Below are 57,671 nucleotides of genomic sequence, written 5' to 3'. Positions count from 1 at the left end.
CAATTTAGATATCTTATGTAATGCACTGAGCATTGTAGACAGAAAAAAAGAAAAAAGCATGTCGGAGAAAGCTGTCAGCGATTTAAAAATCAAACTTCCGACGACTGAAGTTGATGCCGGCAGTCTTTCAGGCGGAAATCAGCAAAAAGTAGTAGTTGCAAAGTGGCTCGCAAGAAATTCCCGGGTTGTAATATTTGATGAGCCTACCAGAGGTATTGATGTTGCTGCAAAAGTAGAAATATATAACTTGATGAATGAACTGAAAGAGCAGGGAATCGGCGTATTGTTTGTCTCATCTGAAATGCCGGAAGTTATGGGGATTTCAGATAGAATCATTGTAATGTGCGACGGAAAGGTAACAGGCGAAATGCCGACAAATGAAGCTACACAAGATTCAATTCTAATGTATGCAACTAAATTTGATAAAAAAATTGATGCTGTTAAGGCTTAAATAATAGTGCTCAGAGGAGATGGGAAAATGGGAAGGGAATTAAAACAAAGTTATTTCAAGAAAATTATGTCCATAAGAGGTATGGGTCAGGTACTGACAGTGACAGTGGGATTAGCGGTGCTTTTTATCGTTTTTGGCTTTTTAAATCCTACTTTTGCATCCTCAAAAAACATAGGCAACTTATTAAGGCAAATTGCTCCCATTGTTTTGATAGGAATTGGTCAATCCTTTGTACTTATTACAGGAAATATCGACTTGTCAATCGGATCTGTTGTGGGTATGAGCTGTATGATTTCAGCTACCCTGATGACAAAGGGGGTAAATCCCTGGGTGGCCGTGGTTATTACAATACTTTGCTGTTTGTCTGTGGGCTTTATTAATGGTGAGCTGGTTGCAAAATGTAAATTGCCACCGTTTATTGCAACCTTGGGTACTATGACAATTTCTAGGGGTATAGCTCAGATTGTAAATAACAACTACAATACCGACTCCATTGGAGAGGGAGCAAAAACTTTCCGTGATATATTTTATTATGGTAAAACCCTTGGTCTTTACAACACAATCTGGATTGCTATCATTCTATGGGCGGTATTTAACTTTTTGCTTAGCAGAACGCGTACCGGCCGTCACATATATGCCGTCGGCAGCAACATTGAAGCATCAAAATTATCCGGTGTCAGCATAGTAGGAACTACGGTAAAGGCTTATCTGGTAAGTTCATTTTGTGCAGCGGTAGTCGGTTTGATTATTTGTGCTACATCCGGTATGGGGACTATGGATGCAGGTAATATGTACGAAATGTACGCAGTTGCCGCATCAGTAATAGGCGGAGTCAGTACGCTTGGCGGACAGGGTATTCTGCTTGGAACAATAATTGGTGCCGCCATATGGGGCGTTTTGCAGAATGGTTTGCAATTTGCCGGAGCACCGGTGGCTATCAGGAATATTGTAATCGGTATTATCGTAGTTGTCTCTGTATTGCTTGATGTTGTGGTCCGTTCCGGAAAGCCTAAAAGGAAAAATGAAAGCAGCGGTAAGGTTGGATTTAAGCTAAAAGCTTAATTCATAGAATAATGTTTTTATAATTTAAAGGAGGGCTAGAAATGAAAAAAAGGTTACTTGGCGCACTGTTATGTGCAGCAATGGTAGGAACAATGCTGGCAGGATGCGGAGGTTCGTCGGATAAAGCTGCCGACACATCGGCATCAGGAGTTTCAGCATCAGGTGCATCAACGTCAGCACCGGCCGCAGATAAGAATTTCAAAGTGTACTTAATCACAATGGACCAAATGGATCAATATTGGGTTAACGTCGATGCCGGAGCTAAAAAAGCAGCAGCCGAGCTCGGAAATGTGGATTACAAGTGGTCGGCACCCGATGTTAAAGATGATGCAAAGCAAATCGAATGTATTAATAACGCGGTAGCAGACAAGGCTGATGCCATTCTTCTGGCAGCAAATGGTCCGGATGCAGTTACAGCAGCTTTAAAAGAAGCACAGGCCGCAGGTGTTAAAATTGTCTATGTTGACTCTGCAGCAAAATTCGATGGCGAAGCAACATTTGCCACAGATAACACAGCAGCCGGAAAAACTGCTGGCGAACAGATGAAAAAAGCCTTGGAAGCTGCGGGTAAGACTTCCGGAAAAATCGGTATTATAAATGTTAACGCAGCAACAGCATCTTGTGTGGCCCGCGAAACAGGCTTCCGTTCAGCTTTTGAAGGGTCAAATTTTGAAATTCTTGCAACCCAGTATGGTGAAGGAGATGCAGCCAAGTCAAAAGATATTGCGGCTAATTACATAACATCAGGAGTTGTAGGTATCTTCGGAGCGAATGAAGGTTCTACGGTAGGTGCCGGCAATGCTATACAGGAAGCAGGCGGAGAAGTAATCGGTGTAGGCTTTGACAAATCTGATACCATTCTTTCATTAATAAAAGATGGATTCTTACTGGCAACTATGGCTCAAAATCCCGACGTAATGGGCGAAAAGGGAGTTAAAGCGGCAGTAGATGCTCTCCAGGGCAAGAGCCTGGGCGGAGCTGTAACTGATACCGGTGTTTCTGTAATCACTAAAGCCGATGTTAAATAATTAAAAATAAATGTAATAAAAGGATTAGGTAATTTTTTTAATCAAAAAATTACCTATAATCCTTTTAATCCTTTCAAAATTTTTTTAATTATCCTTAAATTTGTACATCTAAAGGCAGTAGTCTGTGACATCCCATCAAACATTGCAAATATGTAAACTAATTTTTCACTTGAAAATATTTTATGAAAGGAGAGTAGCTATGAAACAAAAACGTATATTGAGTATTGTTTTGGTTCTTGTAATGCTGCTAACCATAGCTTTGGACAGTATGACTGTTTCTGCGGAAGGGGAAACAGCCGATGATTTTGATAAACTGCGGGAAAAATGGCAGTATATAGCCATGGGTGGAGATTATGATCCTAAGGACCCGAATATGCAGGAGCTGCTTCACGCTATAAATAATGTAGCCCAGGACCTCCTTGACAGGATCAATCCCAGTCCTACACCGGGTTGGGGGGCTAATGATTACCTTTGGAAAGAATATATACTTGGTAATCGCGGTTCTGCATATAGCGATTCGAATAATACCCAGTTTTCTATCCGAAGTCTTAAGTTTATGGCTTTAGCTTTTCAGACCAAAGGCTGTGAACTTTATCAGAATGAAAAGTTGAAAGTTGAGATACTCCGTGGACTTGATTATATTTATAAAAATCATTATAAAGTAGGAGTAGATACTAATGCTTATGGGAATTGGTTTACCTGGGAGATAGGCGGACCCATTTATCTTCTTGAGACAATTCTGCTTATGTATGATTATCTGCCGGCAGACCAGATTCAGGCTTATGCAGCAACGGCTCTTAAGGCTACGACTAAAACCGGAGGAGACTCTTACATGTATGTGGGTGCAAATGCTCTGTGGAGAGACCGTGTCCGTATGTATTCGGCTATTCTTCTTAAGGACAGTGCAACCCTTACATATGTACAAAAAGATGTTCCTTCCTACATGGGGTATGTTAAAAGCGGTGACGGCTACTATGAGGACGGCACATTCATGCAGCATGGAAATGTTGTTTATAATGGCGGCTATGGCAAGGAAGCATTTTCGGATATCAGCCATTTCATTTATATGCTTGATAATTCTCCATGGGAAATTACCGGCCCCGAAAGAGATAATATGAGTACCATTGTGGAAAAAAGCTATATACCTTTTATGTATAATGGTGTCTTCATGGATATGGTAAGGGGACGTGAAATCACCCGTACCGATACTACTGATGCCTATGCAGGCATTACCATCAGCCTTGATGTTCTGCTGTTCTCCGAATCGGTATCTGAGAATGAGGGGAAGAGACTTAAGGGAATGATAAAGGAATGGATGAATAATGAAAATGCAATACACACTTTAAATGAAGGTGCCGGTGTTGCATGGTATATGTTCCCCGTATATAATCTCTCCAAAACACTGGAAATCCTTAAGGATGATTCAATCAAACCGGTTTCAAATGCAGGAAAAAGCTATACCTTTGGAAAAGGTGTAAGAACGGTTCATACTACAGATAAGTTCACTTTTGGGCTTTCCATGTACAGCAGGGATATCACAACCTATGAGGTGGGCGACAGCAATACGAAGGGCTGGTACACAGGTCTTGGTGAGACTTATATTTACACGCCTGATGTCGGACAGTTTACCTATCAAAAACCAACGCTTAACTGGTATCGCCTTCCCGGAGTAACTGCCGTTAACGGTACTACTGTGGGCAGCCATACAAATTCAAACGCCTTTGCGGGAAGCACAACTCTTAACGGTACTTACAGCACTGCCGGTCTGGAAATTTCATCCGGCAGCACAAAAGTGAGTGCAAAAAAATCGTGGTTCATGTTTGATGACGAGGTTGTGGCTTTGGGCACAGACATTACTTCCGCACAGGATAAAAATGTGGAAACGACCATTGACAACCATTATATCACTGGTGATAACGCTCTGATCGTCAATGGGGAAAGACAGCCCGACGTACTTGGGTGGAATGGCAAAATCGATAATGCCAGGTGGGCGTTGATAGAAGGAAACGCCAAAGGCTCCAATATTGGTGTTTATTTTCCGAAGGAGACCAGAATCGGCGCAGTCCGTGAAACCCGTACGGGAAAGTGGACCGACCTGGGTTCTTATAATGTGGATGACAGTGTTCAATCAGCCAATTACCTTACGATGTGGATCGATCATGGTTCAAAGCCGGTAAATGACAGCTATGCATATGTTCTGTTGCCCGGAAAGACCGAAGCGCAGGTCGAAAACTATGCAAGTTCCAGTGATACCGAAATAATTCGTCAGGATAATGATGTACATGCCGTATATGAAAAAACCCTCCACACCCTTGGCGTAAATTTTTGGAAAGACGGTGATCAAGCCATTGATGCAATGGGGGTAGAAGATTATCTTTCAGTTGATAAAGCTTCTTCTATCATGATAAAAGAAGATGATAACAAACTCAGTTTTGCTCTTTCAGATACGGCAAGGAGCAGTTCCGGTACAATTACCGTGGATATTAACAGGGCAGCTGTGGGGGTTATTTCCAAAGACAGCCGGATTAAGGTTATTCAAACTTCTCCGTCAATCAGGCTTGAGCTGGATATCAGCAATTCTTTCGGGAATCCGATAGAAGCTGAGTTTTCTTTCAGGAAGCTTGAGGTGCCGGGAGAAACAGCAATTACAAACATGGCATTGAGTGATAACACACTAAGTGTTAAATATACCGACGCATTAAGGGCAACCGGATATAAACTGGTTTATGGCACCGAAAGCGGAAATTATCCGGAATCACTGGTTACTTCCGGGACAACAGCAGAAATCAAAGGGCTGGATGCAAATACGACTTATTATTTTGCAGTTAAAGCCATTAATGATTCAGGCGAGGGCAGCCTGTCACAGGAAAGATCCTATACCATAGGAGATATTCGTACCCTGATCGAAGAATTCGAGGATTTTTCCAAAACGGTCAGCTATTCAGGGGGATGGGCGACCGACTCCTCAAATGCGGATACTTATTATAATGGAGATACCACCAGAATTAAAAGAAATGATGCTGATAAAACCGATGTACGGCGTGAGGAGTTTGTAACCTATTATACTCCGTCGCCAAAAGACTTTGAACTGACCACATATGATTATGGTTTAGCCAATGCGGGTGACAACACCATACTGCAAATCTATGGTTCGGCGGATAACAAGAACTGGGTTTCAATCCCTGCAACAAAAGACGGCACCGTAACCAAAGATAAATGGAGTAAAGTTGTGTATACCAATTCAGAGGAATTGGACAGTTCCATAAGATATATCAAGATTGCTGTTTCCAACAATACCAAGGTTTACGCACCACAGCTTTCCAAGCTGAAAATAAATTATGCCTGGACTTCCGACCGTGTGGTAATGGATACCATGCTGGATGATTCCAGGGCATATGAGGTAAAAGGTGATGCGGCCTATATGACGGGAGATGGTGTTAAATTCGGCGGCGATAAGGATATTCTGATAAAAAGCGGCTCCGGAAATGCAACGATGCTTTATAGTTATACCAATATGCAAAATGCCAGGCTTACTGCTTTTATTGCCAAAGTAAACGGCGGTACTGTCTCGATTAAGTCATCCAAAGACGGGATTAGCTTTGTGCCGGTTGATTCCAGCCAGGAGATTGACCCGGGCGATTATGGGGACTACAATAAAGTGGTTTACAACATTCCTGAACTGGAGGGCGGTACTAAATATCTGTTGCTTACAATAAGCGGTGAAGCCGATTCAATTGCTATTGCCGACCTGAACTTATCCTATATTCATGAAATCGCACCCATTGAAAAGATTATGTTTAAGGATAAGCAGCTTGAAGCGGTTATGAAGTATAATCTGGCCCCGGCAGTCAAATTGGCACCAATGAATGCCACAGGCGAAATAATATATACCATTTCAGACAAGGATGTTGCCAGAGTAAATTCCTCGACAGGGGTACTGCAGGCAGAAGGGCTGGGAGCAGCGGTTCTGACAGCTACGGTACTGGGAACCGGGACAAATGTAAGTGCAGATATCAATGTCCGTACTTCACAAAACCTTGCACTTAACGCAATTACCACTGCAAGCTCTGCCGGCAGCGCTTACCCTGCGAATAAGGCAACAGATGGTGATTACCTTTCCAGGTGGGAATCCAGCGTAGGGAATGCTCAATGGCTGCAGGTTGATTTGGGATTGCCCAGGGAGTTTGGAGCAATTGAGCTCAACTGGCAGCAATATGCAACTCAGTATGTGGTCCAGGGTTCTTTGAACGGCACGGACTGGGTGGATCTTTATACCGAGTCGAACGGTAAGGGTGGTAATGTATGGATTGAATTTGATCAAGTACAAAAATACCGGTATGTGAGATTGAGCGGTACCATGGCACCTGCCGCATATTCGCTTTACGAGTTCCGCGTTCTCTCGTTTAAAGCACAAAGCGGGCCGGACGGAGTTGTACTTCAAAATCTTGCGCTTGGGAAAACAGCCACAACAAATGGAAATGACTCCTCCAACAGTGATCCGAAAGCTGCCATAGACGGAAATACATCAACGCGCTGGGCGTCTGCCAGAACAGATAGTCAGTGGTATACTGTTGATCTGGGTGCTCCGTGTAATATCTATCAGATAAATTTGCTGTGGGAATCAGCTTACGGTAAAGAGTATGACATTCAGGTGTACAATGACATTAGTAATATTAATAATGTAGTATCTGAGAAAAACGGTTCGGCCGGATGGAAGCGGTATGCACTTGATGAGCCGGCACAGGGAAGATATGTCCGTATGCAGGGTATTAAGCGAGGTTCCACCTATGGATACTCCCTGTATGAGTTTGAAGTATATGGAAGTCTGGAACAAACAACAGTTAGTGCGATTTCATTTGCTTCTGATAAACTCACTGTTTTGCGAAACCATAAGAAAACGGCTGATGTTATTACAGATCCGCCTTATTTAAATGAGGGAAGTATTGCATTTGTCAGCTCAGACCCTCAAATAGCCACAGTATCAAATAAAGGCGTTGTTACCGGTATAACAACGGGCTCGGCAATAATTATGGCGTATTCTGCAGCCGATGACAGTGTTAATGCCAGTTGTGATGTGACGGTAACAGATTACAACGGTGCTCCCATACCGGTTTCCAGTCTTGAGGTGCAAGGCGGCGCAGCCATTATCGAAAAAGGAACCTCTGCGCAGTTTGATGCTGTAATTGCACCGGATAACGCATCAATAAAGAACATTCACTGGACCTCCAGTGATGAACGTGTAATTCTTGTAAACAACGAAGGTCTGATAAGGGCAATCGGCGTAGGAACCGCAGTTGTAAGAGGTGTCAGTGTTGCTAATCCGGAGCTTGTGTATGAGCAGGAAATAAGAGTTATCGATGCCGAAGTGGAAACAGTAAAGGCATTGATTAATGCAATAGGCGTGGTTACCTTGCAAAGCAAGGGAGATATCGATGCTGCAAGGGCTGCTTATAATAAGCTGAATGATGATCAGAAGGCATTGGTGGATAACTATGAAGTGCTGACAGCCGCAGAAACGCAGTATGAACAACTTTTGGAGACCGAAAGAGTAACTGGTGTTAAACTCAACACGTTATCCATGTATATGGCTGTAGGAGACAGCGGCCAGCTGACAGCTACAGTATCACCTTCCAGTGCGGTAAACAAGAACGTAACCTGGTCAAGCAGCAATTCCAATGTTGCAGCTGTTGACGCCAACGGTATGGTAACTGCCGTGGGTGCGGGAACAGCGGTAATAACCGTAACAACAGAGGACGGCGGTAAGACGGCTGCATGTTCTGTAACTGTCAGAAGCGGACAAAGTGATGGCGGCAGCAATCCCGACGGAGGTAATTCTGGCGGAGGTAATACCGGCGGAAGCAATTCCGGCGGGGGCAGTTCATCCGGAACACCGGTGACACCACCGCCCGCACTGCCTGTAGAAAATGCACCGGGTACAGTTCAGGTATCCGCACCTGCAGTGAACAGCGCAGGCGTAGCCACAACTACCATTGATGCCGAGGCATTGGCAAAAGCTCTCAAAACCTATGATACGGCAATAATTAATGTACCGAAGGCAGAAGGGGCCAGCGCATATGAAACGGTCCTTCCGGCAGCAGCTCTGACATCGGAAAATGCATCAAAGAAAATTGAAATAACAACAGAGCTGGGTAAGGTCACAGTACCCGGAAACATGCTCACCCGGTCAGATGCAGCAGGGGCACAGAGTGTAAGTCTCATCATAGCAAAAACAGATACAGGTGTGCTTGACACGGCAGTAAAGTCACAAATAGGCAAGAGACCTGCAGTAGAGCTCAAGATCAATATAAACGGCAGCAGTATAGCCTGGAACGATCCGGAAGCGCCTGTAATCATGGAGATACCATATACACCCACGGCAGCCGAACTTGCCGATCCGGAGCACATAGTCGTGTGGTACATAGATGGGGCAGGAAAGATATCAGCGGTACCAACGGGCAGGTATGATTCCGAAACCGGCAATGTAACATTTAAAACAACACACTCCGGCAGCTATGCAGTGGCATATGTCAGGAAGAGCTTTACAGACATTGGTGAATACTCATGGGCAAGCAGGGCAATAGAGGTTATGGCATCCAAGGGTGTTATTAACGGTACCTCTGAAACAACCTTCAGCCCTTCTGCCGATATCAGGCGGGCAGACTTCATAGTATTGCTTGTCAAGGCTCTGGGGTTATCTGCAAAAACACAGGACAATTTTGCAGATGTAAGCCCGGGTGCATATTATGCAGAAGCTCTGGCGACAGCTAAGGCTCTTGGAATTACAGCAGGGGTTGGCAACAATAACTTCAATCCAAATGCAAAGATATCCAGGGAGGACATGATGGTCCTTGCGGCAAGAGCAATGGATAAAGCCGGTAAACCGTTGGCAGATGCCGCCGGTTCGGAGCTGAAAGGCTATTCTGATTCGGCGCAGATAAGCGGTTACGCATTAAAGGATGTTGCAGCTTTAATTAAAGCAGAAATTATAAAAGGCAGCGGCAATACAATAAATCCGAAGAGAACGGCAACAAGGGCCGAAGCCGCAGTTATTATTTATAATCTGTACAACAGGTAGGTTTAAGCAAATAGAAAAAACCAGGACAAAATTGTCATTTTTGTCCTGGTTTTTTTATTTTCAGATGTATGCGTTGACATTGCTGATTTTTATATGTACAATATAGTATATATTCGATATCGAAGTTATTCCGGGCAGGTACCATTTGGAGGAATATTATGAATGAAATTAAACAGGAGTACATTGATCAGCTTGTTTCTCTTGTCCATGAAATACTGAAGCATTATAAAGAATACCAGACAGGTATGAGTGCCATATATCCGCAGGGTATCACTAGTAATGAACTCACCATTATCCAGTTTGTTCATTTAAACCCCGATATTGTAATCAAGGAAGTCAGTGAATCCCTGTCAATACCTGGCAGCACGCTAACAAGTGTCATCGACAGGCTGGAACAAAAAAATCTCATAACCCGCACAGTGAGCAAAAAAAACAGACGTTCATTTGGATTAAAACTCACCGAAGAAGGTATCAAGCTCAATGCCGAACATGAAAAAGCGGAAAGACAGGTCTGGTATGGAATTTTATCAAAACTGGATAACGATAAGGACAGGGAAATGCTGATAAAACTAATAGCTACAATCGTAAATAAGCATGATTGATTGATATGGTAGAAATCTCAAGTATGGAAAGGTTAGGAGGAAAAACATGAGTATAGGTATTTACTATTTCACAGGAACAGGTAATTCTCTGAAAATTTCAAAAGATCTGGCGGCCAAATTTGAAGACGCTCAATTAATACCAATGACTGCCGCAATCAGAACCGGTTCCATACCCGACTCGGACACAATTGCGTTAGTCTTTCCCGTTTATATGTTTGGTTTACCGCGCATAGTTTCCGATTTTATTAAAAAGTTCTCGAAGCAAATGAAAAATAAATACATCATCGCCCTCGCGGTCAATGGCGGAACGGTTGCGGGAACTCTATTATCACTTGACAGAAAGCTCAAAGCAAAAGGGTTGTACCTCTCTGCCGGATTTTCCGTTAAAACACCATCAAATTTTATTGTAGAGTTCACTGTTGAAGATGAAGAAATTCAACACCTTTTTGAAGCTTCAAAAAAGAGAGTAGACGAAATTGCCTCTGTAATCAAATCCGGAGCAACACCGGTAATAGATCAAGGCACCAGGAAAGACTGTATTGTCAGGACAGGTATCCTGAACAAATTCCTCAGGCCCCTTACTCCTATTATGGATATTACATTCAAGTCAACCGGTGCATGTTCGGGCTGCGGGATTTGCAAAAGAGTTTGTCCGGTAGATAACATAACGCTTAAGGACGGGGCTCCGAACTGGCATCACCGCTGCCAGCAGTGTTTTGCCTGTATCAATAACTGTCCGGGGAATGCAATCGAATACATGAAATTAACCAGGGGTAAAAAAAGATACCATAATCCTTACATCAAAATGGAGGAATTAATGAAAAAGTGAACCTGCAGCAAGCTTAAAAAGCTGGATTGTTTCATGGAATGTCATGATTACAGATTGCCTGATATTGTACGTAAGGTTGTGGACGAATATGAAAAAAATTTTTGAGAACCAAAACAATAAAATAACGTTTTTAGAGGAAATTGACTTTATAGAAAAGATGGATAATATTGTCCGTCTGATACTGGAAAAAAACTGCAGCTGCGGTTACTTTCACAGCTTTGACGGTGCGGAGATTTTCTACAAATATTATCACAATCCCAGGGAAAAAGCAGCGGTTGTTATTTCTCATGGATTTTGTGAATTTACCGAAAAGTTTGAAGAAGTAATCTTCTATTTCTTCCAGGCCGGATATTCAGTGTATATTCATGATCACCGGGGACACGGATATTCAAAAAGAATGCTGAACGACAAAAATAAAGTTTATATACATTCCTTTGATGAATATGTGTTGGATCTATACAGCTTTATCCGGCAAATCGTATTAAAGGACGGCACACATAATAAAACGGTTTTATATGCACATTCAATGGGCGGGGCCATTGCTGCCTTATTTCTTGAACAATATCCTGATATTTTTTCACATGCCATATTAACGTCTCCCATGCTCGAAATAGAATTGGGAAAAACACCTGAAGCCATTGCATATCTTGTGATGTTATTCAAAAAGTTAACCGGTTCGGAGGAAGAATACGTAAAGGGACATGGCGCATTTGACGGTGTTCCCTGTTTTAAATCAAGCAGCTGCCTATCAGAAGCCAGATATGATTACATTTTCGCAAAACGTGTAAGGGATGAAAATTTCCGTACCTATGGCGCTTCCTGTGCTTGGCTGCTGGCCGGCTTAAGGGCTGTAAGAAAGCTGCAGAAGCATGCAGGGCGGGTTTTGATTCCTGTTCTGATTTTTCAGGCAGGCAGGGACACCACTGTCAGGCCGGGAGGACAAAAAAGGTTTGCTGATAGGTCAAAAAATACCAAGCTTGTTATGATGCCTGATTCAAAGCACGAAATATATAATGCAAATTTTGAAATAAGAAAGGAATATTATCAAAACATTTTCTCATTCATAGAAGAAAATCCAAATCTTTAATATACTGTTTACTTATTTAACAAGAATTTTACCAATGGCTGCAAAAGGTTATGATAAAATTACAGTGAAAATATTTACAGGAGAAACTTTTATGAGATTAAGCCGGGAAGAAAAATCATGGATATTATATGATTGCGGGAATTCAGCTTATTCCATGGCCGTCACTACGGCATTGCTTCCGATTGTATTCGGCATGTTTGATAATGTGAAAAGCAGCATGGATCTTGGATATTTCAGTTCAATCGCAAGTATTCTGGTGGCAGTGCTAAGTCCTATTCTGGGTACCATTGCAGATTATAAGGACAAGAAAAAACGCTTTTTCATATTTTTTGCTTTTCTCGGCATAATTTCTACGGCTGCTCTTTCTTTTGTTTCTCCGTCAAGCGGACAATGGCAGCTTTTAATACTTTTCTTTGTTCTGTCAGCAATAGGTTTTTCCGGCTCCAATATTTTTTACGATTCATTTTTAGTGGATGTTTCAAGTGATGACAGGATGGACAAGGTTTCTACAAGGGGCTTTGCCTTTGGATATATTTCCAGCGTTATTCCCTTTGGTATCAGCCTTGCATTGATATACTTCATGGGAATGGACAATGCAACCGGGTATCAGATTGGATTTATTATCACGGCTCTTTGGTGGGGACTTCTTACTTTACCTATAATAAATGATGTTAAGCAAAGGCATTACATTGAACCGGAACCCAGGCCTGTTATCAACAGCTTTAAAAGGCTTGCGGACACATTTATACATATTAGAAATCACAAAACCGTATTCGTATTCCTTATCGCATACTTTTTTTATATAGATGGTGTAGACACCATAATAAAAATGGTTGTACCCTATGCAACTTCGGTTTTAGGCGAGAATTCCCTTGATACTTTTACTCTGCTCGGAATTTTGCTCATTGTTCAGATTATTGCTTTTCCATTTTCCATTCTCTATGGTAACCTGGCAAAAAGGTTTTCGGCCAGAACTATGATCATTGCAGGTATTTTTACATATATAATTTCCTGTATAGCTGCTTTCTTCATATCGACGGTATGGCATATATTCATTCTGGGTGCCATGATCGGCTCTGCCCAGGGCGGAATCCAGGCTTTAAGCAGATCTTATTTTGCCAGGATCGTTCCAAAGGAAAATTCAAATGAGTTTTTCGGCTTTTATAATATCTTTGGTAAATTTGCGGCTATTGTAGGTCCGACCTTAATGTCCCTGACTACAACAATTACAGGTAATGCAAGGTATAGTGTGCTGGCAATCATACCGCTTTTCCTGATAGGCTTTGTCATTTACATATCTCTTCCCAAGGATCAAAACATAGATTCAAAAGATCTTACCCTCTATTGACAAAATTAACAATGTACAATACGTTTTTGAGTGGTGAATTTGCCCTGCGGCTTCGTTGAAGCCGCTTGCAAGGCACAAAGCCTTTCTGCGTGTCTTCGTCTTGTCGCAAGTCAAATTCTCTCGCTCAAAAATCACCGGTCTCACGCCGAGGCCAGGGTGTCCTGAAGGACACCCTGGCCATCCATGACCTCATTATATGCAGCGCACAAAAAAAATGCATTTTATTATGTATCATATACATTGCTAGTTATTACAATAATGTATATTCTATAACTATTATGGAAGCTTTATGCAAATATACATATTATATCATAATGAAGCGGCTGTTTTCAGCCGATAATAATTTAGTGTGATATATGATAAAAGCATTTTTTAAGGAGAGGATTATGGATACAAAAGAAACGGTGATAAATGAGAGAAAGTATAATGAAAAATCTGCCAGAAACAAGGTGATCAACTGGTTTATGGCGTTGGGAACAACAATGCTTTATACATTGTACATGGGTGTTGTTGCTTTTGATCTGATAAAAGGCAATATAAATTTTGTTGTGGGAACTGTCGTTATAGCTGCAAGTTGTCTGGCGGTTATCATAAATTGGTCGGTATATATCAAAAAACCAACAAGTGATATACTTGGCTGGGGAGGCATTACAAGCTATATGGTAGTATATGGGATATTCCTGCTATCCTATGGAACAACCTTCGTAAAGGTAAGTGCAATACCAGTCCTGTGTGCTGCCATATTGTTTTTTGATAATCGGCTCTCCAGGATTTTTTGCATAGTGTGCGGAATTATAAATATTGTTTATGTGGCCCAATTAGTTGTTATATATAAAAATTATTCATCCCAGAATTATCTTGAATTAGTCATTATACTATTAACTTTACATACCATATATAAATGCTCCGACATCGGAGGAAGATTTTCACATGATTCCATACATGCCATTAAGGACCAGCAGGCTTTGCAGGAAGAAATGCTGGAGGATATTCTTGAAATTGCAAAAATTGTTCAAAACAAGACAGCTGAAAGCAGCGAATTGGTACATGAACTGGGTAAGTCCGCAGAAACCATCAATACGGCCATTAATGAAATTTCATCAACAGCACAGGATAATGCATATAATATTCAGGAACAGAATATAATGACACAATCCATTCAACAGTCCATCAATAAGACGGTGGAACGCTCCGAACAGGTGGTGGATATTGCCAAAAGCTCCTCTGAGTCTGTAAAAGGCGGATTGGATATTATGAATCAGCTGGAAGAGCAATCAGTCACAATCATAAGTGCAAATTCCCTGGTTGCAGACTCCATGGAACGATTGCAGGAAAAAACAAATGAAGTCCGCGATATTGCGGATATAATTTTTAACATCTCAAGCCAGACAAATTTATTGGCACTGAACGCTTCCATAGAAAGTGCAAGAGCGGGGGAAGCCGGTAAAGGATTTGCGGTAGTAGCGGATGAAATAAGAAAATTGTCAGAGCAGACAAGACAGTCTACCGAAAATATAGCAAAGATAATTGGTGAATTGAACCAAAATGCAAGAACAGTCTCGGATAATGTAAAAGAATCCATTCAGTCAACAGAGGTACAGGGAAGTCTGATCACAAGTGTTTCTGCCAATTTTGAGAAAATTAATGACAATGTCAGTATCCTAACAGATCATATTTCGGAAATTGATCATATGTTAACGGATTTAGCAGGGTCAAACAATCGTATAGTAGACAACATAGGCCATTTGTCGGCTTCCACTGAACAAATAATGGCCAGTTCGGAAGAAACCTCGGCAATGAGTGAGAAAAATTATGAAAAGGCTCAGACAACGAAAGACTTTCTCAATGAGGTAATTAATACAACAAAACGGTTTGATAAATATTTGAGCAATTAGAATAGCCAGGTTATTCCCATTCAGTGAAAGTATTTAACCCGTTGTAACGGTCAATAAGAAAAGACAGCCTCAGCAGAAAAAGCGTATTTGTATCGGCAAAGTCGAGATGACATAATTCAACGATCCTATTTAAGCGGTATGCAAAAGAATTGCGATGTATAAAAAGTGACTCGGCAGTTAGCTTGATGCTGCAGGAATTTTCAATAAAGACGCAAAGGGTTTTATACAATTCCGAGTTGTTTTCCTGGTCATTTTGCCTGAGAACAGTTAGCGCAGGATGACAAAACCGGCCAAGAGCTTCAGGGTGCTTTGTTTCGGAAAACAGGTCAAAAATCTGATAATTGCAATAATGGCAGACCAGCTGCCCGGAGTTCAATTTCTGTCCCAGTTCCAGTGCTGAATGTGCCTGCATGTAATAGCTTGAAAAATATTCAATATTTCTGAAGGGATTGCTGATTCCTATCCTGAGATGCCGGGATTTGCTTAAGTCCCGGATTATGCCATCCAGGCCATCAGCCTTTTGGGGATCATCGTTGCAGGGAATCACCGCCGCTATTCCTTTGTCAATATACGTCATGTGGGTTCCGGGTATACTTTCTGTCAGAAGTTTGCTTATGGTATCCTTTAGATAGGCCGACCCCAAATACCTTGTTGAACGAATGAATAATACAAGCATTTCGGCCGGAAAAGACAGTTCTTTCAGCCGGGGGGATATTTCCTTTGAAGGAGCTCCGATCAGCATATCAAACAATACCTCATGATAAGGACTTTTATCCTCGAATAGATTTGGCAGATAAAATGCGATGACATAGCTGATAACATGGCTGATAACGCTAAGCATATCGGAATGCAAAGGTGAAATCTGTTTTTCACCTTCCAGCATTAGTATAAAACCAACCTGGGTCTGATTATGAAATACTTTACTGCTAAGTTTACGGTATGGTGAAAGTGAACATGTAACGTCGATACTTGCAGTAGTTAAGGAAGCATTTTTAACCGGTTTGAGTTCTCTGACCCCATTAATGAATTCATAGGAGCAGTATCCATGCTTTGTATTATCCAGCCATACCGAATCGGTAACGGGGTAGGTTGTTGAACTTGCAATGATTTTAAAATTGCGGTCACAAAAAATCAGAGCATTTTCCAGACGTATTGAAGCAGCGTCAATGACTGCTTCAATACTGCGGGTTTTCTCGGCGACAGCGGTGAGTTCTTCAAAAATTCCCCTTCCGGAATTTGCCTTTATAAGCATTTTTGCATCGTTGAAGACGCCGATGAGATCTTCTTCCGGAACTAATGCCATATTTTTACCCTTTTCCAGCAGCGACTCATTCATTTTTGAAAGAATACAGTTATGGGGGAGGGAGTATAGATTTTCCAATTGTTTATCATAACCAAAATATAGAGTTTCAATTTGTCCGGGCTGATGCCTGCAATCGATAAAGGACACATCCTGCAGATCGGTTGTATCCTTGCAGGATAGAAGTTCAATGTTATGCTCTATTGAAAGTTTCTCAATCAGTGTATCAAATGTCATTTTTGTCTCCCCTGTAATAAAGTCAATGAATAATTAACATATATATTTAATATAGTGCATCCTAAACAAAAAGTCAAAAATTTATCATTTATGGTAGACATTGAAAAAATAACGGCAATTCTGTATTTTTAAGATGTGATAGTGTCTAAATTCAGTATTGTGTCAGGAGGTATAAAATGTATAGCCAGATATTTAAGCCTGGAGAAATTGGGAAACTGAGAATTAAAAACCGTTTGGTTATGTCACCAATGGGTTGTGGACTTGCCAATCTGGATGGAACCCCTTCGGAAGATATGATCGCATATTATGAAGCCAGGGCTGTTGGCGGGGCAGGACTTATTATTCCGGAAATCACCCGCATTAATGATGTAAATGGAGCAGGGCTTTTAAGGCAGTTATCGGTGACCAAGGATAAACATATAAAGCCGTTATCTGAGCTTGCAGCGGCAATTCACAAGCATGGAACGGGAATATTTATTCAGCTGCACCATCCTGGCCGTGAAACAGTCTCTGCGCTATTGGGAGGCCAGCCTGTAGTTGGACCGTCGGCCATTCCATGTAAATTGTTAAAACAGGAAACCAGAGAATTACAGACTGAGGAAGTAAAACAGCTAATAGAACAATTTGTTGCAGGGGCAGTCAGGGTTCAGAAAGCAGGCTGTGACGGAGTAGAATTACATGCCGCTCACGGATACCTCCTGCAAGAGTTTTTATCTCCGTATACTAACAAGCGTAATGATGAATACGGCGGAAATTTCCAAAACAGGCTTCGGATGATTACTGAAATAATTGATGGCATAAAAAAAGCCTGTGGACCGGATTTTCCTGTGGGCGTACGGTTAAGCGTCGAAGAATTTCTGGATAAGACAGGCGTTACGGAAGACTATATTCATATTACTGATGGTGTTTTAATAGCAAAAGCCTTGGAGAAAAAAGGCATTGATTTTATTGATGTAAGCTGTGGCTTATATGAGACAGGTATGACATGCGTAGAACCCATCTCCTTCCCTCAGGGCTGGAGAAAAGACATGATACGGGCAATCAAAAATAATGTTAATATTCCTGTAATTGGCGTGTCTGTGATCCGGGAACCGAAGATTGCAGATGAAATGATAAATGACGGTATTTTGGATTTCGTATCCATGGGAAGAAGTTTCATTGCAGATCCGGAATGGGTAAACAAGGCCAGAGACGGGCGAGAAAAAGAAATCCGGAAATGCATCTCCTGTCTGCGCTGTTTTGAAAGCCTAAATGCAAACAGTGCCGCCGGGGTTCCGCCAATCTGTTCTCTAAATCCGGTTTTTGCCAGGGAGAAACAATATGGAAATCCGGCTTACGATACAAAATCTCATAATGTAGTGGTAATTGGCGGCGGACCGGCAGGGATGAGTGCTGCATTGACCCTTGCAGACCGCGGTATGAAAGTAACCCTGCTGGACCGTCAAAAAGAACTTGGAGGAACTCTGAATATTGCAAAAAGACCTCCGTTAAAGGAACGCATGCAGTGGGTTACAGACTTTTATAATAATGAATTTGAACGGCTTGGAGTGAAGGTGGTTTTAAATACCGAAGCCACAAAGGATACCATTTTATCCTGCCGGCCGGATGCCGTTATTTTGGCAGCAGGCTCAGTCCCCGTCATTCCGAAGCAGATTAAAGGAATAGATGGAAATAACGTATATACGGTAGAGGAAGTGTTATCGGGAAAAGCGGATTTGAAGGGGAAGAAGGTTACCGTAATTGGTGCCGGTTTAACCGGGCTTGAGACAGCCGAATTTTTAGCTGCAAACGATAATAAGGTAGTAATCGTGGATATGCTGACAAGACCGGCCCCAAATGCGAACCATACCAATGTTGCAGACGTATGCGGGCGGTTGGGGAAATATGGAGTGACTTATCTGCTTGGCCAGGCTTTAAAAGAAATAAATGAAGAAGCAGTCTTGATTGAGGATATGGAAACTAAACAGCAGAAGGAAGTAAAAACCGATGCCATAGTATTATCTCTCGGATTTAAACCGGATCAATCCTTGCTGAGTGAATTGGAAGCTGCAAATATACCGGTCAAAGTCACCGGAAGTGCGCAAAAGGACGGAATGATCGCAGAAGCTGTACATTCCGGGTTTCTAGCAGGCAGAGACATTTTCCGGGACAACCCGAAGAACATCAGCTTCAAGGTTTCCAAAACAGATGTTTCGAATTTTGGAAAGATATCCTTGATGGACAATCAGGAAGGAGTGTATGTTGCCTATTTAACAGATCCGCGGGCAATTGCCGAAATTCTGCCTCCGCCTTTGAAGCCATTTTCTTTACCGGTTGTGACAATATCCGTTTGTCACGTCAATAACCCTACCTTTGCAGACGATTATTATGAAGCCATACTGGGTGTATATGCAACCTATGGAAAAACACTGGGACTTTATACAATGGGATTGGTTTTAGGGGGACCCGGCGCTGAAATGGCTGTACAATGCGGCAGGGATAATGGAAGTATACCCAAGAAAATGGGGGCGGAATTTGTTATCAGAAAAAATGGGGATAGTGTCACAGCCTCGGTAACCAGGAGAGGAACGCAGCTTGTGGATGTTTCCATGAAATTGGGTGAATACAATAGTCCTTTAACCGCAGCCCTTTACCAATTTCCAGGGGCAGGTAAAAAGACCTTTGGTGGCGGCTTTTACTTTCATTTTGACAGAATACCAGATGAAAACGGAGAGTCACATTTTGTAAACGGCGCATTGCTTATGAACCAATGCGAATATAATTATACCTCCTGGGAACCGGCTGCTGTCTCCATGAAACTTAAATCCAGCATCGATGATCCCTGGGCCGAACTGCCCATACGTACCATAATCGGCGGTGCATATTCCAGGAACAGTTTGCTGGTTCATAAATTAAATCTGGCAGAAAAATTAGAGGCAGATGAAGTTATTCCTTATTTATTGACCGGAAGATATGACAGGACAACGTTTATGGAAACCGGACGCATTTAATGTAATTGTTATAACAAGATTATAAATTTATTAAGGAAGAGAGAGGAAGATGAATATGGCAAATATGTTTAATTTAACAGGAAAAGTAGCCGTTGTGACAGGCGGGAGTTCAGGACTGGGAGCAGACGCGGCCCTTGCATATGCAAATGCCGGAGCAGATGTGGCTATCCTGGCAAGACGGGTTGAAAAATTAAATGCTGTAAAGGCCGATATCGAAAAAGCAACAGGAAGAAAAGTTCTTGCAGTCAGATGTGACGTGACAAAAGAAGAAAATGTAAAATCGGCCATAGAGGCAGTTCTCGGTGAATTCGGACATATTGATATTCTCCTGAATAATGCGGGAATTGCAGTCCGCGGCGGCGTTGATTCCATGTCGGTTGAAGAGTGGGACAGATCCTTTGACACAAATGTAAAAGGTATCTTTCTGGTAAGTAAATATGTTGTACCGCAAATGAAGGAAAGGGGATACGGGAAAATCGTAAATATTGCTTCTGTAAATGCCATTGTCGCAGATAAGGTTGATGTATTTATCAGACATTCGTATAACTCTTCAAAATCAGCAGTTCTGGGTCTGACAAAAGGAATGGCTGCTTCTTATGCGCGGTATGGAATCACGGTTAATGCCATTGGACCTGCGTTGTTTGAAAGTGAAATGACCAGCAGTACTCTATTTAAATCAGAAGATTTCCTGAATAAATATAATGCCTTGAATCCGGCAGGCCGCCCCGGAAACAAGGGTGAGCTGAATGGCACCGTATTGTATTTGTCAAGTGATGCTTCCAGCTATGTGCAAGGTCAATTTATTGTTGTAGACGGCGGTGGCTCCATTGTTTAATTAATGCAGTAATGTGGAAATTCCGGCAAAACTGAAAACAGGCTGTTCTATAAAAAACCTTTGATCTCCCTCTGGAGAGCAAAGGTTTTTTAAATTTTGAACGACAAAATTGTGTTTTTTTTAACATTTTACTTTACGTTATAAAGCAGTTCTGGTATAATATGTAAAAATATGAATTGGCAAAAAAATACAAAAAATCCTATGGCTTTTACAGACCTCTCAAGTCATAAAAGGAAAACAGGACAAGGCAGATAAAAATTATGGATAAGATATTGAAGGATACTGAATACCTGGAAAAGTATTTGCCGTATTCCCTGCCGGTGTTAGGAAGGCAGCTGTCGGGCGATTACATACGATTTATTATCTTTGATAATGAAGGTGTCGCAGTGCTGTGCCCATATGATGAACTGATTTTATTTTTGCACAATACTGATAATATTTGTAGAATCCTGGAAAGGATCAATAATGAATTCAAGGAAGTAAGAATTATTTTATATACTGACCAGGAAGTGGATACAAAGGTATTTAAGGAGAAATATGAGGCAGTTGAAGAAAATTTTTTGATTAATAAGCTGGAAGATATAAATAATTATGAATTTCTATCCAATACAGGACGATTTGCCGGGGATAATGACATTTCCGATCTGGTAAGGCTGGAGAAAAGCTATATCGATGAGGAAATCGGCTGGAGAAAAGAAGAAAGGAAAAAAGACTTACATATTGAGTACAGGGAAAAAGTCAAAAGAAACCAGGTGTTTATTAATGGTGAGCCGGTAAATTGTAAAATTGAAATTAAATATCAATACAAGCAATATATGGAGATCGGAAAAATATATACCGATGCTTCCCAACGGCAAAAGGGGATCGCTGCCAATTGTATGGAGAATTTTTTGAAATGGGCGGCTCTTGAGCAGCTGACAGTTGTTCTTAACACAAGAAAGGATAATACTTATGCAAATAAGTTATATACCACTGCGGGCTTTTCTAAAATCGGCAGCGTATTTTATCTGATTAGGAAGGGGTAGACAAATAATATGGTATTCAGATTAAAATTTTTATTTTTCTTTTTAATAAAATATTTTTCTTACTACCTACCTTCTTACAGGGATGAATATAAAAAGGAAATTCTCAGGAAGAAGAAATTGTACAGGATACTGCGTTATGCCAGGGATAACTCTGTTTTTTATCGTAGGGAACTTAAAGGATTGGATTTAAAAAAGATTCCTTTGGAGGAACTGCCGGTAGTTGACAAAAATATATTGGTTTATAGCCTCGAGGATGTTTTGACCGTAGATTTGAGGATAAGTGATATAGAAGATTATTTAAGTACGGGATTTTCCTTATCCAGGAATTACAAAAATAAGTTTTTGATTTTTCATACGTCGGGATCATCAGGGAGTTCTGTTAATGTGGTCTGGGGGCCAAGAGAGTTTGCAACGGCTACTGCAATGCTGCTGGTTAAGAACACGGGTTTATTGCGGGGGAAGAATCCCTTTGAACTGATAGCAGGAAAAAAGAGATTTTTATATATTGGAATTATGGATGACTATATAGGCGGAAATTCGTGGGTTTATGCAATGAGGAACCTGGTGAGGCTAAGGCTTATTTCAATCTTTACTCCCATCGATAGGATGGTCAAAGAGGTTGAAGGTTTCAAGCCGGAGTTTATTATGGCAAAACCGCATGTATTAGGGGAAATAGCAGAGCACATATTAAATAAATCTGTTGATATACAACCGGAAAAATTGATTTTTGTGGGGGAGATGCTGACCGAACGCGACAAGAATAAAATAAAAGCCGGATTTGGCATATTCCCGGTCAACAGTTATTCTACCTGTGAAACAGGACCGGTTGCTTTTGAAGAAGAACCCGAAACATTGACCGTTATGGATGAGGAAATAATATTGGAATTGCTTGATGAAGATAACAGGCCTATTACCGGATATTATCAGTTGGGGCATATAGTAATTACAAATCTCTATAACAGGGTTATGCCCATTATTCGTTATGATATCGGGGATATGGCTTATTATGTGCCCAATAATAAGAACAGCAGTCTGGACCGTATATGTTATATAAGAGGCAGAAACACTTCATATTTTACTTTTGAGGATAAAAAGGACGGGAATTTCAGAATTTCAGAATATCCTTTTTGGAGCATACATATACCGGGAATTGCACATTATCAAGTAATTCAAGTCAATGGAACCGGAATCAATGTGATAATGGAAATCGAGAAAAAGGTGGAAGACCGTGAGACTGTAAGGTGTTTATTGGAAAAGAAAATTAAAAGAATTTTTCCGGAAGAATTTGCCGAAACCCAGTTGAAAATATCTTATGAATATGTTGAGAAAATACCTGTGACAAAGTCCGGGAAAATCGTAATAACATCACCGTTAAGAGAGAAGGATCTGGAAAAGAATGCATAAAATCAGAGTGGCTGTTGTAGGAACCGGTTTTGGAGCTAAAGTCCATTTGCCGGGATATCTATTGAATGACAAATATGATGTGAGAGGGATATATGCCCACACGCCAGGCAAAGGGCAGGCTGTGGCAGCGCAATATGGAATATATCCCTACGGCTCTATTGACGAGATAGCCGGGGACGGTGAAATTGACCTGGTCAGCATTGCGGCCATTCCAAAGGAGCATTTCGAGTTTGCTGCAAAGGCAATCCGGGCCGGTAAAGCAGTAATACTGGAAAAACCCATGGCAATATGCACAGGGGAAAGTAAAGAACTGCTGGATCTGGCAAAAGAAAATAACAGCAAAGCAGCACTGGTACATGAACACAGATTTGATCCCTCAAAGCAATACTTGAAAAAAATAATTGAAACCGGGGAATACGGTGAAACAAGAAGCATAGAAATCCTAAAACACATGACATATTGGAATACTCCCGAATCTGAAAGATTGTATGATTGGTTCGCAGACAGGGAAGCGGGAGGCGGAATGACAGGGGCGCATCTATCCCACCAGCTGGATTTTCTGCACTTTATCGGAAATGGCCCGCTGCGGCAAATTCAAGGATTTGGTTTTACCGAAGTCAGGAATAGGTATGATGCAAAGGCTGGCAAATACAAAAAGCACACCTCTGACGATTCGGTATATGCACTTGCAGTTACAGCCACCGGCATACCGGCTGCAATAAACATTTCAGCATCAAAATTTATAAAAATTGACCATGTAAGAATATTCACCGATAAGGGAGAACTTAGAATCACCGGTCAGGATTCAATTGAATTCTACTCAATAACAGGCCAAAGAGAAGAAATGGTTATTCCGGCGGAGTTTTTGATAAAAAATTATCAGAGTGATTTCAGAATAAACAGCTTTGTTTGTTTGATAGACGCTTTCTATAGCTATTATTATCAGAACGGAGAAAAAAGAATTACCACATTCCATGACGGGTATGAGATTCAAAGAGAGTTGGAACAAATTAAGTATGAAGAAAGAGAAGTGTGAAATGGAAATTTGCAAGAGTACCGTGGAAGAATTATTTGAAGAATTATTTACTGAAGCGAAAGATGCTTTAAAGAAGTACATACAGATCGATACTGTTAATCCACCCGGAAATGTGGATGAAGCTGTGGCGTTTTTAGAAAGCATTTTACAGAAAGAAAATATTGAATATAAAATATACAGCTGCCCGTCCGGTAAAAAGGCAATAGCCGGTTTTATAAGGGGAGAAAAAAAGGATTCCCTTCTATTGCTAAACCATATGGATGTCGTTCCGGCAGATCAGGATAAATGGGAGTTTGATGCATTTTCGGGCAAAGAAAGAAATGGCTGTATCGAGGGACGTGGAGCTCTTGATATGAAGGGCCTGGGAGTTGCACAACTAATGGCGATGATTTTCTATAAGCGTCGGTCGGTTGTGCCCAAAAAAACAGTAGTATTCTTAGCCGTTCCGGATGAAGAAATCGGGGGAAAAGAAGGGGCAAAATATATAACTGATAATTATTGGGAGGATTTGAACCCTGTGGGTGTGTTGGATGAAGGGGGCTTTGGAACGAAGGACATAAATGAAAAATTCCCTGTGTTTTTCGTGGCATGCGGACAAAAGAAAGGAATATGGCTTCAAATAAAGGCACATGGCAAGGCCGGTCATGCATCGCAGCCAAGTCTGGACAACCCCAATGACATATTGATCAAGGCATTGTACAAGATCATTACACATCCTGAATGTCCTGCCGGCGATAAAATACTGTGGGATACCATTATAAAAGTATCGAAGCTAAGGGGCGGAGCTTATTATCTAATGGCAAAGTTATATAAAATTAAGTTTATTAGAAGCTGTATAGGTAGGTATTTACATAAAATTAAGTTCTTTAATGCAATTATCAGAAATACCGAGACCATATCGGTAATCAATTCGGGTATAAAAGTTAATGTAATTCCTGAAGAAGCTGAAGCATTGATAGACTGCCGGATTTTACCCAAGACGGACTATCACGATGTTATCCGCCGTCTTGAAAAGCTGGTTGATGATGAACGGATAGAATTTAATGTAATAAAAGAGATGGAGCAATCTGATATTTCTGATTCACAGTCGGCTTTATTCAAAGCTGTCCAGAAGAGTATATGCAGCTATTATAAAAATGCGAAGGTTCTGCCGTATATTACGCCGGTTGGAACGGATGCAAAATATTTTAGGGAGAAGGAAGTGGACAGTTACGGTATATACCCAATCGTGATAGACCAGGCGGAGCTGGAGTCCTTTCATGGAAACAACGAGAAAGTTCCTGTAAGAGAGTACAAAAAGTGTTGTGAAATATTAATTGACATCATTGATAAATACTGCTGCAGAGAGGGAGAAAATTAATATGGGTTCAGAATTACTTGAGATAATAAAATTTGTGGAGGATTATAAACATTATAAAGATGACAGGCTGGCATTGATATCATCGGAAAATACTTCATCCAGACTGCTGCGGTCATCATATCTAATGGGCTTGAGCGATCAGTATTGTTCCAGGCTGCCCGAGGAGGCAGACAAGATTGGAAATCTGGCTTTCGGAAATATTCAAACCCTGGATAGGGTAAATGCAATGACCAGAGACATTGTACAGGAGGTATTCAAGGCTGAGGAATGTGATGTGAGGCTATTATCCGGATTGAGTGGTCTAACGGTATTGTTGTTTTCCTTGTTTGAAAATGGGGATACCATGTATAAAATGTATGATCTGCATGGAGGCCATTTGTCGGTAAAACCCATAGCAGAACGGCTGAATCTGAATATTGTGGAAATGCTGCTGGGCAAAGACTACCATTTTGATTTAAAGGATTTTGAAGAGAAATGGAAGCGAAATCCCGCTAAAACAATTTTTCTGGATTCCAGCTATGTTTTATTCCCCTATCCCTTAAAGGAAATATCAGAAATAGTGGGGGATGATGTAACCATAATGTACGATGCTTCACATATGGTGGCTTTGATAGCGGGAGGCATGTTCCAGGAGCCTTTTGCAGAGGGGGCCGATATCATTCACTCAACAGCCCATAAATCCATGTGGGGACCGCAGAAGTCCATAATTTTATTTAAAGAAAAAGGCGAACTGTCCGACAGAGTTCACCATATGGTTAAAGATGTGCTGGTTTCCAATACGCACATGCATCACATATTTGCGCTGTATATTGCCATGGCGGAATTCAAGGAGTTTGGCAGGGAGTATGCGAGGAGCATATATAACAATGCTAAGGCCTTGGCCGACAATCTGCAGTCTAACGGAATTGAAATTGCGGCCAAAGAATATGGTTATACCGAGTCCAATCAGTTCTGGATCGATTTTGATACCCAAAGAGATGCAATTGCAAACTTTCAAAAATTGGAAAAATTAGGGATATCTTCAAATGTTATTTTTCTGCCGGGTAACCGTTGGGGGCTGAGAATCGGCGTAAACAGCATTACGAGATTGGGAGCCCGGGAAGGCGATATGAAGATTCTGGCCAGAATCATGAGCGATTTGTTTAACAATCGGAAAGACACTGTAAAACTGAAGAAAGAGCTGTATGAATTCAAAGGAGATCTGGGAGGGATCAAATATAGTTTTGACGATACGGTCCAGGCCAGGGAAATTATGGACTTTATTATTAATAATTTTTAATTACAGGAGGATAAAATATGCATAACAATACCCAATTATGTCCCGGAGAAATGCTGAGGATAAAGATACACAGCAACACACCCACCTGTCCTTTGATCTATGAAATTGTTCCGGTCATGGGGTGTGAATTCCAGTGTACATATTGCAATGCATTGGGCCAGGAAGACACCGAAAAATTTTTACCTGTCAAAGTTGATACCCAATACCCTGAATTTTTAAGAAATGAAATTAAAAAGCATAAGGCGGTTAATAAAAATCCTCTGTACTATTACTGTCCAAAGTCTGACTGCTTTCAAAAACCGCTGATGGAGACAGGTGTGACCCGAGGCATCCTTGAGGTGTTAAGAGATGAGCAATGCCATTACATTCTGGTAACCAAGGGAGTCCCCACAGATGATTTATTTAAGCTGCTGGTGGAGACCAGAGAAAAGTGTCAGGTGATTATTACTTATGGAATGCCTGCAGAGGAAATCAGACAGGCTGTGGAACCATGTGCGGCAGCCCTGGAGGAGAGGATTACCTTTGCAAAAGCCTGCGTTGCTGCTGGTATTCAAACGGCGGCTATACTTGAACCCCTGTTTCCCTTTAAGGATTTGTCGTTTGTGGGAGGCATCATGGATAGGTTCATTGAGGCGGGTGTAGATCATTTTGCAATTGACTTTGCGAGGGTCACACATGGCTGCCTGGAAAGAATTGCAAAACAGATACCGGAGCATATTGATGAATTCAAGGAAATATATATAAGAGATAACAGCCACAATGAAGATTACAGAACTGCAAACGATACTCATGTCATAAGATACAGTCCTCCGAAGGAATACATGCTTGAGAAATTTAATTCCATTAAACAGATGGCGGAACAGAGGGGAAGCACAGTAAGTATTTGCAACTCGTTTGGATTTGATGGTTTCAATAATGAGGCTCAAAAAAGAGGTTATATTTGTATGGGGATCAATATGGACATGGTTGAAAAGCGATAGGAGGTGTAATGAATATGGAAGAAAAAGTGGTGATTTTTGTCCAGAGCGGCGGCGGAAAAAGTGTAAAAACCATTCCGCTGCAGCTGGCAAAAGATATGGGATATAAGGTTGCTGTCGCAGAAAAAAATTTTAAAAATGAGTATGGTCTGGCGGATTACAGCATTTCGGTAGATACCGAGAACATTGACCTGCTGATAACAGAAGTGGTGGATTTTTCCACAAAACATAATGTTATAGGTATTTTGACTTTTACTGAATTTGCAGTGGAACAGACGGCACTTCTGGCTCAAATATTGGGCCTGCCGGGTTTAAGTGTGAAAGCGGCCAGGATTGCAAGAAATAAATATTTAACAAGGGTTTTGCTGGAGAAACACGGGATAGATCAAAATAAATTCATGTGCACCAACGACCTGTACGGCAGCAAGGAGAAAATCGAAAGAGAAATTGGTTATCCTGTCATCATCAAACCGTTAAAATTTGCAGGTTCGTGTGCTGTGACCAAAGTAGAGTCTCCGGAAGAATTTGAGAGCTTTGTCAATAAAGTCAAAGCTGATAGAAAGCTTGCCCCCATGAATGTTTGGAGTGAGGACAACTTATCTGAACTATGGCTGTGCGAAGAATATCTGGAGGGATATGAAATTTCCGTAGAGTGTATTGTCGACAAGGAGAAGAAATATATTGCAGCCATACATGATAAAATGGCACCTATGAAACAGCCCCCTTTTCTGGAAGAATATTTTGTAACACCGTCTCCCAGGATAACGGCAGAGTTGGAGGAGAAAATCATAAGCATGACCGGAAATATTTTGGATTGTATGGATTATGATTTCGGTCTGGCCCATGTTGAGTTCAGGATTACCGAAGACGGACCGCGTTTGATAGAGGTAAATGCCAGATTAGGCGGTATTTTGGTCGGTAAATCGGTAGAAAACAGTACGGGTGTCAATATGTTTGAAAGCTTGATCAAGCTGGCGACAGGGCAGGAAGTTTCAGTATCCGTCAACACACGTGTACCCACCGCATTTGGAGTGGTTTATGCCAGAGCAGGGGTGGTCGCGGGCGTTGAGGGGATGGAAGAGGCTGAAAAAATGCAGGGAATTAAGCTTTTGGAGCAATGGATCAAACCCGGGGATACCGTAATGGCTACAGAAGTTGGTTATGGCACGGTGGTACTGGCCGAGGCTGAATCTTCTGAAAAAGCATATGAAATTGTAGATAGTGCGATAAAAAGCATCAGGTATTATTAAATGAGCCGACTTTTAAGGGCGGAGGAGGATAAATGGAATATATCTTGATTACTTCAGACGATCCTTTGTACAGCCAGGCCATAGATCTGAGATATGAGGTTTTTTTCAAACCCTTCAATGTGGGATTGGATAAGGTATTTGATGGTATGGAGGAAGGGGCGGTGCACCTGGTATGCGTTGAGAAAAAAGAGGTTCTCGGTTACGGCAGATTGACTTTTGACAATGATAATATTTCGGTTGTTTCTCAAATGGTTGTAAAGGAAGCTTATCATAAAATGGGAATCGGAAAGGAATTAATGAAACATTTGATGTCATTGGCAAAAGAAAAGGGGCGGAAAGCAGTTATCCTTGATGCGAAAATTGAAGCAAAAGAATTTTATGAGAAGCTGGGCTTCCACACCGAGGGCGATAATTTTCCGTCAAAAAAGACCGGCCTGCCACATATAAAAATGGTAAAGACTTTATAAACAGGGGAGTACTTATGAATAAAAGAGAATATGCAATTTCTATATTGGTTGGAATCGGTATTGCCGTGTTATTCGGAGCTGCCAACGCATATGTGGGATTGAAGGCGGGAATTACAATTTCGGCATCAATTCCGGCAGCAGTTATTTCGGTTGGAGTTTTCAAGTATATATTAAAAAGCTCATCCTTAAAACATACAATGCTTGCAACCACAGTCGGAGCCGCCGGAGAAGCCGTTGCGGCCGGAATTATTTTTACTGTTCCGGCTTTGTACATATGGGCGAGAGAAGGGGTGCTTGCGGCTCCGAGTATATTGTACATATCCCTGGCAGCCACATTTGGCGGAATACTGGGAATACTTTTCATCCAACCCATGAAGAAATTGCTGCTTGTCCAGGAAAAGGAAGAATTGATTTACCCCGAAAGTATAGCCAGTTCAAAAGTCATATTGTCAGGTGTGAACAAACAAAGCCAAACTAAATATATCCTTCACGGAGTCCTTGTGTCGGGAGGCTTTACATTTTTATCACAAATATTAAAAGTATTTCCGGACAGCGTAAAACATACATTTTCCGGGCTGAAAAATGCTACTGCCGGAATAAATATTTTGCCTGCTTTAATAGGTGTAGGATATATTTCAGGTTATAGAGTGTCCAGTTGTTTTTTTACGGGAGGAATTATTGGCTGGATAATATTGATCCCCATTATAACAGCTTTTGGGGGAGATAATGTATTCTTTCCTGCCACCATGCCAATTTCCGGGCTGACGGCCGAGGCCATATGGAGTAGCTATATTAAGTATATTGGTGCGGGGGCGGTGGCAGCAGGAGGAATTATCGGACTTGTAAAAATATTTCCCGGCATGATAAGGAATTTTGGGAAAAGCATAAGGAAGATAGACACAGGCGCCATAAAAAGCAGGCTGATCCCAATAATAGCAATTGCCATGTTGGGCGCAATGGCTATTGGCTATTATATATTTGGAATTGTCGGATTAATGATAATAATAATATTTGGATTCTTTTTTTCCATAGTGTCGGCGAGAATGGCCGGAATGCTGGGAAGCAGCAACAATCCGGTTTCCGGAATAGCCATGATTACTCTGGCCGTATCGTCAATGGTGCTGCTGATGACCGGAAAGATTGAACAGGATATGTTTTTTTTAGCGGTTATAATGGGTGCGGTGGTCTGTGTAGCAGCATCTCTGGCCGCAGAAACCTCACAGGTATTGAAAACAGGTTCCTTGCTGGGAGGGCCATGGAAGGTGCAGGAGTTTGGCATGGTTATAGGAGTTGTAATATCCTCCCTGTCCATCAGCTGTATCCTGATGTTGATGGATAAAGCGTGGGGATTCGGCTCTGAAAGCTTGTCTGCGCCCCAGGCTGTCATGATGAAAATGATTGTTGAGAGTACGGCAAATAATAATTTGCCCTGGACATATATATTTATCGGAGTGGTATTTGCCATTGTCATGGAACTGTTAAATGTACCTGTTCTGCCTGTTGCAGTTGGGATGTATCTGCCCATCAGCATGAGCTCCTGTATTTTTTTAGGAGGCTTGCTGGCAAAATTTTTGGATAAGAGGAAAGAGGAGTTCAAGGAGAGGGGAGTATTATTTTCATCAGGCTTGATTGTGGGAGAAGGAATTATGGGAATCCTTTCAGCCATATTTGCCGTTGTGTCGTTGGGCGGAAGCACAGTGGGAGACCGGTTGGATTTATCCGGGCATTTCAGCCTGGGGATACCGGGCAGTATTACAGGAATTATCGTGCTGGTGGCCATTTTTATTCACAGCAGTGTGAGAGAGAAAATTGTAAAGTAGAAATATCAGACAGCACCTGAAGCCAGTGAAAAGCTTTGGTGCTTTTTTTATGCCGAACGGCACCGGTGTGAGATGCTGCCCTCCTTGTATAAAACCACTTAAAAGAGTACAATAGGAATGATAATATTCTTGATAAAATTAAAACGGATGATAACTGATTATTCCCGTTAAAAAATATGCATGAAAGGAAAATCCTATTTGAACAAAAAAAAGAATCAAGGTCATCTGATTAAAGAGGTGTATCCGGATTCTATTGCAGAAGAAATGGAAATTGAAGCGGGAGATCTCCTATTGGCAGTTAACAATGAAGAGATAGAGGATGTATTTGATTACAGGTATTTGATCAAGGACGAATTTATCGAAGTATTGATAAAAAAGCGGGATGGGGAAGAATGGCTGCTGGAGATTGAGAAGGATTACGATGACGATCTGGGAATCGAGTTCGATAACAGTCTGATGAGTGATTACCGTTCCTGCAGCAATAAATGCATGTTTTGCTTTATTGACCAGATGCCGCCCGGCATGAGAGAGACGCTGTATTTCAAGGATGACGATTCCAGGCTGTCTTTTTTGCAAGGAAACTATATAACCCTGACCAACATGAAGCAAAAGGATGTGGACAGAATTATACGCCTGCATCTTGCTCCTATTAACATATCTGTGCAGACGACAAATCCGGAACTCCGGAGCAAAATGCTCCATAACAGGTTTGCCGGGGACAAGCTCAAATATCTGGACGAGCTGTATGCAGGCCGGATTGAAATGAACGGGCAGATTGTATTATGTAAAAATATTAACGATGGTATTGAACTGGAAAGGTCGATAGAGGACCTGTCAAAATACCTTCCTTTCATGCGGAGCGTTTCGGTGGTTCCGGCCGGAATTACGAAATACAGGGAAGGTTTGCAGCCGCTTGAATTATACAGCAGGCAGGAGGCCGGAGCCATTATCGATATGATTGAAAGCAGGCAGCACGGATTTTATGAAAAGTACGGCCTCCATTTCATCCATGCCAGTGATGAATGGTATATCACTGCAGAGAGGGATTTCCCTGAGGAAGAACGGTATGATGGCTATATCCAACTTGAAAATGGTGTTGGCATGATGCGGCTTTTTATAGATGAATTTAATGAGGAATTGGAGAAGGTTAAGAAAAAAATAAAGCGCAAAAAGCTTAAAAATAATGTGTCCAGGACACTGACAATGGCCACGGGCAAGCTGACTTATCCCACTCTAAAAAGTTTTGCGGCTCGGATTATGGAAGTATTCCCGGGAATAACAATAAATGTGTGCTGCATCCGTAACATCTTTTTCGGTGAGACAATAACAGTATCGGGGCTTATTACCGGCCAGGATCTGATAAAACAGCTCCAGGAGAGAATACACAACGGTGAAGACCTTGGAGATGTGCTCCATATACCGTCCAATATGCTGAGGACGGGAGAAAAGGTGTTTTTGGATGATGTTACAGTAAGTGATGTGGAGAAGGAGCTTGGAATGAAAGTGGTTGCGGTGGAGTCAAGCGGCAAGGACTTTATTGACGCAGTAATTTGTGATGATTATTCGGTGGACAGGAACAATGAAAATTTTGCTTATATACAAGCGTATAAACAAAAAGGAGCTGAATAGATAATGACTTTACAGCAGTTGAAATATATAGTGACTGTTGCGGATAAGGGTTCAATCAGTGATGCCGCAAAAGAATTATTTATTTCCCAGCCCAGCCTTACCAATGCCATAAAAGAACTGGAAAATGAAATGCAGATTACCATCTTCAGCCGGACAAATAAAGGGATTGTAGTGTCAAATGCAGGTGATGAATTCCTTGCGTATGCCAGACAGGTTCTTGAACAGGCAAATCTGCTGGAGGAAAGGTTTCTGAATGTCAAAAAACAAAGTCCGAGATTTTCTGTTTCAACCCAACATTATTCCTTTGCGGTGAATGCTTTTGTTGATGTGATCCGGGAATTCGGCGGAAGCCAGTACGATTTTACGCTCAGGGAAACTCAGACCTATGAGATAATAGAGGATGTGAGCAGGCTAAAAAGTGAGATAGGAATTCTTTATACTTCCTCCAAAAACAAGGAAGTCATTATGAAGCTTATTAAGCAGAACAGCCTGGAATTCGAAGAACTTTTTGTGGCAAATCCCCATGTTTTTATCAGTTCAAAGCATCCACTTTCAGGAAAGGATGAAATAACCCTGGATGAGCTTGAGGAGTATCCTTATCTTTCTTTTGAACAGGGGGATTATAACGCATTTTATTTTTCGGAGGAGATCCTCAGTACTCTTGACCGGAACAAAAATATCAAGGTAAGAGACAGGGCCACATTATTCAATCTGGTAATAGGCTTGAACGGGTATACCGTCAGTACCGGGGTAATCAGCAGGGAGCTGAACGGGGAGAATATCATCGCAAAACGGCTTAAGGTAAATGAATATATGCGTGTGGGGACGATAAAGCAAAAGAATGTGACTCTGAGCAGGTATGGAAAGGCATATATGGAAGCGTTAAAAATGCATATATCCGAATATATTTGAATTAACCTGTTGTACTAATTGAAATTTTGTATTGCTTTACGGGTAGATTTAATCAGAATCAATATGAGTGCGTGCTTGAAATAGCTTAAAGCTATATCAAACACGCATTTTTTTGTATTATTCAATATGCTTAAACTGCTCTATACTATTATAAAATAGAATCGATATGAATAGTATGATATAACGGAGGTAGAGAATGAAAAGTGCGATAATCGGTTTTCCGAGGGTGGGAAAGTTAAGAGAATTAAAATTTGCATCGGAGAAGTATTTTAACGGAGAAATAACGGAAGAAAATTTGAATGCGGCAGGAAAGGAATTAAGAAGCGAACACTGGCAGCTACAGAAGAATGCAGGGATAGATTATATACCCTCCAATGATTTTTCCTTTTATGATGGTATGCTGGATGCGACGGTTTTATTGAATGCTGTTCCTCAGGCATACAGGAATTTGAAATTGAGCGGGCATGGAACTTATTTTTCCATGGCAAGAGGTTTTCAGGGAGTACAGGGCGATGTGAAGGCTTTTGCAATGAAAAAGTGGTTCAATACCAATTATCACTATATGGTACCGGAGCTTTATGATGATACGGATATCAAACTTTCGGGGAACAAGCCCTTTGATGAATACGCAGAAGCAAAAGCCATGGGAATTGAAACAAAACCAGTTATTATGGGGGCCTTTACCTTTTTAAAACTGGCGAAATTTAATGGCGGAAAGCACGCTGATGACTTTATGGAAGATATGATCCAGGCATACAGGGATATTCTTGAGAGGTTTGACAAACTTGGTGCCGAATGGCTTCAGTTTGATGAACCCGCCCTGGTAACAGACCTTTCAAGGGAAGATACCGCAAGATTCGTAAAATTATATACCGAAATATTAAAAGAAAAAAAGAAAACAAAAGTATTGCTTCAAACCTATTTCGGAGATGTAAGAGATTGCTACAATGAGATTGCAGCTCTGGATTTTGATGGAATAGGCCTGGATTTTCTGGAAGGAAAGAAGACTCTTGAGCTGGTAAAAACAAACGGATTTCCGGAAAGTAAAATTTTATTTGCCGGCGTCGTCAATGGAAAAAACATCTGGAAATGTGACTATAAAAAAACAATCGGGCTGCTTTCAGAAATCGGAAAATATGCGAAACATGTTGTTGTATCCACATCCTGCTCCCTGCTCCATGTTCCGTATACCCTGGAAAATGAAACAAAACTTGAGAGCGGTGTCAGGGAACACTTTTCCTTTGCAAAGGAAAAGCTCGGAGAACTCCATGAACTGTCCATACTGGCTGAAAGAGATGATTTTGATGCTCTTGACCAATACCGCAATAACAGGAAAGTATTTGAGGCAGACAGGCTTTATGCGGATAAAAAGGTACAGGCCGACGTTTCAGCCCTTTCGGAAGAAGATTTCAGAAGGAAGGTTGACAGAAAGGAGCGGGAACAGCTTCAGAAGACAGAATTTAAATTTCCTTTACTGCCAACTACCACTATCGGCTCATTTCCCCAGACTCAGGAGGTAAAAAAGAACAGGAGCCGCTTCAGGAAAGGTGATATAGATCAGGCAGAATATGACAGACAGGTATTTGCGTTCATAGAGGGCTGTATAAAAAAACAGGAAGATTTAGGGTTGGATGTGCTTGTGCATGGAGAATTTGAACGCAATGACATGGTGGAATTCTTCGGAGAAAATCTTGCAGGATACGTATTTACACAGAATGCATGGGTCCAGTCTTATGGTACAAGATGTGTAAAGCCTCCCATCATATTTGGCGATGTAAAGCGCATCAGGCCGATTACCGTTAAATATTCTCATTATGCACAGAGCTTAACCAGGAAGCCTGTTAAGGGAATGCTGACAGGTCCCGTCACCATATTGAACTGGTCATTTCCCAGAGAAGACGTGAGCCTTAAGGAGATGGCATATCAGATAGGTATAGCCATCCGTGAGGAGGTATGCGACCTGGAAAAGGCCGGAATCAGAATTATCCAGATAGATGAAGCCGCTCTTAAGGAAAAGCTCCCCATAAGAAGAGAAGAATGGTACAGCGAATATCTGGACTGGGCTATTCCGGCATTCCGTCTCTGCCACAGCAAGGTGAAGCCCGAAACGCAGATTCATACACATATGTGCTACAGTGAGTTTGAAGAGATTGTAAAAGATATCGATAATATGGATGCAGATGTTATTTCTTTTGAAGCATCCCGTTCCAGACTTACCATTATTGATGCTCTGAAAGCAAATAATTTTGAAACCGAAGTCGGACCGGGAGTATATGACATACACTCCCCAAGGATACCGGCGGTGGAGGAAATCGTTCAGGCCCTGCATAAGATGCTTGAGAAGATTGACAGGAACAAGCTGTGGGTGAATCCGGATTGCGGTTTGAAAACAAGGGGTATACCTGAGACCGAAGCAAGTCTTAGGAATCTGGTGAAAGCGGCTGAAATAGTGAGAAAACAGTTATAGACAGCAGTATAAAGGTGCCTTTATGGAGATGTAATCTCTGTAAAGGCATTTTATTTTTAAAACCCTCCACTGTCGTACCAGGGTTATTGCCGCATGCTATAATGAGATATGAAATCAAGGTAACCAAAGAGGCGGTGTACAATGAGAACCTATAGTACTTCTGAAATTGCCGGTATAATGGGGATACATCCAAACACTGTAATGCTGTACGAGAAATGGGGCTACCTGGCTCCTGTTGAAAGAAGGAAAAATGGCTACAGGGTTTATAACGAAACCCATCTGGAGCAGATTAAGCTGGTAAGACTGGCATTGAGAAGCCAACTGATCAAATGCTATATGAAGTTTGAAGTCCAAAATATTATAAGAAGTGCTGCCCGGGGGAATTTAAAAAAGGCTTTGGAGCTGAGCAGAGAGTATTTGGCACATATACAAAATGAAAAGAATAATGAACTCAGGGTAATGAAAATAATACGGAAAATTTTGAAAAATGATTTGCAGGAAGAAAAAGATATTTTACTAAATAGAACTGAAGCCGCAAAACTGCTGGGGGTTTCAATAAATGTCATTATATACTGGGAGAGAAACGGGCTTCTTGATGTGCCGAGAAGTAAAAATGGTTATCGCGTTTATGGAGAGAATGAAATAAAGCTGCTTGGAGTCATTAAGGTGTTGAGGCAGGAAAACTACAGCACACAGTGCATATGCAGAATGCTTGAAAAACTGAAACCCGGAAGTGAGGGAAATAACAGGTTCTTATCCGGAGAAACGGAAGATTCGGAGGAGCTGTTGTCTTCCCTGTCTGAGGCTGAGTGTGATGTAAAGGAATTGATTGATTATATAGGTGGGTTGATAAATAAAAAAATGGAGATTTAAAGAGGTGTAAGCATGAGAGGCGGAAAGAAGGACAGTTATATGGGAGATGTGGGAATAATAAGAAAAATTGATGATATTCCTGAGTTAAAAGACGAGCTTATTGCCGCATTTGACAGTAAAAGCCATAGTCATAAGGCTATTTCATGTTATAGTCTGCTGTTGGCGCAGCATATTTTAGATTTGACCAATATGCAGCCCTGTGATGAAATAAATGAATGTTTTGATATCAGCAGGAAATGGCAGGAGGGAAAGGCCAGGTTCCAGGAGGCCAGGAATGTGGCCTTTAAGTTGCACAGATTAGCACGGGAGGAAAAGGACCCCATAAAAGTAAAGGTTTTAAGAGTTATGGGACAGGTTGCTGCCACTCCTCATGTGAAGAGACATGCATTAATAGCATCAGACTATGCAATAACCTTAATTAATTTAATGTATCCTAAAAATTTGGAGGAAGTAAGAAAAGAGAGAAAAATTCAGATTGAATTAATGAAGAGTGTATGTTGTCCTCGCGTACCAATTGATTTTAATTAAATTTATCTGTAAATTAAAACAAAATTTCAATTGGCACAACGAGTCAAATCAGATTGTCAGGCATAAATAATTTATAAATTATGAAGGAGGACAGCAATTTGCAGATAGTTGATTGTTACCGTAATGCAAAAGAAGGAGAAATCATTACCTTTGGCACTTATCCGCAGACCTCGGCTGGAACTTCTGCAGCACCGGTGGAGTGGCGGGTGCTGCAGAAGTCCGGGAGTGAGCTGTTCATTCTGAGCGAGCATATTTTGGACTGCAAAAGGTATCACGGCAAGTCGGCGGATATTACATGGTATGATTGCGTGGCTATTAACTGGCGTGACTGTGATTTGCGCAAATGGCTGAACGATGAATTCTATAACACTGCATTTACTGCAGCAGAAAAGGAATTTATAAAGACGGCTCATTGCACCGGCAACGGAGAAGACAGTCCGGATACCGAGGACAGGGTTTTTCTGCTGAGCGTTAATGAGATAAAGGAAGTATCCGACAAACACGGCAAGACTCTGCTGCGTGCAGGCGGGACGGATTTTGCCAAAATGAAAAAACCTGATGGCTGCAGCTTATATGTATATGATAAAACCAACAAAGATAACTATATTATCAGAAACGGACAGGAAACCGGCTGCTCCTGGTGGTGGCTGAGAACACAGGGAAACAAGCCGACCCGTGCGTTTTTTGTCGGTACGGGCTGCAGTATACGCAGCTATGCCAATGTCAGTGCAGCCCGTGACGGTGTCCGCCCCGCGTTGAAAATTAATCTTGCAGTATGAAAAGGCGGTTGATGGCAGGGTTATGAATATATGCATGGCAATGGGCCAGGCGGTAGGAACAGGTGCAGCACTTGCAGCTGAAACAGGCGTAACACCCAGAAGACTTAATTACAAACTCATTCAGGAGGAATTAACTTTACTGGGCGTGAAGCTGTTCGATTAAATAAAAGCAAAAGGGGTTTTCCTTCTATTTGGAAAACCTCTTTTGTTTATTAATGTAAAATAAAGTAAAAATATAAATAAATTTCCAAGAAGGCATATTTTATGGTATAATTTAATAAACATTTTTCGATAAGAATAGCATATCTACAGGAGGATACAAATTTGTATGATTTTTTTGATATTCTGATGAAAATAGTTTTGGTTATATCGTTAATTCTTTCACTGGCCATTATAATATTTTCCTCATTAAGAGGGAAAAGGACACTATTATTGACAAGTTTTGTAATCTTCCAGTCGATGTTTGCATTATTGTGCGCTACACAGCTTCTGCAGTATATGGAAATAATAATTAAAAATATTTTTTATAGAACAGTTAAATATTTTCTCATGTGTTTTACTACTTATGGTTTATTGGTTTTTTGCCTCATATTTATAAACCGCAGGGTAAAAACCGGAAAAACCGTGATTTTGGCAGTTCCACCTTTTATTATATTCCTTATGAAAGTATTCGCAGAAATTAATTTAAGGTCGGCTTCTGAAGTGCGTATATTAAAATTTATAATCCATGGGGCTTATAATTCCTTTCCATACATATATCTGGTGGTGACTGCCGTTTTGTTGCTGAAGTACTGTATTGTAAATCTTTTTGACTCCAGGAGGAAATCAATAACTCTGGTTCTTTTTATCAGCCTTCTAATTGGTACAGGTATCTGGTTCAATATTTTCTGCCTGATTTTCAGGAATAGACTGGGCCTGATCCACATAGGAAACGTTGCCGCATTTTTAAATATAGCCATTTCATCAGTAATTTTCAGTGTATTGACTTTAAAATACAGGTTTTTAAATATTGCTGCAGCTTTCAAAAAAATTGTCGACAGTCTGGAAGATGCCGTGTTTTTTATCGATATGTTTGGGAAAATTACCTACTACAATGATTCATTTGTCAGAACTTTCGAACTGGAGGCCTCGAGGAAAAAACACTTTGAGGCAGACATTTTTTGCCGCAGGTTAAGGAATATGTTTAAAATCTCACCTGCAGGTGAAAAGATAATAAGTGCCATACAGGCACCTGCGGCCTATGAAATCCAAGGAGAAATGGCAATGCTGGAGCATGGGGAAAAACATTTCACAGTAAAAGTGCAGCCTTTGTTTAACAGTACAAAGGAAGCATTGGGGAGAGTTGTTTCCTTCAGTGACATATCCCAGCATAAAAAGCTTCTGCATAAAATCAGTGACAAAAACCAGGAAATTACGGCAATGAATGAAGAGCTTACTGCAGCAAATGAAGAACTGACAGCTCTAAACGAACAGTTAAATGAATATGCCAGCACGGTGGAAGAGCTTGCTGTCGCCAGGGAGCGCAACCGGATTGCAAGGGACTCACATGATACAATAGGGCATACAATGGCCAAACTAATTACTCTTCTTGAAGTATGCTGCGTTATATACGATAAAAATCCCGAAGCAACCTATGAGAAATTGAATGAAGCTGTGAAAGATGCAAGAGAAGGAATGAGAGATATCAGGCGCTCAATTGAAGGTCTGGTTCCGGAGAAACTTGCGGCGGATAATCTTAAGACTGCTTTAGGAAGCCTGATTTCGGATTTTCTGCCTTCGGGGATTAAAATAAACCTTTCATTAATCGGGGATGTCAATAATATCACACAGGTTTATTCCTATGTTGTTTTCAGGGTGTGCCAGGAGGCATTGACCAATTCTCTGCGCCATGGAAAAGCAGAAAACGTTACTATTATTCTGAAAGCATATGAAAAACATATAGAGCTTTATATTTTTGATGACGGAATAGGGTGCAGGAAAATAAAAAAGGGTTTCGGGCTGAATGGAATGGAGCAGAGAGTTATGGATATTAATGGAGTTATCAGGTATGGGTCTGATGGAGAAAAGGGTTTTAATATTATTGTAAAAATACCTTTGAAGGGGGCAGAATAAATGTGCAGAGTTATTATTGCCGATGACCAGGAAGTAATTCGCGAGGGTTTGAAGCAACTTATTGAACAGGATGATGAAATTAAGGTTGTAGGCTGTGCGGGTAATGGAAAGGAGGCGTATGAATTATGCGGCAAATTGTCTCCTGATATTGTATTGATGGACATGATCATGCCCGTATGTGATGGGATCGAGTGTACAAGACTGGTCAAGGATACATATAAAAGCGTTAAAGTTGTTATTTTAACGACTTTCAGTGACAGGGAGAAAATATCTCAAGCCCTGTATAACGGAGCAGATGGATTTGTCTATAAGGACATAAAAATTACAGAACTACGGCAATTAATAAAAAGTACGGTCAAAGGTTTAAGAGTAGTGCATCCAAATGTTGTCAGAACAATAATGGATTCCGGGGAAGGATGTGACGCCGGGTCAAGCTCGAAAGGGGTGACAGCCGGTGAAAAGTTCAACCTTACTGAAAGGGAGAAGAGTGTTATCAGCCTGATAGTATTGGGAAAAAGTAACAGAGAAATTGCTGCCAGCCTGTTTATTACTGAAGGAAGGGTAAAGAACGTAATAACAAGAATCCTTGACAAGCTCAGGTGCAAGGACCGCACACAACTGGCCATATTCGCAGTTGTAAACAATATTATACAGGTAAGGGATTAGCATTTGCCTCCTTTATTTATAGTGAAAAAAGTCACCGGCAGGGTGAAAAAAGTCGATACTATTATCACCTTTACCATATATTGCAAATTTGTTATTATCTGTTTGTGGCCGGCCGCTAATAAAATTAATATGAAGGGATGATACTTTTATGCGTTTATTAAAGATTAATCGTCTGATATGCTGTATTTTATTGGTATGCCTTACTTTTTCCTTCGGTTTCACTGCATATGCCGCTCCATCCAATGACATTCAGTTTATGAAATCCATTAATACCGATACTGTAAAAAGCATGAACAGCGCAATGCTCAATTCTTTCCTGCTTAATAAGTTAAAAAGCATGGAAGGTCAGCTATTAAACGAATTCCATGACAAATGCAAATACATTGACGGTTTCAGGGTTGATGATGTTTCACTGGACACCCAGACAGGAACTGTAGCATTAAAATTCTATGCTCACTTTAAATATAAGAAAGGTATAATCAAAATAACAACTCACGGAACATTTGGAGTCAAAGCCAACCTGTTTGTGGCCTCCGATGCTTCTGCCTTCGGGGTGGGGGACTTTACGGTGACCGAATTCAATATCAATAACTTCCCGGGTGAAATAGAAAAAGAAATAAAAAATTCCTTGAACAGGAAGGACTATAAAACGATATGGACGTCGGACAGTGCACCGGCCCAATATGAGAAATTTACCGAAGCTTCAATGTCTGTGTACATAACAAAATTATTAAATGAAAACATTGAAACATCTTTGGTAAAAGAATTGCCTAATGGCCTGGGAACTGTTGAGGGCAGAATCGAGAACCTTAATTGCAGTGAATTTTCCTTTGCCAGGGGAGTTTCAGATATAGGCGGGGATATAAAGGTTTTATTGACTAATTCCTCAGGTGAAACACAATCCTTTGATCTTGCACATTTTAATATCCACCTTGACCTTTTTGTGGATACCTCCGACAATAAACTGATAATAAAGATCAGCCCCGAAATAAACCTTGCCTTGCTGGGGGAACTATTTGACGATGATATTAACAAGGCACTTAAAGAACAGCTCCTGAAAGACGGGGAGTACATTAAACTGTTAAGACTTTAATTAAAAATTTTCATTGATAATTCCTCTGAGACTGTGCAGAAAACTGGTAAAGGGTGCTTTGCCGGTTTTCTGCGCAGTTTTGTATAAAATATGAAATGTGGGGAGTGAAATAAATGTTAAGAATGTTTAAATTATTCAGGCCTGTAGTTGCAGGCATTATAATACTTGTATTAACAGTTACCCAACTTGGGTATTCCTTTGCGGCAGAGAATGAGAGCCGGAGTGAGGTTTTCATAAATGAAGCGTCCGGAGTGACCGAAACACTGAAAAAATTAAATGTAGAGGAATTCAACAAATATGTTCTGGATTTTATAAATAAAAATAAAAAGGCAATAGAGGATTCCATAATAAATGAGAAGCTGGACAGGTTTGATATAAGTGAAATAGAATTTGACATTGGCACAGGCGGGATAAGTTTTAACTTTTCAGCCCACTATGTGGAAAAAATACTTGGAATACCGCTGAAAATTACATTTACCGGAAAAATACTTGCAAAACTAAAGGCCAGTGCCGATTATTCACAGCTGGGAATTCAACTGACCGGGCTGGAAAACTTTAAGATTGCAAAATGTCCCGAGTCGGTTGAAAATGCAATAAAGGATTATCTGAATACGGTGATACCAAATGTTTTTTTCTGGCAGGAGGGAGAAACACCGGACGGTTATGTATCCTGTGACATTAACAATTTGAGAAACGTAATTCAGGGGCTGCTTGAAAAGGAAGCTTCTAAAACTGTGATGGATATAACGCTTCCGGGTGGGACTGTAAAGGTTTTGGTTGATACTGTACAATGCGATAAATTTGATATTGAAACAGGAGATGTAAGAAGCAAGGCATTTATATCCCTTGATGTAAATTTATTTTCTGGAAAGAGTGCATTTTTTAAAAGGTTCTGCAGTATTGAGCTTGAAGCCGACTTATTTATAGACGAAACAGACAATATATGGTTGAGCGTAAAGAAAAACGTATTTACTTTGAAAGACGGTAATGAAGGCTTGCACAAAGAAATAAACGGTTATATTGAAAAGGAACTGGTAAAGAAATTTGGAAAGGAAAAGCTGATAAAGCTGGGTGGTGGGATAGAAATTAAAGGTGCCCCTGCTTCCAATCTTTCAGATCGGGTTAAAAACGGTTTCTCACAGCCTTCTTCACCATGTCCGGTTATACAGGGTAATGAAATAACGCCCGAACAGGAATTTGTGAAAGAGAATTCGCTCAACAGGCCAGGTGATCCCATTGTAATAAAGGGACAAGACATATCCGCCTTAAATGGTATTAATCCTGATGAATTGGTTGCTTTCAAATATGACGGAGGATGGAAGCAAATTCCCGTACAGGTTGATGAACGGGCTGTAGTAAGCGTAGCAAAGATATACAATGCCAGTGAAAAAATTATGATACTTTTTGAACTGGCGGGTAGAAACGATGTATCAATACTCACTTATACGGACAGAAACACGTTTACTTTGGGAGACCCGGACAAAACCCTCGACAGTGATGATGAAATAGTATTCATGTCAAAAGATGCAGGGGGAATGCCGGCTGACTTTTCCGAGCCCGCAGGTGTAACAACGGGACCGGCAGTGAGAGTAGTGATTTCAGATCCACTGGATAAGAAAGGCTGCGGTTGTGTATACTTGTTCAGGCAGGACGGAACACTTGATCAGAGTGCAGGAAAGCAATATGTGAAATATGATTTCAAGCTGCTGTCCGGAGATTACAAAACAACCTATAAAACAGGAGACGGGCCTAATAAGGAGGATTCTGCAGTCACTACTCCTTACTACTCCTGCCACTTTTCCGACCGGTGGATCAAAGACGAAATCCATATTATGAAAGGGAGTTCCAGCGGAGTTGATATTCTGGACAGACATAAGGAACTCTTCAAGCCGGGTGTATCCACAAGAACCGAGGATACTTTTTGTGAAGGTGCAGCTACAGGTTTCCCCGCCGAAGGCTGTTTCACAGCAAATATCTCAGGGCCGGTAAGAGCAATCCGATCTTATATGGGAGCCAACAGCGGCTTCATCACCCAAAGAGAACATATATTTTATGAAGACAGGGAGGATATCAATACATATCTTAGAGTGCATCCAATTTCAGGAGTTGTAGATTTTCTTGATTACAGCCCGGCAGCCGCAGGAATGACCTATACCAATGACCTTAATAAATCGGGAGTAATTATTGATGGAAAGCCTGATACTTTGATGCAGGGGCCGATTAAATGGGAGATGGCCGGCGGAGATCAGGGATCTCTGGTGACTGTTCATAATATAAGCAGCGACATACCTGGTTTTTCTTATACTTCATATTATTTGGATAACAATAACCCTCAGGTAAAAACAGACCTGCAGTTTACAGGAGATCCTTATGCGTATGGGGCATCGGGTATATGGGTGGACAAACCTATAGATAATACAGACCCAACCAACGGAATGGCTTACAATATGATACTAAAAAGGTACATGTACTTCGAAAACCCGTGGTATTCCACCGAGGGGGCGGAGCAATATTCATTGCAGTCCCAAAATCCTTTTCATATAACTGTAAGCCCATACGGGAATAATGGGTACTAGCATTATCCCGTGAAATCAAATAGAATTGTATTACAAAGTATTACAAATTTTTGTTTCTATTACTGAAAAAGCTATGAACTATCGAAATGATTATGACCGCGTCTCCGAGCAGATGAACCGTTTATTTTATCAAGGTTTCACAACTGACTGAATTTTTAGGAGCCTATACCAAAGTTTAATTGGGATAGGCTCCTAAAAATTTATAGATACTGTTCATTCAGCAGCTCACGTGATGCCTTCCCTTCGGCACGATAAAAGGGGAGTCGGATACAGGATCACGGATAACCTGGCAGTCGAGATCAAAGACCTGCTTGATCAATTCCTCGGTAATGATATCGGAAGGCGTACCCTCGGCTATGAGTTTTCCTTTGCGGAGGGCGAACAAATAGTCCGCATATCTTGCCGACAGGTTGATGTCATGCAGGACCATGACGATGGTGGTACCCCTGTTTCTGTTCAGATCGGTCAGTAAATCAAGTATTTCAACCTGATAGCTTATATCCAGGAAAGTCGTGGGTTCATCCAGGAGCAGTATATCGGTCTGCTGGGCAAGGGCCATGGCAATCCATACACGCTGGCGCTGCCCGCCCGAGAGTTGATCGACACTATGGTTTGCCAGGTTTGTGATACCCATGATTTCCAATGCCTCTTCAACTGCTTCATAATCCTTTTTGCCCAGTCCTTTAAAAAAGGATTGATAGGGAAATCTGCCGCGCCCGACTAAATCCGCAACGGTAATGCCTTCCGGAGCAACCGGTGATTGGGGAAGGAGCCCGAGAACTCTTGCCAATTGCTTTGGAGGTATGTCGGTAAGCTTCTTTTCACCGAGGACAATTTCCCCGGAGACAGGTTGGATTAACCGGGAAAGTGTCTTAAGCAGGGTGGACTTGCCGCAAGCATTAGCACCGATGATCACACTGATTTTATTGATTGGAATTGTCATATTGATACCGTCAATAATGATTTTTTTATCATATCCGGCAACAATATTATTGGTTTTTAATAAATGCGCAGTCTTCATGCCGACCCTCCTGTTCTATTCATGCGGATAAGTAGATAGAGTAAATATGGCGCTCCCAGAATACCGGTGATGATGCCGACAGGGAATCGGGTATCGAAAGCAAACTGTCCGATCAAATCAGCTCCCAGTACCAGTATGGAGCCTACCAGGCCTGAAGGCAATTCATTTGGTGCACCTATGCCGACAAGCCTGGCTGCTATGGGACCGGCAAGAAAAGCTACAAAGGAAACAGGTCCTGTTACTGAAGTAGCAAAGGCAATCAGCAGCACTGCACTCAAAATCAGTAAAAGCCGCGTTAAATCAGTTCTGACTCCAAGGGTGACAGCGGACTGCTCGCCTAACTCCAGGATTTTGAGATGTCTTCCAAGAAATAGAATGACCATGCCAAAGATGGCAATAACCAGGAACAGCACGGGTATCCTGGTCATCCGGATGCCGTTCAGACTGCCGCTAAGCCATATGAGCGCACCCGGAACATCATACTGGGAAGCCCTCAGCAGCAGGTAAGAGATAATTGCGTTCAGCATGGCCTGTACACCGATGCCGATGAGAATAAGCTTACCACCTGAGAAACTGCCTCCCCTGGAGAGCACATAAATCAACGCTGCCACCATGATCCCTGCGATGACGGCGGCAATTGAAACAAGGGTGCCGCTTACTTTGAGAACAAGTATGCAAAAAACAGCCGCAGCACTGGAACCGGATGATATGCCTATGATATCCGGACTGGCCAGAGGGTTCCGCAGCATTGTCTGAAAAGTACTGCCGGCTATCCCGAAGGCCATTCCAACAAAAAGACCTGAAAGCATCCGGGGCAATCTTAAAGTGCCGATTGCAAAAGTAGCCCCCTGTATCTGTTCACCAAGGAGGACTCTTAATGCGGTATCAAGGGGATATATGGTATTTCCGAGTAAAAGGGCTGCAACACAAAGTGCAAAAGCCAGCATACCCAGAAGAATGGTCACAAGGGTCCAGCGGAGCTGTCTGCGGCGGTATCCGTATTTGATTATATCTGAATTGTTTACTGTCATAATGTACGCACCTTCGCTCTCATGGCAATGATAATAAGTATTGGAGCACCCAGGAACGAAGTAACAATTCCTGACTCAAGTTCGCCAGGGCTGCCTATGAGTCTTCCCAGAACATCGGATATGGTCAGAAGGATAGCTCCGCCCACTGCCGACATGGGAATAACAAGCCGGAGATTTGGGCCGCAGATCAGCCGCATGGTATGTGGGACCATTAAGCCGACAAAGCCGATAGGTCCGGCCAGAGCGGTTGTTGCACCGCATAACAGGACACCGGACAGTGCCCCGATAAGCCGGATGGTTCCGGTACGGACACCAAGACCTGTTGCAACATCGTCCCCCAGGGCAAGGGCATCCAGGGCAGGACTGACCAGCAGGCCCATGAGCATTCCGACGATAAGAAAAGGAAGTATCGTATATATGCCTTCCCAGGTGGCGCCGCTGATGCTTCCCACCTGCCAGAAGCGAAAGGCGTTCATCACTTCGGTACGGGGAAGGATTACCGCACTGACCACAGAGGATAGGGCAGCACTGGTTGCCGCACCGGCTAAAGCAAGCTTGATTGGGGTTGCGCCGCCATAACCCAGAGATCCGATTCCATAGACAAACAGGGACGTAACCGCTGCTCCCATTAAAGCAAGCCATATGTACTGGCTGAATGAACCGATATGCAAGAAGGCCATCCCGCTGACCACAAACAAGGAAGCGCCGGTATTGACGCCCAGAATGCTGGGGTCTGCAATTGGATTGCGTGTGATTGCCTGCATAAGGGCGCCGGATACTCCGAGCGCTGCTCCGGCTATAATACCAAAAACAGTTCTCGGGATCCGTTCATGAACTACAATATCTATTAAACTTGTTTTTTTAGAATGAATTAGAATGTCTATCACGTCGGGAAAATTGACAAAGCGTGCCCCAAAGGCCAGGGAAGCCAAAATACACACCAAGAGGATAAACATACTGCAAACCAGCAAGGCAATTATTTTAGAGGATTTCATTTTACTTTATCAGCTGCCTCTCCAATAACGCGAAGATAATCATCGGTGGCTGCCGGGATGGAAAGTGCACTTGGTGTTCCGGAGGCCGCAAGAGGCGTACCGTCTTCAATTACCGCTACAGAACCCCTCTTGACTGCCGGAATGGTTCCGACGAGAGCATCCGCCTGCAGTGCACCAAGTAATTTGTCGTTGCCATAGGTGATTATAATGTCAATGTCCTGAAGAATATCTACATTTTCCGCACTTACCTCCAGAGCAAAACTATTGCTCTCAGCTGCCAGTTTAGCAACACTTTCAGGTAATTTCATGCCCAGGTCTGTCAGATATGCAGCACGCGGATCGCTGGGCAGGTACACATAAAACTTACTTAAATCTGTCGGGGTGAAATAGAAGAAAGCAGCTGATTTTCCCGAGATTTGCGGATAATTGCCGGTCTTTTCTTTAATGAAAGCTTCCAGTTCGCTGACCAGTGCCTCACCTTCGGCTTTCATACCCATACCGGTTGCGTCCATCACTATCTGATCACGCCAGAAGGTTTGATAGGGCTGTGTCGGATAAGCCACAACAGGTGCGATTTCACTTAATAAATTATATTCTTCCTGTGTAATACCCGAATATGCTGCCAGAATGACATCGGGCCGGACATCGCTGATGGCTTCATAATTCAAACCGGCAACATCGTCAAAAATAACAGGATTATCTACACCCAATTCCTTGAATTTTGCCAGGGTCCAGGGTAGAAGTCCGCTATTATCCGTAACACCATAGTTGGCTTTGGAAACACCCACAGGGATGACGCCTAAAGCCAGGGGCAGGTCCTGGTTACCCCAGGCGATGGTAGCAACGCGTTCGGGTTTGCTTTTTATAACAGTTTCTCCAAAAGCATGTTTGATTGTAATCGGATATGCAGCTTCAGAAACGGCGGCAGTGCTTTCTCCTGCCGCAGATGTTTGAGAAGCGGAGGTATCAGTAACATCGGAGGATGTTGATTTTGTGCAGCCTGATAAGACAAGTGAGAATACTATTACAGTTGTAAAAATTAATTGAAGTTTTTTAAATTTCATAATGCTTCCTTTCTTATGTTGGTTATATAAGGTAAATTATTATGTACTGGTTAGCGTATGCTAACTAGCTAAGTGAATATTACAATCATTATCAATTAATGTCAAGTGATTTCTATAAAATTTAATAATGGCTTATTTTTCCTCTTGACTCTTCCGTTGGGGAAGCAATTATTATATATTTAATAGAGATGAAAGGACGAAAACACACTATGGCAGATTTATTGAAAATCAAGGAGGTATCAAGCCGGTATGATGTGACTGCCCGAACCCTCAGGTATTATGAAGTTCTGGGAAGTTTTGATATATGGTTTTGTGAATATGACAAAATGCGAAAAGGCATATCATTTTCACCGCTTGACTTTATGTTTTTTGAAGAAGATGGCAGAGGAATGTGGTTATATGCAGTTGAAGACTGGGTAACGGAAAAGGATACGAACGGGTATGAAATAATTGAATTTGAAGGCAGGCTATACGCAAACGCAGTATCCATGGGGATTAAACAGTGGATTGACAATAGTGGATTTGAGCTTGACGAGCGTGAAGGACACAGGACGATGTGCCATATGATCGTAGGCGAGAAGATGAACCGTGGACTTGGATATAAGCAACTGGACATATTTGTGCCCATTAAATTGCGGACGGAATGACATTTTTTTTTGCTTTCAGGAACAGAAATTAGTCTGCATATGTTTTATATGTTGACACCAATGTTTAAAGGGTATATAATACTCTTTAAAGAATAGTAATCAGATATGTATACTAATATATACTTGACAGAAGGTACATTGTTTAATTCTATAAAAAGCATTAAACGGGTAATAAAGATAATAACTTAATAGATATAACTGACTGGATTAACCGGAGGTTTAAAAAACATAATTTATGTTTTTTAAACCTCCGGTTTTTATTTTTGCAATTTTGAAAAATTTATCCGCTGAAAAGCGGTACATAATAAAAATATTAGGGGGCAAACAAATCATGAAAAAAAGATCAGGAAAAATTGCAGGCCTTACGGCGCTGGCCATAACTCTCGGCATATTGCTGACCGCCTGTGCGGGCAAACCGGTTGAAGAGAGCAATAACAGTGCCACTCCCGCAAATACGTCAACAGCTGCCAGGGTCGAATTCAAATACGGAAAGATCGACATACCCGGCAAGGACGGCGCACTCTGCGGAGTTCCCATTTATATTGCATATGATAAAGGCTTTTTTGCCGAGGAAGGTTTTGATGTAACCCTTATCTCGGCCAGTGCAGAGACCCGCAAAATCGGTCTGAACAACGGCACAATCCCCATTGTAAACGGTGATTTCCAGTTCTTCCCTTCAATTGAAAATGACGTTAAGGTGAAAGTTGTGGATGGCCTGCACAATGGTTGTATCAAGTTTCTTGTGAAGAAGGATTCGCCCATCAGCGGCGTTAAAGATCTGAAGGGTCTGAAAATCGGCATTGATGAAGTGGGCGGCACGCCGCACCAGGTTGCATCGGTCTGGCTTGAGAAGAACGGGATATCAGCAAAGCCCGAGGACGGTGAAGTGACCTTTCTTCCGTTTGACGACGGTAACCTTGAAGTGGAAGCCCTCAAAAAGGGCGATATCGATGTAGCGGCTCTATGGGATCCGTTCGGTTCGGTTCAGGAGAAGACCGGGAATTACAAGGTCATCTTTGATCTTTCCACCGACCCCACCTTCGCAGGTAAATACTGCTGCTTCCTTTACGCTTCTGAAAAAGTCCTTTCCGAAGAGCCCGGAAAAATAGCCGCATTGCTAAGAGCCTACAACAAGGCACAGAACTGGATTGCTGAAAATCCGGAAGAAGCTGTTCAGATTGTCATTGACAGGAAATACTCCGCTATTGAGGACAAAGAACTTGCCGTGGAGCTTGTGAAGCATTATCAGTATCCTTCAAAGCATGACCATGAGGTCAATAAGCAGGACGTAGGAAAAGATGTACTCTATTTTGCGACTGAGCTCTACAATATCGGATACCTGAAAACCAATCCCGATGAATTCGTAAAAAAAGCATATCAAAAAGTGGACCTGACACTGGGGAAATAGGAGGCGCCTGCCTTGAGTATAATTAAAGAATCAACCGTTCCGCCCTTGTTAAAGCAAGGGCGGAACGGCAAAAAACATATATCGGATTTGAGATTTATCCTGCTGACTGTATTTACAGTCTCGGGATTTATATTGGCGGTACTTGCCAATTTATTATTCAGACAGCTTGCCGACGTAAAAATAACCGCGTATGCCTATGGCTCACTGGTTATCAATATCAATGAAGCGTACCGGATCGTACTTGCGGTGCTTATTCTTTTATATCTTGGTATTGCCGGCTGTTCTTTTTTCCGTGCCGACAGGCGGGTAAAGTTTTCAAAGCGTGCGCCGTTCCGGTTTGCAGTGGGTATTGCACTGGCACTCTGGGATATTCTGGGCACAAAATTATTATTGCTGCCGCAGCCCTTCTTTCCCGGCCCGGCGCGAATCATCGAGGCGTTTCTGATCGAGGGGGATTATATCTGGCAAAATACGCTGTATTCTCTCCGTTTGTTTTCTGTCGGCTTCACACTCGGCGTGGTGTTTGGGGTGGGAACCGGTATCCTTATCGGCTGGTTTCCGAAAGTGTATTATTGGGTGTATCCCGTATTAAAAATAACAGGTGTTATTCCGGCGGTGGCATGGATGCCGTTTGCACTGACATTGTTTCCCACACCCTTTTCGGCGGCGGCATTTCTGATTGTGATCTGCGCATGGTTCTCAATTGCATCACTTACGGCACAGGGCATACAAAGCACTCAAAGACCCCAGTTTGAGGTTGCTCGGACGCTTGGGGCGAAGACGCCGTTTCTTGTTTTTCATGTGGCCATACCTCACGCTATGCCGCAGATTTTTACCGGTATATCAAATGCAAACGGCTTTGCCTTTACAACGCTGGTTATGGCCGAAATGATGGGGCAGCCGGGCGGGCTGGGCTACTACATCAACGCGTCAAAGGTGTGGAGCGCTTATTACAAGGTTTTTGCTGCCATTATAGTAATGGCCGTGCTGTTCAGCCTGATTATGAAGGGCATGGGCTTGATTCAAAGACGCGTTCTAAGGTGGCAGAAAGGTCTGGTGAAAAGTGATGGGCAGTGAAGCGATAATAGAAATTAAAAATGTCAACCGCACATATATTGATGACAAGGACAACACTGTGGAAGCGTTGAACGACATTAACCTCACCGTTTACAGGGGGGAATTTGTATCCGTCATAGGTTCGTCAGGCTGCGGAAAAACCACACTGCTCCGTCTTATTGCCGGTCTGGATGTGCCGGAGACGGGTACACTCCTGCTCGAAGGCGAAGAAATCACCGCTCCTGATCCGCAAAGGGGCTATGTTTTTCAACAGGGAGGGCTGTTCCCCTGGCTGACAGTGGAACAGAACATTGCCACAGGCTTGAAAGCAAGGCATGTCTATGGTCAGAATAAGGCGCAGGTTGGTCACTATATAGCTTTAATCGGGTTGCAGGGCTTTGAGAAATCCTTTCCGCACCAGATAAGCGGCGGTATGGCCCAGCGTGTGGCAATTGCCCGTTCCTTGATAAACAAACCGAAGGCGCTTCTTCTTGACGAGCCCATGGGTGCCCTTGACTCCTTCACCCGCGCCGATATCCAGGATAAGCTGCTTGAACTCCGCAAGGAAAACGATACAACAATGATACTTGTAACGCATGATATTGACGAAGCAATTTATCTTAGTGACCGTGTTGTCATCATGACACCGCGTCCCGGCAAAATCAGTGAGATCTTAGACATAAAAATGTCGCATCCGCGCAACCGCGGAGGCTCGGAGTTCCTGTCCATCAGAAGCAATATACTGGAGAAATTGCATTTCGCCAGCGCACAGCCCCAGTTGGATTATACCATATAGAAAACTTTTAAAAGGCGGCATGTATACATGCTGTCTTGACAAAGGTATCATATGGTATTATTTTTTATATTGAAGCGGGTATTTGAAAAAATACCCGGGGGAGTGTAACAGGATACTTCGACTGCGGAGGACATATGAATACCAATAATTTATTTTTTAATATTTTGTACTGCAATGGCAGCCGGTCAGATGCATATATGACATATCCCCGGAGGATATCCAAAGCAATGAAGCATCATAAACTGGTGCTGGTTACCGGGGGGAAGGGGAAAATAGTTATTGGTGAAAAAAAGTACTATTTAAAAAAGGGGACATTAATTTATTATTTGGCTTCATCCGGAGATATAGAAATTGGTGTGGAGGAACCGGTAACTTTTCTGTCTGTGGTTTTTGATTACGTAAATGTTGTATTATGCGACGGAATATACAGCATCGCCGGGGATACTGCAATAATCACCTTTCAGCCGGTACAGCAGCTGATAAATCTTTATCAGGTCGAGGCTGCTTTTGAAAAACTGGTGCATACATGGAGAGCAAAGGGCCCGGGATATGAGTTTATTTCCAAAACACTGCTCCAGGAACTGTTTATTGCCATTTTCCAAAATAGATATAATCATAGCTCAAATTATTCCGACTCTTTGAAGGTTGAAAAAATAATTCAATACATGTGTGAAAATATCCACCGTAAAATTCAACTGGCCGAATTTGCAGAGCTGGTGCAGATATCCACCTTTCACCTGTCTAAAATCTTCAGGGAGGAAACGGAATATTCTGTAATTGAATATTTCAATAAGATAAAAATCGATCAGGCTAAAGTGTTGCTGATAGAGGGAGATAAAAAAGTAAAAGAGATTGCACACCTCCTGGGATTCTCTGACGAATTCTACTTCAGCAGAATCTTCAAGAAAGCCGAAGGTATAAGTCCTTCGGAATATCATGACAAGAATGTCCATGAAATTTGATATTATCCATGGTGTTTGGCCTTCCTTCGGATTAAAATGTAGATATTATTTTACATGAATATTTATAACATTTAAGGAAAGCTTATATGGACAGTCAAAAAGCAAATGGTTTTAACCGCAAATTATATGCTCCCATGATTCTGGGTTCGGTCTTAAATCCGGTTAACTCGTCAATTATGTCGGTTGCGCTGATTCCGATAGGAACTGCGCTGGGCGCCCCGCCGTCGCAAACGGCCTGGCTGGTTTCGGCCCTGTATCTGGCTACGGCAATCGGGCAGCCTGTCGTTGGAAAATTGATAGATACCCTGGGGCCGAAAATTTTATATCAGATATGTACTGCCTTATTAGGGATTGCAAGTTTAATTGCCTTTTTTGCACCGAATATATGGTGGCTGGTCACAGCCCGTGTGCTGATAGGCTTCGGAACCTGTGCCGGATATCCTTCGGCCATGTATCTGATCCGCAGGGAGGCGGGCAGGACAGGGGAAAAAAGCCCTTCCGGGATTCTGACCATGCTGTCTGTCGCCAATCAGTCAATTGCCGTTGCAGGCCCTGTGCTGGGGGGACTCCTCATAGGAATGGGCGGCTGGCAAAGTGTTTTCATTATAAATTTGCCTCTCTCGGCTGCCTGTCTTATTTTAGGAAGCATTTATTACCCCGATGCGGAAGGTGGAAGTGTAAACGGTCTAAAATTGGATTATGTGGGAATAGGTTTATTCTCAGTAATGATGATAACCCTGCTTTTATTTCTAATGAACCCGCATATTGATTTTATCTTTTTATTGATAACAGCCATAGCGGCTATGGCCATTTTTGCATACTACGAATTAAGGGCAGCCCCGGAACCTTTTATTCCGCTGGGTGTGCTGAGGGGGAACAGGCCGCTGATTGCCACGTATATCCGTACTCTTCTGACGGCAACCGCCTGCTACAGTTTTTTTTACGGATTCACGCAATGGCTGCAGGAGGGCAGAGGACTCAGCCCATCGGTATCAGGAACCGTCTCGATTCCCATGTTTGCTGCCGCGCTGCTGGTAACCGGAATTACCGGAAAGAACCCGAGGATATTTATGAAACTGCTGCTTGGCTCGGCGGCTTGTGTTATAGCTTTCGTTCTGATCCTGTTTCTGCGGGAGGATTCGGCAATTGTCATTCTTTTAATCGTAACGGGCATCGTAGGGATTCCCCAGGGCCTCAATAACCTGGCAAATCAGAACGCGCTGTACCATCAGGCCCTGCCTGAGCAATTGGCCTCCTCCACAGGACTTATGAGGACCTTCCAGTATCTTGGGGCCATGCTTGCATCTGCAGCAAACGGTGCCTTTCTGCACAATGGAGCCCACACCGAAGAACTGCATTATATGGCTGTATTTCAGGTGGTGATCTCTGTGGGCCTGGTGGTTCTTGTAGTCTTTGACAGGTCGGTAAGAAAAATAGGAACTGATAATCTGTAGAAAGGGGATTGAAAAAATGGGATTGATTGAAGTGCTGGTAACACCTTTGGGTTGGCTGCTGCGGGGAAAACATGCGGGTGAACAAACTGCCTGCAAACACTATTCACAGCTTTCGACCGGGAAAGTATTTGAATTATTCAGCCCTGCCTTTCCCAACGGCGGGAAAATACCTGAGAAACATGCCGGAGTGGGGCGGGGAGAAAATATCTCTCCGGAACTTGGCTGGACAAAGCCGCCCCAGGGTACAAAGCAATTACTTCTGGTGATGGAGGACATAGATGTGCCTTTGAAGAAGCCCATCCTGCACATGACTGCCTTGTTCGACCCCACTGTTGAAAAACTGCATGAGGGGGCGCTGACGCCCGGCAATGCGGAGATCACTTTTATTCCGGGCAGAAAAGGCCGGCTGGGCTACCATGGTCCAAGACCCATGCCGGGGCACGGGATACATCGGTACTGGTTTCATTTGTATGCGCTGGACGAAGTAGTGCCCGCAAACCGGAATTACTCCGGTTTTGAAGAACTACTTCCTCTCATAGACGGCCATGTTATTGGCGGCGCGCATCTTGAAGGCATACAGAAAGGCAAGTAGAAAGAAAGGCAAATATGGGCATATGTCGTCCTGTATGTGAAATTTAAAATTTATTGTAATGGAGCTTGTGATATTGCAGGCTGTCTTCTTCATAAGGCTTTTTTTCCTCGGCAGGATAACCGATGGCAATGATACATTCAACGCTGTATTGTTCGGGTATCTCCAGCACTTTTCCGATATACTCCCCGGCGCTTTCCTGCTTGTTATGGAATCTTTCCCTTACCTGAATCCAGCAGGAACCCAGGCCTAAATCCTGTACAGTCAATTGAATGATGGTTGATGCGATGGAAGTATCCTCAATCCATACGTCACTTGAATCCCTGTCGGCTATCACTGCAATTGCCAGGGGAGCGCCTGCCAGAAACTGCGGAGCGGGTTCCCTGCACTGAGATAGCTGCCGGAGCAGTTCTCCGTCGGTGACGGCAATAAACTGCCAGGGTCTTATGGACCGTGAGGAAGGGGCTAAAAGGGCACTTTTCAGAATTACATCTATTTTTTCCTTTTCTACTTCCCTGTTTTGAAACCTTCTAATGCTTCTTCTGGATTTTAAAATGTCATACAGCATGCTTAATAATCCTCCTTAATTCTATAAATTTTATTATTCTTTCGAGATAGATAACATTCTAATATGATTATATAAAAATATATAAAATAAACCAACTTTTTGATTTACAATATTACCAATAGGGTAAAATAAAGTATTAAGAGATGGATTAACTGGTGAAACGTGTTAAATTAAGTACAAGGAGACGGTAAAATGAGTGTTAAAGAAAAAGTATTGGAAGTAATGAAGTCAGCGGGACACCCCGTAAGTGCCGGTGAAGTGGAGAAATTGTCCGGATTGGACCGCAAAGAGATTGATAATGCATTTAAAGAATTGAAGAAGGAAAATGCCATTGTATCTCCGGTCCGTTGCAAATGGGAGCCGGCAGAATAAAGGCTGTAAACCATTTATGGTTTTTGAACAAGGTATATCATGCCGCCAGGGCCCGCCGGGTTGAAGCGGCATCTTTTTTGCCCTTAAAGGCATGCTGGAACGGTAATGAGGGAAAGGACCTTACAGCCCCTTCGCCTTGATTAAGGATTCTCTTTCAATATATTCGGGATATATTGAAAGCTTAACATTTTCGTCATCGATATCCGATTTATTCAGTAAATGATTAACAGCTACCTTGCTCAGCTCTTTCCGTTTTACCTGCATAGTTGTCAATTTAGGAGAAACAAAGCTGCTTAACGCTATATCATCGAAACCGACAATTGATATATCCTCCGGCACCGAAATACCTAATTTTTTTAATGCTTCCAGCAATGCTATCGCTATTCTGTCTCCACCGCATACAAAGGCCGTGGGGAGCTCGTTCAGCCTTTTTAACTCATCATACAATTCATCCGGATCATGTAAAAGAATGCCCAACGGAGAAGTTTTGGTTATGCTGTATTCATAATTGATTTTTATATCCGAATAAATCAATGCTTTTTGATAACCGCACCAGCGTTCGAATATACTTGATGTCACATTGATTGAACCTACAAAACCTATTTTTGTATGTCCCATTTCAATAACCTTTTTAGTTAATGTATAGGCTCCTTCAAGATTGGCTGTAACAATACAATCCATGTTTAGGTTACTGTAGTAGTGATCAACCGAAATGG

At 42.0% G+C, this 57,671-nt stretch carries 45 protein-coding genes and 1 pseudogene (2 of these 46 cut by a window edge); 39 read left to right on the top strand and 7 right to left on the bottom strand.

Annotation, left to right across the window (positions count from 1 at the left end; genetic code table 11):
* From CTER_RS07785 to CTER_RS07745, 9 genes and pseudogenes are all read left to right on the top strand, one after another.
* Positions 1-451, top strand: a pseudogene (locus CTER_RS07785) (sugar ABC transporter ATP-binding protein); it begins 1,065 nt to the left of the window's first position.
* 27 nt (positions 452-478) lie between these two features.
* The gene (locus CTER_RS07780; RefSeq protein WP_004624934.1) at positions 479-1,513 is read left to right on the top strand and encodes an ABC transporter permease; all 1,035 of its coding nucleotides are present in this window, start codon (positions 479-481) and stop codon (positions 1,511-1,513) included.
* A gap of 41 nt (positions 1,514-1,554) precedes the next feature.
* Complete coding sequence (locus CTER_RS07775) at positions 1,555-2,541, top strand: substrate-binding domain-containing protein (protein ID WP_004624868.1); 987 nt, start codon at positions 1,555-1,557, stop codon at positions 2,539-2,541.
* Positions 2,542-2,740: 199 nt separating this feature from the next.
* Positions 2,741-9,616 (top strand): polysaccharide lyase family 8 super-sandwich domain-containing protein, encoded by a 6,876-nt coding sequence (locus CTER_RS07770; RefSeq protein ID WP_004625004.1) that lies wholly within the window; start codon positions 2,741-2,743, stop codon positions 9,614-9,616.
* A gap of 158 nt (positions 9,617-9,774) precedes the next feature.
* Positions 9,775-10,218 carry a MarR family winged helix-turn-helix transcriptional regulator gene (locus CTER_RS07765; RefSeq protein WP_004624814.1) on the top strand — a complete coding sequence of 148 codons (444 nt, stop codon included), beginning with the start codon at positions 9,775-9,777 and terminating at the stop codon, positions 10,216-10,218.
* 46 nt (positions 10,219-10,264) lie between these two features.
* On the top strand, positions 10,265-11,047 hold the full coding sequence (locus CTER_RS07760) for an EFR1 family ferrodoxin (protein ID WP_004625086.1): 783 nt from the start codon (positions 10,265-10,267) through the stop codon (positions 11,045-11,047).
* A gap of 88 nt (positions 11,048-11,135) precedes the next feature.
* On the top strand, positions 11,136-12,134 hold the full coding sequence (locus CTER_RS07755; RefSeq protein ID WP_004624952.1) for an alpha/beta fold hydrolase: 999 nt from the start codon (positions 11,136-11,138) through the stop codon (positions 12,132-12,134).
* Between the two features lie 91 nt (positions 12,135-12,225).
* Positions 12,226-13,482 (top strand): MFS transporter, encoded by a 1,257-nt coding sequence (locus CTER_RS07750; RefSeq protein ID WP_004624837.1) that lies wholly within the window; start codon positions 12,226-12,228, stop codon positions 13,480-13,482.
* Positions 13,483-13,868: 386 nt separating this feature from the next.
* Positions 13,869-15,377, top strand: a complete 1,509-nt coding sequence (locus CTER_RS07745; protein ID WP_004624875.1) for a methyl-accepting chemotaxis protein — start codon at positions 13,869-13,871, stop codon at positions 15,375-15,377.
* Positions 15,378-15,387: 10 nt separating this feature from the next.
* Here the strand turns inward: CTER_RS07745 and CTER_RS07740 are convergent, their stop codons facing one another.
* A complete protein-coding gene (locus tag CTER_RS07740; protein WP_004624752.1) occupies positions 15,388-16,914 on the bottom strand; it encodes a PucR family transcriptional regulator in 1,527 nt (508 codons plus the stop codon).
* Between the two features lie 176 nt (positions 16,915-17,090).
* On the opposite strand from CTER_RS07740, the gene CTER_RS07735 reads away from it, so the two are divergent.
* From CTER_RS07735 to CTER_RS07635, 22 genes are all read left to right on the top strand, one after another.
* Positions 17,091-19,904 (top strand): FAD-dependent oxidoreductase, encoded by a 2,814-nt coding sequence (locus tag CTER_RS07735; protein ID WP_004624866.1) that lies wholly within the window; start codon positions 17,091-17,093, stop codon positions 19,902-19,904.
* Between the two features lie 55 nt (positions 19,905-19,959).
* Positions 19,960-20,739, top strand: a complete 780-nt coding sequence (locus CTER_RS07730; RefSeq protein WP_004624984.1) for an SDR family NAD(P)-dependent oxidoreductase — start codon at positions 19,960-19,962, stop codon at positions 20,737-20,739.
* Between the two features lie 260 nt (positions 20,740-20,999).
* Entirely contained in the window at positions 21,000-21,764 is a 765-nt protein-coding gene (locus tag CTER_RS07725; protein ID WP_004624750.1) for a GNAT family N-acetyltransferase, read from the top strand.
* A gap of 117 nt (positions 21,765-21,881) precedes the next feature.
* On the top strand, positions 21,882-23,168 hold the full coding sequence (locus tag CTER_RS07720) for a phenylacetate--CoA ligase family protein (RefSeq protein ID WP_131469388.1): 1,287 nt from the start codon (positions 21,882-21,884) through the stop codon (positions 23,166-23,168).
* Complete coding sequence (locus CTER_RS26820; RefSeq protein WP_004624994.1) at positions 23,161-24,204, top strand: Gfo/Idh/MocA family protein; 1,044 nt, start codon at positions 23,161-23,163, stop codon at positions 24,202-24,204. Before CTER_RS07720 ends, CTER_RS26820 begins: the two co-directional genes overlap by 8 nt.
* Positions 24,185-25,564, top strand: coding sequence for a M20/M25/M40 family metallo-hydrolase (locus tag CTER_RS07710; RefSeq protein ID WP_165585951.1), 1,380 nt, complete (start codon positions 24,185-24,187; stop codon positions 25,562-25,564). Before CTER_RS26820 ends, CTER_RS07710 begins: the two co-directional genes overlap by 20 nt.
* A 1-nt stretch (position 25,565) precedes the next feature.
* A complete protein-coding gene (locus tag CTER_RS07705; RefSeq protein WP_004624773.1) occupies positions 25,566-26,843 on the top strand; it encodes a PLP-dependent aminotransferase family protein in 1,278 nt (425 codons plus the stop codon).
* A gap of 17 nt (positions 26,844-26,860) precedes the next feature.
* Entirely contained in the window at positions 26,861-27,823 is a 963-nt protein-coding gene (locus CTER_RS07700) for a radical SAM family protein (protein WP_004624943.1), read from the top strand.
* Between the two features lie 14 nt (positions 27,824-27,837).
* Positions 27,838-29,070 carry an ATP-grasp domain-containing protein gene (locus tag CTER_RS07695; protein ID WP_004625037.1) on the top strand — a complete coding sequence of 411 codons (1,233 nt, stop codon included), beginning with the start codon at positions 27,838-27,840 and terminating at the stop codon, positions 29,068-29,070.
* 32 nt (positions 29,071-29,102) lie between these two features.
* Positions 29,103-29,537, top strand: coding sequence for a GNAT family N-acetyltransferase (locus CTER_RS07690; RefSeq protein ID WP_004624738.1), 435 nt, complete (start codon positions 29,103-29,105; stop codon positions 29,535-29,537).
* A 14-nt stretch (positions 29,538-29,551) separates the two neighbouring features.
* Complete coding sequence (locus CTER_RS07685) at positions 29,552-31,357, top strand: OPT family oligopeptide transporter (RefSeq protein WP_004624917.1); 1,806 nt, start codon at positions 29,552-29,554, stop codon at positions 31,355-31,357.
* A 198-nt stretch (positions 31,358-31,555) separates the two neighbouring features.
* Positions 31,556-32,986, top strand: a complete 1,431-nt coding sequence (locus CTER_RS07680; RefSeq protein WP_004624929.1) for a DUF512 domain-containing protein — start codon at positions 31,556-31,558, stop codon at positions 32,984-32,986.
* Positions 32,987-32,989: 3 nt separating this feature from the next.
* Positions 32,990-33,898, top strand: a complete 909-nt coding sequence (locus CTER_RS07675; RefSeq protein WP_004625002.1) for a LysR family transcriptional regulator — start codon at positions 32,990-32,992, stop codon at positions 33,896-33,898.
* A gap of 196 nt (positions 33,899-34,094) precedes the next feature.
* The gene (gene metE / locus CTER_RS07670; protein WP_004624927.1) at positions 34,095-36,365 is read left to right on the top strand and encodes a 5-methyltetrahydropteroyltriglutamate--homocysteine S-methyltransferase; all 2,271 of its coding nucleotides are present in this window, start codon (positions 34,095-34,097) and stop codon (positions 36,363-36,365) included.
* Positions 36,366-36,506: 141 nt separating this feature from the next.
* The gene (locus CTER_RS07665) at positions 36,507-37,238 is read left to right on the top strand and encodes a MerR family transcriptional regulator (RefSeq protein WP_004625038.1); all 732 of its coding nucleotides are present in this window, start codon (positions 36,507-36,509) and stop codon (positions 37,236-37,238) included.
* 12 nt (positions 37,239-37,250) lie between these two features.
* Complete coding sequence (locus CTER_RS07660; RefSeq protein WP_004624800.1) at positions 37,251-37,766, top strand: putative immunity protein; 516 nt, start codon at positions 37,251-37,253, stop codon at positions 37,764-37,766.
* Between the two features lie 98 nt (positions 37,767-37,864).
* Positions 37,865-38,545, top strand: coding sequence for a DUF6273 domain-containing protein (locus CTER_RS07655; protein WP_004624857.1), 681 nt, complete (start codon positions 37,865-37,867; stop codon positions 38,543-38,545).
* Positions 38,546-38,567: 22 nt separating this feature from the next.
* A complete protein-coding gene (locus CTER_RS27950) occupies positions 38,568-38,708 on the top strand; it encodes an FAD-dependent oxidoreductase (protein WP_117387150.1) in 141 nt (46 codons plus the stop codon).
* Positions 38,709-38,869: 161 nt separating this feature from the next.
* Positions 38,870-40,657 carry a sensor histidine kinase gene (locus CTER_RS07650; RefSeq protein ID WP_004624959.1) on the top strand — a complete coding sequence of 596 codons (1,788 nt, stop codon included), beginning with the start codon at positions 38,870-38,872 and terminating at the stop codon, positions 40,655-40,657.
* Positions 40,658-41,323 (top strand): response regulator, encoded by a 666-nt coding sequence (locus CTER_RS07645; RefSeq protein ID WP_004624885.1) that lies wholly within the window; start codon positions 40,658-40,660, stop codon positions 41,321-41,323. It abuts the gene before it with no gap.
* Positions 41,324-41,471: 148 nt separating this feature from the next.
* Complete coding sequence (locus CTER_RS07640; RefSeq protein ID WP_004624993.1) at positions 41,472-42,416, top strand: hypothetical protein; 945 nt, start codon at positions 41,472-41,474, stop codon at positions 42,414-42,416.
* A gap of 113 nt (positions 42,417-42,529) precedes the next feature.
* Entirely contained in the window at positions 42,530-44,992 is a 2,463-nt protein-coding gene (locus tag CTER_RS07635) for a hypothetical protein (RefSeq protein WP_004625011.1), read from the top strand.
* Positions 44,993-45,209: 217 nt separating this feature from the next.
* Here CTER_RS07635 and CTER_RS07630 read toward each other — a convergent pair whose 3' ends face one another.
* From CTER_RS07630 to CTER_RS07615, 4 genes are read right to left on the bottom strand one after another with little or no spacing between them, the layout of a single operon-like run.
* Positions 45,210-46,013, bottom strand: a complete 804-nt coding sequence (locus CTER_RS07630) for an ABC transporter ATP-binding protein (protein ID WP_004624747.1) — start codon at positions 46,011-46,013, stop codon at positions 45,210-45,212.
* Positions 46,010-47,044: a FecCD family ABC transporter permease gene (locus CTER_RS07625; protein ID WP_004624878.1), complete on the bottom strand. Its 1,035-nt coding sequence runs from the start codon at positions 47,042-47,044 to the stop codon at positions 46,010-46,012. The genes CTER_RS07630 and CTER_RS07625 overlap by 4 nt, the downstream gene beginning before the upstream one ends.
* Positions 47,041-48,039, bottom strand: coding sequence for a FecCD family ABC transporter permease (locus CTER_RS07620; protein ID WP_004624858.1), 999 nt, complete (start codon positions 48,037-48,039; stop codon positions 47,041-47,043). The genes CTER_RS07625 and CTER_RS07620 overlap by 4 nt, the downstream gene beginning before the upstream one ends.
* Positions 48,036-49,103, bottom strand: a complete 1,068-nt coding sequence (locus CTER_RS07615) for an ABC transporter substrate-binding protein (protein ID WP_004624822.1) — start codon at positions 49,101-49,103, stop codon at positions 48,036-48,038. Before CTER_RS07615 ends, CTER_RS07620 begins: the two co-directional genes overlap by 4 nt.
* 209 nt (positions 49,104-49,312) lie before the next feature.
* Between CTER_RS07615 and CTER_RS07610 the strand changes: the two genes are divergently transcribed.
* From CTER_RS07610 to CTER_RS07580, 7 genes are all read left to right on the top strand, one after another.
* Positions 49,313-49,750 (top strand): MerR family transcriptional regulator, encoded by a 438-nt coding sequence (locus CTER_RS07610; protein ID WP_004625031.1) that lies wholly within the window; start codon positions 49,313-49,315, stop codon positions 49,748-49,750.
* A gap of 331 nt (positions 49,751-50,081) precedes the next feature.
* Positions 50,082-51,158: an ABC transporter substrate-binding protein gene (locus CTER_RS07605; protein ID WP_004624895.1), complete on the top strand. Its 1,077-nt coding sequence runs from the start codon at positions 50,082-50,084 to the stop codon at positions 51,156-51,158.
* Between the two features lie 12 nt (positions 51,159-51,170).
* Complete coding sequence (locus tag CTER_RS07600) at positions 51,171-52,235, top strand: ABC transporter permease (protein ID WP_004624955.1); 1,065 nt, start codon at positions 51,171-51,173, stop codon at positions 52,233-52,235.
* Positions 52,225-53,010 (top strand): ABC transporter ATP-binding protein, encoded by a 786-nt coding sequence (locus CTER_RS07595; protein ID WP_004625053.1) that lies wholly within the window; start codon positions 52,225-52,227, stop codon positions 53,008-53,010. Before CTER_RS07600 ends, CTER_RS07595 begins: the two co-directional genes overlap by 11 nt.
* Before the next feature lie 134 nt (positions 53,011-53,144).
* Entirely contained in the window at positions 53,145-53,972 is an 828-nt protein-coding gene (locus CTER_RS07590) for an AraC family transcriptional regulator (RefSeq protein ID WP_004624753.1), read from the top strand.
* Between the two features lie 86 nt (positions 53,973-54,058).
* On the top strand, positions 54,059-55,426 hold the full coding sequence (locus tag CTER_RS07585) for an MFS transporter (RefSeq protein WP_004624884.1): 1,368 nt from the start codon (positions 54,059-54,061) through the stop codon (positions 55,424-55,426).
* A 16-nt stretch (positions 55,427-55,442) separates the two neighbouring features.
* Positions 55,443-56,018 carry a YbhB/YbcL family Raf kinase inhibitor-like protein gene (locus CTER_RS07580; RefSeq protein ID WP_004624980.1) on the top strand — a complete coding sequence of 192 codons (576 nt, stop codon included), beginning with the start codon at positions 55,443-55,445 and terminating at the stop codon, positions 56,016-56,018.
* A 43-nt stretch (positions 56,019-56,061) separates the two neighbouring features.
* On the opposite strand, the gene CTER_RS07575 is transcribed toward CTER_RS07580, so the two are convergent.
* Positions 56,062-56,583: a nitroreductase family protein gene (locus tag CTER_RS07575; protein WP_004625069.1), complete on the bottom strand. Its 522-nt coding sequence runs from the start codon at positions 56,581-56,583 to the stop codon at positions 56,062-56,064.
* A gap of 192 nt (positions 56,584-56,775) precedes the next feature.
* Here CTER_RS07575 and CTER_RS07570 point away from each other — a divergent pair, with 192 nt between their 5' ends.
* Complete coding sequence (locus tag CTER_RS07570) at positions 56,776-56,955, top strand: hypothetical protein (RefSeq protein WP_004625039.1); 180 nt, start codon at positions 56,776-56,778, stop codon at positions 56,953-56,955.
* Between the two features lie 120 nt (positions 56,956-57,075).
* On the opposite strand, the gene CTER_RS07565 is transcribed toward CTER_RS07570, so the two are convergent.
* Positions 57,076-57,671, bottom strand: the 3' portion of a protein-coding gene (locus tag CTER_RS07565) for a LacI family DNA-binding transcriptional regulator (RefSeq protein WP_004624801.1). 436 nt of this gene lie beyond the right edge of the window; 596 of the gene's 1,032 nt are visible here — the last part of the coding sequence; the start codon falls outside the window, past its right edge — the gene reads right to left on this strand; its stop codon occupies positions 57,076-57,078.

Origin of the sequence: Ruminiclostridium cellobioparum subsp. termitidis CT1112 (assembly GCF_000350485.1) — a bacterium.
GTDB classification, from domain to species: Bacteria; Bacillota; Clostridia; order Acetivibrionales; family DSM-1351; genus Ruminiclostridium; species Ruminiclostridium termitidis.
This window is presented reverse-complemented; position numbering and strand designations above follow the sequence as displayed.

What these genes read in the sequence shown, in the direction of transcription:
- CTER_RS07780 (WP_004624934.1), top strand. Translation starts at nt 479, where the DNA reads ATGGGAAGGGAATTAAAACAAAGTTATTTCAAGAAAATTATGTCCATA.
- CTER_RS07775 (WP_004624868.1), top strand. Translation starts at nt 1,555, where the DNA reads ATGAAAAAAAGGTTACTTGGCGCACTGTTATGTGCAGCAATGGTAGGA.
- CTER_RS07770 (WP_004625004.1), top strand. Translation starts at nt 2,741, where the DNA reads ATGAAACAAAAACGTATATTGAGTATTGTTTTGGTTCTTGTAATGCTG.
- CTER_RS07765 (WP_004624814.1), top strand. Translation starts at nt 9,775, where the DNA reads ATGAATGAAATTAAACAGGAGTACATTGATCAGCTTGTTTCTCTTGTC.
- CTER_RS07760 (WP_004625086.1), top strand. Translation starts at nt 10,265, where the DNA reads ATGAGTATAGGTATTTACTATTTCACAGGAACAGGTAATTCTCTGAAA.
- CTER_RS07755 (WP_004624952.1), top strand. Translation starts at nt 11,136, where the DNA reads ATGAAAAAAATTTTTGAGAACCAAAACAATAAAATAACGTTTTTAGAG.
- CTER_RS07750 (WP_004624837.1), top strand. Translation starts at nt 12,226, where the DNA reads ATGAGATTAAGCCGGGAAGAAAAATCATGGATATTATATGATTGCGGG.
- CTER_RS07745 (WP_004624875.1), top strand. Translation starts at nt 13,869, where the DNA reads ATGGATACAAAAGAAACGGTGATAAATGAGAGAAAGTATAATGAAAAA.
- CTER_RS07740 (WP_004624752.1), bottom strand. Translation starts at nt 16,914, where the DNA reads ATGACATTTGATACACTGATTGAGAAACTTTCAATAGAGCATAACATT.
- CTER_RS07735 (WP_004624866.1), top strand. Translation starts at nt 17,091, where the DNA reads ATGTATAGCCAGATATTTAAGCCTGGAGAAATTGGGAAACTGAGAATT.
- CTER_RS07730 (WP_004624984.1), top strand. Translation starts at nt 19,960, where the DNA reads ATGGCAAATATGTTTAATTTAACAGGAAAAGTAGCCGTTGTGACAGGC.
- CTER_RS07725 (WP_004624750.1), top strand. Translation starts at nt 21,000, where the DNA reads ATGGATAAGATATTGAAGGATACTGAATACCTGGAAAAGTATTTGCCG.
- CTER_RS26820 (WP_004624994.1), top strand. Translation starts at nt 23,161, where the DNA reads ATGCATAAAATCAGAGTGGCTGTTGTAGGAACCGGTTTTGGAGCTAAA.
- CTER_RS07710 (WP_165585951.1), top strand. Translation starts at nt 24,185, where the DNA reads ATGAAGAAAGAGAAGTGTGAAATGGAAATTTGCAAGAGTACCGTGGAA.
- CTER_RS07705 (WP_004624773.1), top strand. Translation starts at nt 25,566, where the DNA reads ATGGGTTCAGAATTACTTGAGATAATAAAATTTGTGGAGGATTATAAA.
- CTER_RS07700 (WP_004624943.1), top strand. Translation starts at nt 26,861, where the DNA reads ATGCATAACAATACCCAATTATGTCCCGGAGAAATGCTGAGGATAAAG.
- CTER_RS07695 (WP_004625037.1), top strand. Translation starts at nt 27,838, where the DNA reads ATGGAAGAAAAAGTGGTGATTTTTGTCCAGAGCGGCGGCGGAAAAAGT.
- CTER_RS07690 (WP_004624738.1), top strand. Translation starts at nt 29,103, where the DNA reads ATGGAATATATCTTGATTACTTCAGACGATCCTTTGTACAGCCAGGCC.
- CTER_RS07685 (WP_004624917.1), top strand. Translation starts at nt 29,552, where the DNA reads ATGAATAAAAGAGAATATGCAATTTCTATATTGGTTGGAATCGGTATT.
- CTER_RS07675 (WP_004625002.1), top strand. Translation starts at nt 32,990, where the DNA reads ATGACTTTACAGCAGTTGAAATATATAGTGACTGTTGCGGATAAGGGT.
- metE (WP_004624927.1), top strand. Translation starts at nt 34,095, where the DNA reads ATGAAAAGTGCGATAATCGGTTTTCCGAGGGTGGGAAAGTTAAGAGAA.
- CTER_RS07665 (WP_004625038.1), top strand. Translation starts at nt 36,507, where the DNA reads ATGAGAACCTATAGTACTTCTGAAATTGCCGGTATAATGGGGATACAT.
- CTER_RS07660 (WP_004624800.1), top strand. Translation starts at nt 37,251, where the DNA reads ATGAGAGGCGGAAAGAAGGACAGTTATATGGGAGATGTGGGAATAATA.
- CTER_RS27950 (WP_117387150.1), top strand. Translation starts at nt 38,568, where the DNA reads ATGAATATATGCATGGCAATGGGCCAGGCGGTAGGAACAGGTGCAGCA.
- CTER_RS07645 (WP_004624885.1), top strand. Translation starts at nt 40,658, where the DNA reads ATGTGCAGAGTTATTATTGCCGATGACCAGGAAGTAATTCGCGAGGGT.
- CTER_RS07640 (WP_004624993.1), top strand. Translation starts at nt 41,472, where the DNA reads ATGCGTTTATTAAAGATTAATCGTCTGATATGCTGTATTTTATTGGTA.
- CTER_RS07635 (WP_004625011.1), top strand. Translation starts at nt 42,530, where the DNA reads ATGTTAAGAATGTTTAAATTATTCAGGCCTGTAGTTGCAGGCATTATA.
- CTER_RS07630 (WP_004624747.1), bottom strand. Translation starts at nt 46,013, where the DNA reads ATGAAGACTGCGCATTTATTAAAAACCAATAATATTGTTGCCGGATAT.
- CTER_RS07625 (WP_004624878.1), bottom strand. Translation starts at nt 47,044, where the DNA reads ATGACAGTAAACAATTCAGATATAATCAAATACGGATACCGCCGCAGA.
- CTER_RS07620 (WP_004624858.1), bottom strand. Translation starts at nt 48,039, where the DNA reads ATGAAATCCTCTAAAATAATTGCCTTGCTGGTTTGCAGTATGTTTATC.
- CTER_RS07615 (WP_004624822.1), bottom strand. Translation starts at nt 49,103, where the DNA reads ATGAAATTTAAAAAACTTCAATTAATTTTTACAACTGTAATAGTATTC.
- CTER_RS07610 (WP_004625031.1), top strand. Translation starts at nt 49,313, where the DNA reads ATGGCAGATTTATTGAAAATCAAGGAGGTATCAAGCCGGTATGATGTG.
- CTER_RS07605 (WP_004624895.1), top strand. Translation starts at nt 50,082, where the DNA reads ATGAAAAAAAGATCAGGAAAAATTGCAGGCCTTACGGCGCTGGCCATA.
- CTER_RS07595 (WP_004625053.1), top strand. Translation starts at nt 52,225, where the DNA reads ATGGGCAGTGAAGCGATAATAGAAATTAAAAATGTCAACCGCACATAT.
- CTER_RS07590 (WP_004624753.1), top strand. Translation starts at nt 53,145, where the DNA reads ATGAATACCAATAATTTATTTTTTAATATTTTGTACTGCAATGGCAGC.
- CTER_RS07585 (WP_004624884.1), top strand. Translation starts at nt 54,059, where the DNA reads ATGGACAGTCAAAAAGCAAATGGTTTTAACCGCAAATTATATGCTCCC.
- CTER_RS07580 (WP_004624980.1), top strand. Translation starts at nt 55,443, where the DNA reads ATGGGATTGATTGAAGTGCTGGTAACACCTTTGGGTTGGCTGCTGCGG.
- CTER_RS07575 (WP_004625069.1), bottom strand. Translation starts at nt 56,583, where the DNA reads ATGCTGTATGACATTTTAAAATCCAGAAGAAGCATTAGAAGGTTTCAA.
- CTER_RS07570 (WP_004625039.1), top strand. Translation starts at nt 56,776, where the DNA reads ATGAGTGTTAAAGAAAAAGTATTGGAAGTAATGAAGTCAGCGGGACAC.